Raw genomic sequence first — 55683 nt, 5'->3', positions numbered from 1 at the left:
ATGGAGGTCTTGGGCAGCAGGGACCGCGCGGTGCTGGCATGGCCCATCAAGGGCAATACCGTCAATCCTGCGGCCAAAAGATGGCGTCTTTGCATGGCTTGTCTCCTGAAGTCGTTGTTGTTGTCGCCCTGTCTGCGTGAGGAATGCCGGCAGGACAAAGGCAGGCTGAACGGTGGCTAGTGTAGGAAGCGCATGCAGCAACAACAACGTGAAATTCCTCTGGCTGAGGGCGAGTTTTTCTCATGCAAAAGCGGCCGAGATTTTCTCGGGCCAGGGCCCAGTTTTTCTCGGTTGAGCCCGCGCAGGGGCCTGCCTAAACTTGCCCGCAACGGCGATATGTGACCGGTTTTATGAAGGCTTTCGACACCATGGACGACTCGATTCTTTTGGCGCGCGACGATCAGCACATCGTCACCCTCACGCTCAACAGCCCCGACAAGATGAACGCCATGAACCTGGGCATGTGGCAACGCCTGGGCGACTTGATGCAGCAGCTGGACGCCGACGACACGGTGCGCTGCATCGTGGTGACCGGCGCGGGCGAGCGCGCTTTTTCCGCCGGCGCCGACATTGAAGAATTTCCCCAGACCCGCCTGAACAAGACCCAGGCGCTGGCCTACGGCAAAGTCACGCACCGCGCGATGCAGGCCATGGCGCAAAGCCGCCACCCCACGCTGGCCGTCATCCACGGCGCCTGCGTAGGCGGCGGGCTGGAACTGGCCTCGGTCTGCGACATGCGCATCTGCGGCGAATCCAGCCGCTTTGGCGCGCCCATCAACCGCCTGGGGCTGGTGATGTCCTATGGCGAACTGTCCGGCCTGGTCAACCTGGCCGGGCGCGCCGTGGCCCTGGAAATCGTGCTCGAAGGACGGGTATTCGGCGCGGCCGAAGCACTGCAAAAAGGCTTGATCAACCGCGTGGTGGCGGACGCTGCCGTGCGCGATGAAGGCCAGGCCGCGGCGCGCCGCATTGCGCTCGGCGCCCCCTTGGTGGCGCGCTGGCACAAGCGCTTTGTGCAGCGCCTGGAGCAACCCCAGCCGCTGACCGAAGCCGAGCAGGAGCAGGCCTACGACTGCTTCGAGACCGAAGACTTCCGCATCGGCTACCAGGCCTTTCTGGCCAAGCAGCGCCCCCAGTTCGTCGGCCGCTGATGCGCTCGCTCCACCCACCTCACTCCCCATTGCCATGACACTTCCTCTTTCGCGTATCCGGGTTCTCGACGTCAGCCAGATCATGGCCGGCCCCTATTGCTGCATGTTGCTGGGCGACATGGGCGCCGACGTCATCAAGGTGGAAACGCCGGGCGTGGGCGACCAGACCCGCCGCGCCATGGGCTTCAAGCTCAAGGGCGACGACAGCGGCGGCTTTCTGGCCCTCAACCGCAACAAGCGCAGCGTGGAAATCGACCTGAAGAACGCCCAGGGCCTGGAAGCCTTCTACGAGCTGGTGCGCAACGCCGACGTATTGGTGGAGAACAACCGGCCCGGCGTGGCCGCGCGGCTGAAGATCGACTACGAGACCTTGCAGGCCATCAATCCGCGCCTGGTCTACGCCAGCATTTCCGGCTTCGGCCAGACTGGGCCCTGGTCGCGTCGCCCCGGCTTGGACTTGATCGCCCAGGCCAGCAGCGGCGCCATGAGCGTCATGGGCGAGCCCGATGGCGCGCCCATGAAGTCCAGCGTGCCGTTTGCCGACCTGGGTGCGGCCCTGTTTGCCTCCTATGCCATCCTGAGCGCCGTCATCGGACGCGAGCAGACGGGCGCGGGCCAGTACATCGATGCATCCTTGTTCGAAACAGCGCTGGGCCTGTCCATCTGGGAGACGGCCGAGTTCTGGGGCACGGGCCGGGTGCCTACGCCGCTGGGCAGCGCCAACCGCATGAGCGCCCCCTACCAAGCGATGCGCGCGGCCGACCGCTACTTCGTGGTGGGCGCGGCCAACCCCAAGCTCTGGACTGCCTTGTGCGAAGTCGTGGAGCGCACCGATCTGCTGGCTGACCCGCGCTTTGCCGGCAACGTCGAACGGCTGCAGAACCGGGCACCGCTGATCGCGCTGCTGGAAGCCGAGTTTGCGCGCCGTCCCGCCGACGAATGGGTGGAGCTGCTGCTGGCCGCGGGCGTGCCGGCAGCGCCCATCCAGAACTTCGAGGAAGCCCTGGCCTGCGAGCAGTCCGTGGCGCGCGAGATGGTGATGGAAGTCGAGCACCCGGTCGAAGGCAGGGTGAAGATGCTGGGCTTTCCCGTCAAAATGCGGGGCACGCCCCAGCAGATCCGCCGGGCCGCACCGCTGCTCGGCGCGCACACCCAGGAAGTTTTTGCCGAGCTGGGCCTGTCGGCTCAGCGCATTGCGCAGCTGCAGAACGCCGGTGCGTTTGGCGCGGCCAGGAAGACGCTGGAGCCCGCGTGATCGACGCTTTTATTGACTGAATGCCGCTTTCCATGGACCACGCCCCCCCCGTGCCGCCGCCCTTCATCGACGCGCACCACCACTTCTGGGACCTCGACCACAACCCGCATCCCTGGCTGCAGGACGAGCCCGTTGCCCACTTCCGCTACGGCAGCTACGCAGCGCTCAAGCGCAACTACCTGCCGGAGGATTTTGCGCGGGACACGGGCGCCTGCGCGCCCGCGGCCAGCGTGCATATCGAAGCGGAATGGAGCCGGGCCGCGCCCGTGGACGAGACCCGCTGGCTCACGACGCTGGCCCAGCGCTACCAGCGGCCTTCGGTGGTGGTGGCGCACGCGGATCTGGCGGATGCCGAGGTGTCGCATGTGCTGGCCGCGCAGGCCGCTTTTGCCATGGTGCGCGGCATTCGCCACAAGCCCGTGGTGTCCCTGACGGCGCAGGACGCGCGCCGTGGAGAGGCCGGCTCCATGGACGATGGGCGCTGGCGCGACGGCTATGCCTGGCTGGAAAAGTTCGGCCTGTCTTTCGACCTGCAGGCGCCCTGGTGGCACCTGGAGCAGGCGCTGGATCTGGCGCGCGACTTCCCGGCCACGCCGCTGGTGCTCAACCATACGGGCCTGCCGTCGGACCGCAGCGCCCAAGGCCTGGCCCGTTGGCGGCAGGCCCTTGCGCGTCTGGCCGACGCCCCCAACACAGCCTTGAAAATATCGGGCCTGGGCCAGCGGGATGTGCCGTGGACGGCCAGTGACAACGTGCCGGTGATCCAGGACGCGATCGCCATTTTCGGCGCCGACCGCTGCATGTTCGCCAGCAACTTCCCGGTGGACAGTCTGGTCACCAGCTACGGCGCCATCGTGTCGGCGTTTGCACAAGCCATCGCCCCCCTGGCCCCGGCCCAGCAGCGCGCGCTGTGGGGCGGCAATGCGGCGCGCATCTACCGCATCGCCAACTGGGCCTAGGCCCGCTCACACGCTGGCCGCGAGCTCCTTGCGCATCCACTGCACAAAGGATTGGATGCGCGCATCGGTGCTGCGCTCCTGGGGGTAGACCAGGTAATAGGCGTGCTCCACCGGCAGGCTCAGTTCGGGAAACAGGCGCACCAGCCGGCCCGCCGCCAGGTCCTGCTGGACCCAATTCTTCTTGACCAGCGCCACGCCTTGGCCGTCGATCGCCGCATCGATGACCAGGTGGCTGGGCCAGAAGGCAGGCCCGCGGCTGGTGTCGATGTCATGCATGCCCATGTGCGCCAGCCACGCCGCCCAGTTGGGATTGCTCACATCGTCATACGTGCTGTCGTCGTGCAGCAGCACATGCTGGCTCAGGTCGCTCAGTTCGTTGATAGGGTGCGCGCCCTGTTGCAGCGCCGGGCTGCACACGGCAATCACATCGACCGACAGGCACAGCTCGGCCTGCAGGCCGGCATACACGCCACGCCCGTAGCGCACTTCCATGTCGACGTCGTCGCGGGTGAAATCCACCATGTGCTTGGAGGTGGAGATCTTCAGGTCCAGCCCGGGCAGCGCCTGGGCCAAGCCGCGCATGCGCGGTATCAGCCATTTGACGGCAAACGTGGGCGGCAGATTGATCTTCAGCGCCGGCGAGCTTTGCTCGCGGTGCAACTGGTAGGTGGCCACGGCCAGCTGGCGAAACGCTTCCTGCACGCCTGGCAGATAGGCCTTGCCCGCGGGCGTCAGCGTGAGCGTCTTGGAATCCCGGATGAACAGCGCGATGCCCAGATTGGCTTCGAGGGACTTCACCTGGTGGCTCACGGCAGACGGCGTGACGAACAGCTCTTCGGCCGCTTTCGTGAAGCTCATGAGCCGTGCCGAAACTTCAAAGGCCCGCAAAGGGTTCAAGGGGGGGATTTTCCGGGGCATGGTCTAAAGCTCGGCTGGGGAATGTCGGACCCCAGAGGATAGCGAACGCGCGGTCGGCCACGCTGCGCAGCGCGTCTGCACGCTCGGGGGCTATTTCGGTCAGCGTGCGACGCAACAGCAGGTTCAAGTTCGGCGTGGTCTGCTCGGAAATATTGACATCCAGCGCACAGGAAAAAGTCGAGGCGGCCTGTGGGAATGGGAGGTTGGCGTCCTTGACGGCCAATGCCCCGCGCAGCCCGTCGCGCAGAGCCGTCAGCGTGCGAAAGGCCTCGTCGTCAGCCGCCTGCACCGGAGGAGCGGGCAGCACGGGCCATGCCAGCCCATGCGGGTGCCGCGTGGTGGACTAGGCCTCGTAGGCGACGGCACTGGCCGCCACGCGCTTCCTGGGGGCCTTGACGGGCTGGGCCTGGGCCGTCTGGAAAGCAGCCTCGCCGCCGACGCGCGTTGTCTGCTCGTTCTCGGACAACTTGAAGACCGCCACGGCCTCCACCAGCGACTGCGCCTGGGTGTTCAGGCTGCTGGCGGCGGCCGCCATTTCCTCCACCAGCGCGGCATTCTGTTGCGTCGTCTGGTCCATCTGTGTGACGGCTTCGCTCACCTGGGCCATGCCGGTGTTCTGCTCATGGCTGGCGGCGCTGATCTCTCCCATGATGTCGGTCACGCGGCGAATCGACGTGACCACTTCGGTCATGGTTTTGCCGGCCTGGTCCACAAGACGCGAGCCCTGCTCCACGCGTTCCACGCTGTGGTTGATGAGCTGCTTGATTTCCTTGGCCGCCTCGGCACTGCGCTGGGCCAATGCGCGCACTTCGCCCGCCACCACGGCAAAGCCGCGGCCTTGTTCGCCCGCGCGCGCTGCTTCCACCGCCGCATTCAAGGCCAGGATATTGGTCTGGAACGCAATGCCGTCGATGACGCTGATGATGTCGGAAATCTTGTGGCTGCTTTCATCAATGCTTTTCATGGTCTCCACCACCTTGGCGACCACTTCGCCCCCCTGGGCCGCCACGGAGGAGGCACTCACGGCCATTTGATTGGCTTGGCGGGCGTTGTCCGCGTTATGGCTGACCGCCGAGCCCAGCTGCTCCATGGCTGCCGCGGTCTGCTCCAACGCGCTGGCCTGCTCCTCGGTGCGGCCTGACAAATCGCTGTTGCCTTCGGCAATCTGGGTACTGCCGGCGGCCACGCCCTGGGCATTGCCACGCACGGCGGTCACGGTCTGCACCAGGCTTTGCTGCATGCGTTGCAGCGCGCTCAGCAGATGGCCCATCTCGTCCTGAGACTTGACCAGGATTTTCCCGCTCAAGTCACCACTCGCCACCCGGTCGGCGACCTCCACGGCCTGTGCCAGCGGACGCGTGATGGAGCGGGTGATGGTGACGGCCATGAAAATCGCCAGGACCAGGGCAACCGCGCCGGTGACCAGCACCTGCCGTCCCAGACTATCGGCCGCGGCTTCAGCCTGCTGACTGGCGGCGTCCGAACCCCGTGTCTGGTGATCCAGCAGCTCACGGATGGACCGCTGGTATTCCAGCTGAACGGGGCGCAGCTGGATTTCCAGCATGGTCTGGGCCTCTTCTCTTTGGCCTTGCGCCAGCAGTGCCAAAAACTCATCGCCGGATTTACTGAAGGCAGTGCCGCGCTTGCCAATCTCCGCCAGCATGGTTTTTCCCTGGTCAGAGCGAACGAGCTGAGCGAGCGCCTTCATTTCTGCATCGATATCGGCACGGTTCTTCTGGATCGAGGCACGTGCTGATGCCTGGATCTTCTCTGTCGTGAAGAGCGCCAGATTGCGGAACTGAATCGCTTGCTCATTGCCACCATCCGTGACATTGTTCAAATTCCGAATGATGGGGATGGCCCTTTGGGTGATCTCTTCCAGTTCAGCGCGTTGCGTGGACGATCCCAGGAGTGCCACCCCTCCGAGTATCAGCATCAGTACCGTCATGATGATGAATGCGGCAGTCAGGCGCGTGGAGATTTTCAAGCGGTCCATTCATGATTCCTTCAATGGGTGAATCGATGTCTCTTAATTGAAATAATATGTAACTTAGAATGAAAAGTGTATCTTGTTTGTCTTTGGTCAAGGTGCAACTTTTCTTCTGTTGCTAGAGAACACCTCCCGGACTGCGCAAAAGCAAAAGCCTGCTATGCAAAACATAGCAGGCTTTTTTTACTCGCCTGACAGGGCGTGACCGCGTTGAGCGGCAGCCCGATCAACGTGCCGCCGACGGCTGCAACAGCTTCACTTCTTCAATCTGCGCACGGCCGCCTTGGTCTGCTCCACATGTTCGAGCGGATCGGCGCCGACATGGGCAAACTTGATCTTGCCGTCCTGCCCGATCACATAGGAGATGCGGTCGGCCCGGTTGGGATCGGCGGCCGCCGAAGCATCGTAGGCCTGGATGGTCCTGGCCTTGGGATCCGACGCCACGGCAAACTGGTCGCGACAGGCTTCGGTGGAAAAGCGCTGCAAGGTGGCGATATCGTCATGCGACATGCCCACCACCTGCGCGCCCAGGGCCTTGAACTGCGGCGTGGCCTCGGCAAAGGCGTGGGCCTCCTGGGTACAGCCCTGAGTGAAGGCCTTGGGGAAGAAATACAGCACCACCGGCCCCTTCTTGAGAGCCGCCTGCATATCGAACTCGAAAGGCTTGCCCGCCACCGCCGCCTGGGTGGTGAAGGCCGGCGCCGCATCACCGACCTTGAGCACCGCATGCGCGGCCGGGGAGAACAGGGCCGCGAGCGCAACGGCTGCGGAAAATGCAAAGGGAATACCAAAGCCGGTAGTGCGCATGGGAGCTTTCTGCCAATGGTGGATGAGTGGCATTGTCCAGGCTTTCGGTTTTTCCCTGGCCGGCATGCCCTGTGCGTCGGCATGCTGAAGGGGTGCTTGGTGCAGCGCGTTCGCCAGAGGGTGGGCACTCATAAATTCTAGACGCATTGAAAAACGGCGACAGCCCACGCGGCCACCGGCCGCAATGCACCCACAATGGGGTTCGACATCACGCAGAAAGATTTGAAATGACAGACAAGAAAGTGGCGGTCATCACGGGTGCAGGATCGGGCGTAGGCAAGGCCGTGGCCCAGGCTTTGCTGGAAGCAGGCTTCCACGTGGTGCTCGCGGGTCGGCGCGCCGAGTTGCTCGAACAGGTCAAGAAAGAAGCCCAGACGCTGCATGGCCGGGGCGATCGCGTGCACTGCGTGCCCACCGATGTGAGCGACCCAGATGCCGTCGCCGCGCTGTTCGAAAGCGCGGTCGCCACATTCGGCCGCGTCGATCTGCTGTTCAACAACGCCGGCCGCGGCAACCCGCCAGGCTCTTTCATCGACTGGACGCCGGATCAGTGGCGCGAGGTGGTCGATGTGAATCTGAACGGCATGTTCTATTGCCTGCAGCAGGCCTTCAAGGTGATGCGCGACCAGAGCCCGCAAGGCGGGCGCATCATCAATAACGGCTCCATCTCCGCGCATGCGCCGCGCCCCAATTCGATCGCCTACACCGCGACCAAGCACGCGGTGATGGGGCTGACCAAGACCGCCGCGCTCGACGGCCGCCAGTACAACATCGCCGTGGGCCAGATCGACATCGGCAATGCGATGACCGACCTGGCGTCGCGCATGGCCAAGGGCGTTCCCCAAGCCAACGGCGAGATCGCTGTCGAGCCCATGATCGATGTGGCCGTGGTCGGCCAGTCGGTGCTCTACATGGCCAGCCTGCCGCTGGAAGCCAACGTGCTGTTCCACACCGTCATGGCGACCAAGATGCCTTTCGTCGGCCGGGGCTGAAGCGCGGTCGCCCGGACCGGTGTTGCGCCTGGGATCTGGGGTTTCATTCGCCAGATTCGCGGGCTCCCAACCACCGCACACACTGGTACCTTTGAGGTGCATGTCCCGTCGAGGCCACCAGCGCGAACCGATCCGCTATGAACTGGATATGCGGAATGCGATCTGGCAGCCTTGGCTGGCCCACCTTCCTGGCCAAAGTCAGATGCGGGCGATAGGCCTCTTCCTGCGTCTTCAAACCCATGGCCTTCAGTCTCTGCTCCAAGCGGGCATGCAACTCGCTCAACTCCTCTGGAACCACCGAGGCAGCCAGCACGAGCAAGCCTCGCGGCCACAGCCAGAGTTGATCGAGCGTGACAGTCACCGGGGACATGGTGACATCCAGCGATTCCAGATCAGGCATGCGATCTGCCCCCACGCTGCCCAGAAAATGCAGCGTCACATGCCAGTCCTGCGGGGCATACACCGCTGCGCCTGCCGGCAAGTCCATTTGCTGGACCAGATCAGCGATGGCATGGCTGCAAGGCGCATCGGGCCAAAGGGCCAGAAACAGGCGTTGGGTCTTTGCGGTCGGGCCGTCCATGATCAGGATTGTGATCAGTCAGGCCTTCTCTTTCCAGCCATTTTTGCTGCAAAGAATGTGCGGATGAGCCCCCCAGGCCACATGTCCGCGTTGACACCTGGCTGCCGCCAGAAAGAAAAACGGCCTGCCGAATTACCGGCAAGCCATTGATTTCATTGAATAAACACTGGTAGGGCGTGACAGACTTGAACTGTCGACCAAAGGATTATGAGTCCTCTGCTCTAACCAACTGAGCTAACGCCCCCCTGCTGCCGCGCCACTGAAGGCGTCTTGGCAAAACCCGACCATTGTAGTGCCTAGCGGCGGTAGCTCAAGGCATTGGTGACGAGTTTGGACGTGATGTCGACGATCTGGATCATCTTGTCGTAGTTCATGCGCGTCGGGCCGATCACTCCCAGGGTGCCGACGATCTTGCCGTCGACTTCGTAGGGCGCGCTCACCACCGACAGTTCCTCGAAGGGCACGACCTGGCTTTCGCCGCCGATGTAGATGCGCACGCCTTCGGCCTGGCTGGAGATGTCGAGCAGGCGCAGGATCTGGGTTTTCTGCTCGAACAGTTCGAAGGCGCGGCGCAAGTGGTCCATGTCGCTGGAAAAATCGCTCACGGCCAGCAGGTTGCGCTCGCCCGAGATCACCACATCGGCCTCGTCGCTTTGCATGGCTTCGGTGCCGACGTTGACGGCGGCCTGCATCAGCGCCGCGACTTCGCCGCGCAGCTGGTCCACTTCGCCCTTGAGCCGCTCCCTGACCTGCTCCATGGCCAGGCCCTCATAGTTGGCGTTGAGGAAGTTGGCGGCCTCGACCAGTTGCGAGGAGGTGTAGTCGACTTCGGTGAAGATCACGCGGTTTTGCACATCGCCTTCGGGCGAGACGATGATCACCAGAAAGCGCTTTTCGGACAGGCGCACGAATTCGATCTGGCGGAACACCGAGGTGCGCTTGGGCACCATCACCACGCCGACGAAGTGCGACAGGCTCGACAGCAGATGGGCCGCGTTGGCAATGACTTTCTGCGGCTGTTCGGCCGGCAGCACGGGCGCGTGGAAGTCGTCGCGCTGCACCGTGAGCATGGTGTCGACGAACAAACGGTAGCCTTTGGCGGTGGGAATGCGGCCCGCGGAAGTGTGTGGGCTGACAATCAAGCCCATGCCTTCCAGGTCGGACATCACATTGCGTATCGTCGCAGGCGACAATTCCAGGCCCGAGGCGCGCGAAAGGGTGCGCGAGCCTATGGGCTGGCCGTCGGCAATGTAGCGCTCGACCAGCGCTTTGAGTAACAACTTGGCACGGTCATCGAGCATGTAGTGATTTTAATGATGTAATTTGAAAATGACGTCTAAGTTCCGCCGAGTCGCACTGATCGGGAAATACCAGTCGCCCGCCTCCAGCAGCGCCAGCCCCGACAGTGCACGCCAAGCCCTGCAAGATATTGCCAGCTTTGTCAGCAGCCAAGGATGCGAAGTCATTTTCGAATCCGAAACTGCTGCCCATGCGGGCATACACCAGTATCGGTCCATGGATGTCGACGGCCTCGGGGCCACTTGCGACCTGGGTCTGGTCGTCGGGGGAGACGGCACCATGCTGGGCATAGGCCGCCATCTGGCGCGCTATGGCACGCCGTTGATCGGCATCAACCAGGGGCGCCTGGGATTTGTCACGGATATTCCCTTGGAAGGGTACCAGACCGTTCTCACGCCCATGCTGCAAGGGGAATACGAGGAAGACCTCAGGCCCATGATCCGTGCGCGCGTGATGCGCGGCGAGCAGCAGGTCTTCGAAGCCCTGGCCATGAACGACGTGGTGGTGAACCGCGGCGCGACGTCGGGCATGCTCGAAGTGCGTGTCGAAGTGGGCGGCAATTTCGTCGCCTACCAGCGCGCCGACGGCTTGATCGTCGCCACCCCCACGGGCTCGACGGCCTACGCGCTGTCGGTCGGCGGGCCGATGATGCACCCTTCGATTCCCGGCTGGGTGATGGCGCCGATTGCGCCGCACACCTTGTCCAACCGCCCCATCGTGCTGTCGGATGCGACCGAAGTGGTCATCGAAGTGGTCGGTGGGCGCGATGTGAGCGCCAATTTCGACATGCAATCGCTGGCTTCACTGCTGCACGGCGACCGCATTCTGGTGACGCGGGCCGAGCACTGCGTACGTTTTCTGCACCCCAAGGGCTGGAACTACTTTGCCACGCTGCGCAAGAAGCTAGGCTGGAACGAGGGTGGGAACTGAAATGGCACTTAAACGTATTGCCTTGCGTGACTTTGTCATCGTCCAGGCCCTGGACCTGGACCTGCACAGCGGCTTCACCGCCCTCACCGGCGAGACCGGCGCGGGTAAATCCATTCTGATCGACGCCGTACAGCTGGCCCTGGGCGCGCGCGCCGACGCTGGCGTGGTGCGTGAAGGCGCGGCGCAGGCCGACATCTGTACCGAATTCGACTGCCCCGCACGGCTCAAGCCCTGGCTGGAGCACGGCGGTTTTGCGCTGGAAGACAGCCTGCTGCTGCGCCGCGTGATCGATGCCCAGGGCCGCAGCCGCGCCTGGATCAACGGCGCGCCGGCCACCGCCACCCAGTTGCGTGCCGTGGGCGAGCAGTTGCTCGACATCCACGGCCAGCATGCCTGGCAAAGCCTGACCCGCCCGGACGCGGCACGCGAACTGCTCGACGCCTACGCCGGCCTGTCCACGCAGCCGCTGCGCAAGCTCTGGGACAGCTGGCGCGGCGCCCGCCAGACGCTGGAACACGCGGTGCAGGCGCAGGACAGCCTGCAGCGCGAGCGCGAACGGCTGCAGTGGCAGATCGCCGAACTCGACAAGCTCGCTCCGGGCGACGACGAGTGGGAAGACCTCAACGCCCAGCACACCCGCCTGTCCCATGCCCAGGCCCTGCTCGACACGGCGCAAAGTGCCTTGTTCGCCATCGAAGACGACGAGACCGGCGGCCTCGCGGCGCTGAACCGCGCGCATGGCGACCTGCAGGACCAGGAGCACCTGGACCCGGAATTCAAGGAAATCGCCGAAGTGCTGGCCTCGGGCCTGGCGCAGATCAGCGATGCACGCCATTCGCTGCAGTCCTACCTGCACCGCACCGAGCTCGATCCGGAGCGCCTGGCCGAACTCGACACGCGCCTGTCGCTGTGGATGCAGCTGGCGCGCCGCTACAAGCGCCCGCCGGCCGAGTTGCCGCAGCTGTTCGCCGGCTGGAAGGAAGAGCTGCGCCAGCTCGACGCCGTGGTCGACATCGAGGCCTTGCGCCAGCAGGCCGATGCCGCCTATGCCCAGTACGAGCAGGCGGCGCGCGCGCTGTCGCAGCAACGCGCCAAGGCCGCACCCAAGCTGTCGCGCGCCATCACGCTGGCCATGCAGGGGCTGGGCATGCAGGGCGGACGCTTCGAAGTCTCCCAGACCGAGGCCGACGAACCCGGCCCGCAAGGCCTGGATGCGCTGGCCTTTCTGGTGGCCGGCCACCCGGGCGCCACACCCAAGCCCATTGGCAAAGTCGCTTCGGGCGGCGAGCTGTCGCGCATTTCGCTGGCGATTGCGGTCACCACCAGCGAACTGGGTGAAGCCTCGACTCTGATTTTTGACGAAGTGGATTCGGGCGTGGGCGGTGCCGTCGCCGAAACCGTCGGCCGGCTGATGCACAAGCTCGGCCAGGACCGACAGGTGCTGGCCGTGACCCATCTGCCCCAGGTCGCGGCCTGCGCCGACCACCATCTGGTCGTGGCCAAGCGCCGCGACAAGCAGGCCACCACCAGCACCGTGACCGCGCTCACCCCAGATAGCCGCGTTGCCGAAGTGGGGCGTATGCTTGGCGGTGAACGCCTGTCGGAAACCACCATGGCACACGCCCGCGAAATGCTGCAGCAGGCCTGTGTGCCGGCAAGCAAAGGTTGAGCCATGCTGCTTGAAGTCGTATTGATCACCGGCATGTCCGGCTCCGGCAAGTCCGTGGCCCTGCATGCACTGGAAGATGCGGGCTATTACTGCGTCGACAACCTGCCGCCCGAGCTGCTGTCCTCATTCGTGGCCCTGGAACATGCGCACCACGGCAAGCGTGTGGCGATTGCCATCGACGCGCGCAGCGCCACCGGCCTGCCCCAACTGCCCGCGCAGCTCTCCTTGTTGCGCAGCCAGGGCGTGATGGTGCATTCGCTGTTTCTCGACGCCACCACCAGCACGCTGGTGCGCCGCTTCTCGGAAACCCGCAGGCGCCACCCCCTGTCGGGCGACGAAGCGCAGCAAGGCCGCAAGGCGCTGGCGCAAACCATCGAATGGGAGAGGGAGCTGCTGGCCGATCTGCGCGACCATTCCCAGGTCATAGACACCAGCACCATCCGCTCCTCGCAGTTGCAAAGCTATGTCAAAAGCCTGCTGACCGTGCCCGAAGGGCAGATGACGCTGCTGTTCCAGTCCTTCGGTTTCAAGCACGGCATGCCGGTGGACTGCGACTACCTGTTCGATGTGCGCATGCTGCCCAACCCCTATTACGACATCGACTTGCGCCCCCTGTCGGGCAAGGACGAGCCGGTGCAGACCTTCCTGCGCCAGCAACCCGACGTGCTGCAGATGCAGCAGCACATCACGCAGTTCTTCGAACATTGGCTGCCGCTGCTGGCGCAAAACCACCGCAGCTATGTCACGGTGGCCATAGGCTGCACTGGCGGTCAGCACCGCTCGGTCTATCTGGTCGAGCAGCTGGCGGCCCACTTCGGCCAGAACTGGCCCACGCTGATTCGCCACCGCGAGCTCGACGGCCGCGCGGCGACGGCGGAAAGCTGATCAGCCTTCGCGTTCGAGCAGCTTGCGCACCGGCGCCGGCAGCCCCATGTCGGTCCACTGCGCGCGCGTGTACCAATCGTCGGCCGCGGGTTCGGCTGCATGCACGGCATCGACCCGTACCAGCACCGGGTGCAGGTGCAGATCGCGGTGCGTGAGCACATGCAGAAAGGCCGGCTGGTGCTCCAGCTCCACGCCGCCTTGCGGCCAGCGCGCCTGGACGGCGGCTTCCAGCGCCGCCGCATCCTCGAACACCGGCGGGCTGTAGAGCCCGGCCCAGATGCCCGTGGACGGACGCTTGCCCAGGCTGATCCGGCCCTGGCTGTCCTGGGCCAGCAGCAGCCACCAGGCCTGCGCACTGCGCTTGAGCTTGCGCGTGCGCACCGGGTAATCCTCGGGATTGCCGGCGCGCGCCGCCTTGCACTGGCTTTGCAGCGGGCACAACAGGCAGGCAGGCTTGCGCGGCAGGCACAGGCTCGCGCCCAGGTCCATCATGCCCTGGGTGTAGCGCGGCATGGCTTCGTACAGATCCAGTTCGCGCGGATCGGGGCACAGGTCCGTGGCCAGATCCCACAGTGCACGCTCGTTCTTCGCCACGGCCAGGTCTTCGCCAAAGGCCAGCACGCGCGTGAGCACGCGCCGTACGTTGGCGTCCAGAATCGGCACGCGCTGCGAAAAGCAGAACGAGGCGATCGCCCCCGCGGTGGAGCGGCCGATGCCGGGCAGCGTGGCCAGGGCCTCGGCCGTTTCCGGGAAGCGCCCGCCGTGCAAGGCCATCACGGCCTGGGCGCACTTGTGCAGATTGCGCGCCCGGCTGTAATAGCCCAGGCCGCTCCACAGACCCAGCACCGCGTCCTCGGACGCGGCCGCCAGGCTGGCGACATCGGGGAACTGCTGCAGAAACCGCGGGAAGTAGCCCAGCACCGTGGCGACCTGGGTTTGCTGCAGCATGATTTCCGACAGCCAGACCCGGTAGGGGTCGCGCGTTTGCTGCCAGGGGAGATGGTTGCGGCCGTGCGAGGCCTGCCACTGCACGACGGCGGTGGCGATGGAGGAAGACGTCAAAATCAGATTACCGGTATGGGGTCGCGGGTTTCGCCGGGCGCGGACGCAGGCAGGGCCAGCAATTGTTGGCACTGCTGCGCCAGTCGCAGCTCCAGCGCCGCGATGCCTGCGTCAGCCGCCTCGATCTCGGCGATGCGCTCGACCAGGCTGCTGGCGGCCTGCTGGATGCGATCCACGGCCTCGATGCGGCGCGTGAAACTGCGCTTGCGTTCCTGCCATTGTGCATCGAGTTGGGCCATGGCCGATTGGCTCCACAGCGCCATGGCGTCGGCCGCAGTGCCAAATACCGTGGTCAGGCGCAGGGCCAGGGCCTGGACCAGACGCTGCGAGTAATCGGCCCGGGCCAGCCGGATGGCATGGCCCAGTCCCAGGTAGTGCAGATAGCCGCGCTCGACCTGATCCAGCGCCTGGGTCAGGTCCTGCAATTGCAATGTCGTCGTGGCCTGCAGCGAAAAACCGAATTCGGCGTTCAACTCGCGAAATGTCGCGGCCAGCATCTGTTGCAGCTCCCCGGCCTCGACCAGCGCCTGATCGACCACGCCGTGCAGTTGCGCAAAAGCGCCGGCATAAAGGCGGCGCGCGCCCAGCTTCAGGCCGCCGTGCTGCAAGGCCTGGCGCAGCCCCGCCAGCTGAACTTCGACCGCGCCCGCGCCCAGGGAGTACAGCAAGGTCTGCAACGCACGCCCATGCACGGCGCGCAGCGCCTGGATTCGCGCCGCGCTGGCACTGAACTCGCCCTGCTCCTGCTCGATGCGCCGGCGCATGGCGTCGATCACGGAAACGTTCTTGCCGCGCAGGCTGCGCAGCTCGGCCATCTGGTCATCGAGATCGCGGCGCCGGATGTTGAGCCGACGCACCACTTCGATCTGCAACTGCTCCACCCCGGACGCCACGGCCGCGCGCAACACGCTTTGCCGGCGTCCCATGATGCCTTCGGACAGCGCCTGCTCGAAGGCCGGCAGGCCGCTGGCCTGCAGCAGGGCAGCGTTGTCGCCAATCCTGGCGACCAGGCCTTTTTGCGCCGACACCGGCAGCACCCGCGCCACGTCTATGCCCAGGGTTTCGGCCGAAGCGCTGCGCTGGCGCTGCAGCTGCGCGTGTATTTCACGGCCCGTGCTGAGGCTGTCCCACAGCGTATCGATCTTGTTGAGCACCACCAGCCGCGAAGCGTCGTCCTGGCCCGTGGGCCGCAAATGCGCGCGCCAGATGGCCAGGTCCGACTGCGTCACGCCCGTGTCGGCGCCCAGCAGAAACACCACCGCATGGGCTTGGGCGATCAGATTGACGGTCAGCTCGGGCTCGGCCCCCACGGCGTTGAGGCCAGGCGTGTCGATGATCACCAGCCCCTGACGCAGCAGCGGATGGGGCAGATTGATCAATGCATGGCGCCACATAGGCACTTCGACCAGGCCTTGGATATCGACCGGAGGAGGCTCCGCCCCGGCCTCGTCCTGCCACAGCCCCCAGGCCTGGGCCTGAGCCATGGGCACGCGACGCACTTCGGCCACCTTGGCCAGCATGGCGGCCATCTGCGCGCCATCGTTCACATCCAGGGGCCACTGCTGCCAGGCATCGGGCCGCTGGCGCCACTCGGCCAGGCCCCGCGCCTCGCCGCGCGTTTCGATCGGCAGCAGCCTCAGACTGGGCGCCAAGCCCTCCTCCCAGCCCAGCTCCGCCGGGCACATGGTGGTGCGCCCCGCGCTCGCCGGCATCAGGCGCCGGCCGTAGGAGGAGAAAAACACCGCATTGATCAGCTCGGACTTGCCGCGCGAAAACTCGGCAACAAAGGCCACCGTGACCTGATCGCCACGCACCTGCGCTTCCAGACGCTGCAGGCGCTCCTGCACGGCCGAGTCCAGCAGTTCATGGCCCGACAGCCAGCCGCGCAACTGGTGCAGCTGCTGGGCGAAATCACGGCGCCAGACGCCGTGCTGGTCAAACTGCTGATTGAATGATGGTCCCAAATCGCTCCCCTGCGGATGTGCTGCGGGCATGCGCCCGCTTACACAAAATATATAGCAAGAGCCAAGGTTCTTAACCATCCCGAGCGCTTGCACCATTCACAGCCTATGAAACTGGCGTGCCCCAGCAAGGGGCAGCGAGGAAGGGCCGCCCCGCACCGAGGCTGCCGCCCCCCTCCACCGGAGGATGAGAGGGGGGAGCCGCGTCAGCGGCTCGGGGGGTGCTCAAAGCTTTTGGCAGTAGCTGCAATAGAAAGTGCTGCGCTGGCCCTGGAGCACCCTGCGCAGCGGCGCGGCGCAGCGCGTGCATGGCAGGCCTTCGCGGTCATAGACCTGGGCCTGCAGCTGGAAATGCCCAGGCATGCCGTAGGCGTTGGAAAAATCCTTGAGCGTGGTGCCGCCCTGCTCCACGGCCGCGGCCAGCACGCTGCGAATGGCTTCGTAGAGCCGGCGCGCGCGCCGCGGCCCTATGCTGTTGGCCGGAGCCAGCGGAGAGATGCCTGCCGTGAACAGCACTTCGGACGCATAGATATTGCCCACCCCCACCACCAGCTTGCCGCCCAGCAGCAGCAGCTTGATCGGCGTGCGGCTGGCCTGCAGGCCCTGGTAGAACGCCGCCGGGGCAAAGCTTTCTTCCAGCGGCTCCATGCCCAGCTTGCCCAGCAGCTTGCGCGCCACCGGGTCTTCTTCGCCCTGCGGGGCATAGACCACGGCGCCGAACCGGCGCGGGTCATGCAGCCGCAACACGCCTTGCGTGGTGACCAGATCGAAATGGTCGTGGGGGCCGGCCGCGGGCAGACCCTCGGCCGGCGCGAACCGCAGACTGCCCGACATGCCAAGGTGCAGCAGCAGCAAGCCTTCGCTCAAATCCACCAGCAGGTACTTGCCACGGCGGCGCACGGCCAGAACCCGGCGCCCCACCAGCGCTTGCGGCGCCAGGCCCAGCGGCCAGCGCAAGGGCTTGCCCAGATGGGCGGACAGGATGCGGGCACCGGCGATGGACGGCGCGAACGAACGGCGCGTGACTTCGACTTCTGGGAGTTCGGGCATGGGAGTCCTGCAAAAATAAAGGCTGCCAGGCGGCAGACAGCCACTGCCGCCGCGTCGCAAAACACTGTGCCGTGTTCGCCACAAGGAAACGACCTTCGATTATTATGATTCGATGGTTCATCCTCTACGCCCTCGGGCCCTGGCGCTGGCCGCCGCACTGGTCATCGCTCCCGCAATCGCCTGGAGTCAAACGGCGGAGACGCCCACCGACACCGAGCTGCCGGACGTGGCTGCGCAAACCGACGACGAAGATGCCGCGGCGCTGAACGCCGAGCTCTTCTATGAAATCCTGGTCGGCGAAATGGCGGCCAGCGTGGGCGACCCCATTGGCGGTCAAGCCCTGATGCTCAATGCGGCACGCCAGAGCAACAGCGCCCAACTGTACCGCCGGGCCACCGACATGGCTTTGCGGGCGCGCGCCGGCGACCAGGCCCTGGCCGCGGCGCAAGCCTGGCTCCAGGCCTTTCCCGACTCGCGCAACGCCAACCGCTATGTGCTGCAAATCCTGGTGGCCATGAACCGCATACGCGATTCCCTGCCGCATCTGCGCCAGGAAATCGACAGCACGCCGACGCCCAGCAAGCCCGCGACCTTTCTGGCCATCACCCAGCTCTACAGCCGTGCCAGCAACAAGGCCCTGGCGGCCGAAATCGTGGAAACCGCGCTGAAAAGCCAATTGAAGAACAAGGCCGCCGGCCCTTCCGCCTGGGCCACGATTGGCCACATGCACCTGGTGGCCGACAACCAGACGGCCGCCGTCGACGCCTTGCACAAGGCCGAAGCCCTGTCGCCTGGCAACGGCGCCGCCGCCCTGCTGGCCCTGGAACTGCTGGAAAGCGGTGACACTTCGGCTGAGCCCGTCGTCATCCGCTACCTCACCAAACACCGCAATGCCGACATGCGCATGGCCTATGCCCGCATTCTGCTGTCCAAGGAGCGCCTCGCGCCCGCCGAGGTCCAGCTGACGGCCATCACGCACGAGCATCCGGATTACGCCGACGCATGGATCACCCTGGCCAAGCTGCAGACGCAAACCCAGCGCTGGCCGGCCGCGGAAAAATCGCTGCAGCGCTTCGACGCGCTGATCCCGCAGCTGCCCGCAGGCAATCAGAACGCGGCGCGCTCCGAGGCCTACCTGCTGCACGCCCTGATCGCGGAAAAACAGCGTCGCTTTGCAGAGGCCATGGCCTGGCTCGATCGCATAGACAACGGCGACAAGCTGTTGAACGTGCAGGTGCGCCGCGCCTCGCTGCTGGCCCAGCAGGGCCAGCTCGATCAGGCCCGCCAGGTGATCCAGGCCGTGCCCGCGGATACGCCGGCGCAGCAGCGCCTCAAGCAACAGGCCGAAGTGCAGATCGTGCGCGACGCCGGCCAGCCGGCGCTGGCCTATACCCTGCAGGACACGCTGCGCAAACAGTTCCCCGAGGACAACGAACTCGCCTACGACACCGCGCTCCTGGCCGAAAAGATCGGTAATTTCACGGAAATGGAAAGCCTGCTGCGCGCCATCATGGCCCGCGATCCGGGCTTTCACCATGCCTACAACGCGCTGGGCTACTCGTTCGCCGAGCGCGGCATCCGACTGGACGAAGCCCGTACGCTGGTGGCCAAGGCGCTGGACGCCGCGCCCAACGATCCGTTCATCATCGACAGCCTGGCCTGGATTGAGTTCCGCCTGGGCAACTCGCGGCAGGCCCAGACCCTGCTGGAGAAAGCCTTTGCCCTGCGCCAGGATGCCGAGATTGCCGCCCACCTGGGCGAAGTGCTGTGGGCCAGTGGACAGCGCAGCCAAGCCCTGGCCGTCTGGAAAAAGGGCCTGGCCTTGAATGCGGACAACGACACGCTGCGTGAAACCTTGCGGCGCCTGGGCGTGACGCCGTGATGCACCTGGCCCCGGCCCTGCCACGCCGTGCCCTGCTGCTCGCCGCCCTGCCCGCGGCACTGTGGCTTGCCGGCTGCGCCCAGCCGCCGCGCAGACCCGTGGACCTGACCCAGCCCACCCACTGGAGCGGCCGCATGGCCGTGCAGCTGCAGGACGACAATGCCCAGGACCAGTCCTTCAGCGCGTCCTTTGAACTGCAGGGCTCGGAGCACCAGGGCCAGCTCACGCTGCTGAGTCCTTTCGGCGCGGTGCTGGCCGAACTGCAATGGAGCCCCCAAGGCGCGCAGCTGCGCCAAGGCGGCCAGTTGCGCGAATCCGCGTCGCTGGACGCACTGGTGCAGGACACCGTGGGCACGCCGCTGCCCCTGGGCGCCTTGTTTTCCTGGCTTGCCGGCGAACAGGCCTCGGCCCCGGGCTGGCAGGCCGATCTGTCGCAGATGGACCAAGGTCGTTTGCGGGCGCAGCGCAGCCAGCCGCTGCCGCGCGCCAGTTTGCGTGTAGTGCTCGACCGCTAGGCCACACCGTTGACCCGCCCGCGCATTGCGCAGCGGAAGTTTTTCAGTCTTAACTTTTTCTACCCATGCGCACGCTCTACGATGTGCCGGCCCCGGCCAAGCTCAACTTGTTTCTGCACATCACCGGCCGCCGCCCGGACGGCTACCACCTGATTGAATCCGTCTTCATGCTGATCGACTGGCAGGACCGCCTGCATTTCGATCTGCGCGGCGATGGGCAGATCACGCGCCAGGACCTCAGCGGCATGCGCCTGCCCGACAACGACTTGATCGTGCGCGCCGCGCGCGCCCTGCAGACCGCCACCGGCTGCAGCGCAGGCGCACACATTGGCGTTGACAAGAGCATTCCCGCCCAGGCCGGCATGGGCGGGGGCTCATCCGACGCCGCCACCACCTTGCTGGCGCTCAACCGTCTGTGGGATCTGAACCTGCCCCGCCCGGCGCTAGAAGCCATTGGCCTCACACTGGGCGCCGATGTGCCGTTCTTTTTGCGCGGCCAGAACGCCTGGGTGGCTGGAATTGGAGATATAATCACGCCACTCGAGAAAACGCAGCAGCTTTTGCCGCAGCGTTTTGTTGTAGTCAAGCCTGATACAGGACTGGAAACAAAATTAATTTTTTCCTCTCCGAGCCTCAAACGCGATTCAGAGCATGCTACAATCTCGGACTTCGCTGCAAAGCACTTTGACTTCGGTCATAACGACTTGCAGCCGGTTGCGCAAACCCTGTGCCCCGATGTGAAAAAAGCGGTTGATCTGCTGGCAGCACACGGATTGCAAGGTAGAATGACCGGCTCAGGAAGTGCAGTGTTTGCACCGATGAAGCAAGCAGTTGAGATGACGGACGCACCTAGCGAATGGATTGTCAAAGCCTGCGAAAATCTGAACGTTCATCCACTTCATGGATGGGCCAAGGATTAAAAGTTACCGGTTGATTGCATCAGCAATTGACCCGTGTAGGGGAGTCGCCAAGTTGGTTAAGGCACTGGATTTTGATTCCAGCATGCGAAGGTTCGAGTCCTTCTTCCCCTGCCAAATGTCTTTTGCGTACAAGCAAACCCATAAACACTGGGACGCTCATGCAGACCAATCATCCTGATTTCATGATTTTTACCGGCAATGCCAACCGTGGCATGGCCGAAGAGATTGTCAGCCATCTCGGCACGACACTGGGTTCCGCTGAAGTGGGCCGCTTCTCGGATGGTGAAGTCACCGTCGAGATCCTGCAAAACGTTCGCACCCGCGACGTTTTTGTCGTTCAGCCGACCTGCGCCCCCACCAACGAGAACCTGATGGAACTCCTGGTGATGGTCGATGCGCTCAAGCGCGCATCCGCCGAGCGCATCTGTGCCGTGATCCCCTACTTCGGTTACGCCCGCCAGGATCGTCGCCCGCGCTCGTCGCGCGTGCCGATCACGGCCAAGGTCGTCGCCAACATGCTCCAGGCCGTAGGCGTGGAACGCGTGTTGACCATGGACTTGCACGCTGACCAGATCCAGGGCTTCTTCGACATCCCCGTGGACAACATCTACGCTTCGCCAGTGCTGCTGGGCGATCTGCGCCAGAAGAACTACGAAGACCTGATCGTTGTGTCGCCTGACGTCGGTGGCGTGGTGCGTGCACGTGCCATGGCCAAGCAACTGAACTGCGATCTGGCCATCATCGACAAGCGTCGCCCCAAGGCGAACGTCTCCGAAGTGATGCACGTGATCGGCGACATCGACGGCCGCAACTGCGTGATCATGGATGACATGATCGACACCGCCGGTACGCTGGTCAAGGCTGCCGAAGTGCTCAAGCAGCGCGGCGCCAAGAAGGTCTACGCCTACTGCACCCACCCGATCTTCTCGGGCCCGGCCATCGAACGCATCACCAATGGCGAAGCGCTCGACGAAGTCGTGGTGACCAATACCATTCCCCTGAGCGCTGAAGCTCGGGCATGTACCAAGATTCGCCAACTCTCCGTGGCACCGTTGATCGCTGAAACGATCAAGCGGATTTCCTCGGGTGATTCGGTACTCAGCTTGTTCTCGGAATAAGAACTCGTTTCAGAGATCTTCGGTCGCTTGCGGCCGGCACAGCAACCTCCTTCGGGAGGTTTTGTGTGTTCCAGAGCATTTCAAGGCCAATGAGGCATGTGTCGCTTGGCCTTTTTTAAATCGAGTCTGACTGGTCGCGGTCGACTCACACAGGAGCTAAATATGAACTTCGTCGCAACAGAGCGCGCTAAGCAAGGTACGGGTGCGAGCCGCCGTCTGCGTAATTCGGGCAACACGCCCGGTATCGTTTACGGTGGTGGCGTTGAGTCCCTGGCCATCGAAACCAACCACAATGATCTGTGGCACGCCCTGAAGAAGGAATCGTTCCACTCCAGCATTCTGGACATGGAAATCAACGGCCAGACCACCAAGGTCGTGCTGCGTGATGTGCAATTCCACCCCTTCAAGCAATTGGTCCTGCACGTTGACTTCCAACGCGTGGACGCAACGACCAAGCTGCACCTGAACGTGCCCCTGCACTTCGAAGGCGCCGACAAGTCGCCCGCAGTGACCCAGGACAAGTGCGTTGTGACCCCTCTGGTCACCACCCTGCCCGTGGTCTGCGTTCCTTCGGACCTGCCTGAGTTCATCACCGTGGACCTGAGCAACCTGCAAAAGGGTTCCTCGTTCACGCTGAAGCAAGTTCAGCTGCCCAAGAATGTGGTTGCCCACATCCGCGGCACGCAACTGAACCCCACGCTGGTTTCCATCGTGCCTCCAGCCGATGAGATGGTTGCTCCTGTCGAAGCAGCACCAGCCGCTCCCGCCAAGAAGGGCAAGAAGTAATCACTTCTTGAGCACAGCCCCGGTCCCCAGGACTGGGGCTGCCCAAAGCCAACGGCCCACCTTGCGTGGGCCGTTGGCTTTGGGTCATCGAACAATGCAATACCCATGGAGATAATGCACACATGATCAAACTGTTTGTCGGCCTGGGCAACCCCGGCCCCGAGTACGAGGACACGCGCCACAACGCCGGTTTCTGGTGGATTGACGGGCTGGCGCAGGAACTCAAGGTGACGCTGCAGCCCGACCGCAGCTATTCCGGTCTGGTCGCGCGCACCACCGTCGACGGCCACAATGTGTGGCTGCTCAAGCCGCAGACGTACATGAACCTCTCGGGCAAGTCCGTAGGGGCATTGGCACGCTTCTTCAAGATCCTGCCGGAAGAAATCCTGGTCGTGCATGACGAGCTCGACATGCTTCCCGGCCAGGCCAAGCTCAAGCGCGGCGGCAGCCATGCGGGCCACAACGGCCTGCGCGACATCCACGCCCAGCTCGGCAACGACTACTGGCGCCTGCGCATAGGCATAGGCCACCCGGGTGACAGAAACGAAGTCGCCAACTGGGTGCTGAAGAAACCCGCCCCCGACCAGCGCACGCTGATCGAAGACAGCATCGCCCATTCGCTCAAGTCCTGGCGCCTGCTGCAGGCCGGCGACATGGAAAAGGCCACGCTGCAAATCCACACCACCAAGCCGCCACGGCCCAAGCCGGTGAGACAGGTGGTCGAAGACTAATCAACCCTGGCGCTCGCATCGCTCACAGCCCCGGCAACTGGCGTGTCCCAACATGGAGACACCGAGCAAGGGCCGCCCCGCAGCGATGGTGTCGTCCCCCTCCACCGCAGGATGAGAGGGGGAAGTGGCGTAAGCCGCTCAGGGGGTGCTAGATTTCAGCCGCATGAACTTCTGCAGCAGGGTTTCGCGGCTTTCCACATGCTCGGGGTGCACGGGAATGCAGGCCACGGGGCAGATCTGCACGCATTGCGGCTCGTCGAAATGGCCTACGCACTCGGTGCACTTGGACGGCGTGATCTCATAGATGAACTCGCCCATGTAGATGGCGTCGTTCGGACACTCGGGCTCGCACACATCGCAGTTGATGCACTCGTCGGTGATCATCAAGGCCATGTCGGCACCTCGCGCGCGCCAGCCGGCGCCTGGCAACACAATGGAGAAGACGGCACAGGTTTCATAAGGCCCCAATTATCCGGCCGCAGCCATAGTCCCGCAGCAACAGCGGGCATGGCACCATTTGCCGCTATGCTCTGCCCTGCCTGCTGAACCGCCTCCCCATGAGTGTTTTCCTCCTCAAACGCCTTCTGACCCTGATCGCCACCCTGGTCGCCACTTCGGCCGTGGTGTTCCTGGTGTTGGAAATCCTGCCCGGCAATGCCGCGCAGATGCTGATGGGACCCGACGCCGCCCCCGAAGCCGTGCAGGCCCTGGCCGTGCAGCTGGGCCTGGAGCAGCCGGCCTGGCAGCGCTACCTGCAATGGATACACGGCCTGCTGGTGCTCGACCTGGGCAACAGCTATGCCTACAGCAGCCCGGTGCTGGACCTGGTGCGCGAACGCCTGGCGCTGACCGTGCCCCTGGCCTTGATGGCCATGCTCATCACCACCGTGCTGGCCCTGCTGGCAGGCGTCTACGCCGCTTCGCGGCACAACCGCTGGGGCGACATGGGCGTGATGGGGCTGGCCCAGCTGGGCATTGCGATTCCCAACTTCTGGTTCGCCATCCTGCTGATCCTGCTGTTTTCCGTGAAGTTGCAATGGTTTTCCGCGGGCGGCTTCCCGGGCTGGAGCGAGGACGAAGGCGGAGGCCTGTGGGCGGCGCTCAAGGCGCTGCTGCTGCCGGCGATCTCGCTGGCCGTGGTGCAGGCCGCCATCCTGGCGCGCATCACCCGCTCGGCCGTGCTCGACGTGCTGCGCGAAGATTTCGTGCGCACCGCCCGGGCCAAGGGGCTGACACAACGCGCAGTGCTCTGGGGCCATGTGCTGCGCAATGCCATGATTCCCGTGGTCACCGTGATGGGCCTGCAGTTCGCCAACCTGCTCGCCGGCACCATCGTGGTGGAAAACGTGTTCTACCTGCCCGGCCTGGGCCGGCTCATTTTTCAGTCCATCGCCAACCGCGACCTGATCGTGGTGCGCAATTGCGTGATGCTGCTGGCCACCATGGTGGTAGTGGTCAATTTTGTCGTGGACCTGTTGTACGCGGTCATCGATCCGCGCGTGAAAGCCAGCGACATATGAGCGCCCTGCCCCTTGCTCCTGCCCAGAGCCATTCCGGCTTCTGGCGGCGCGCCCTGCGCCAGCGCAACTTTGTGCTGGGCGCCCTGCTGTCGCTGCTGCTGCTGTGCGCAGCCGGCCTGTCCTACCTGTGGACGCCCTGGTCGCCCTATGAAATGGACCTGCCCGCCAAGCTGCAGGCGCCAGGCGCCGCCCACTGGCTGGGCACGGACGCTTTCGGGCGCGACGTGGCTTCGCTGCTGCTGGTGGGAGCGCGCAACTCCATTCTGGTGGGCGTGATCGCCGTGGGCATAGGTCTGGCCATAGGCACGGCCCTGGGCCTGCTCGCCGCCGCGCGCCGCGGCTGGGTCGAGGAAGCCATCATGCGGCTGGCGGACTTCACGTTCGCCTTCCCCGCCATCCTGTCGGCCATCATGCTCACGGCCGTGTTCGGCGCGGGCATCGTCAACTCCATCATCGCCATCGGCATCTTCAACATCCCGACCTTTGCGCGCGTGACCAGGGCGTCGGCGAATGCCGTCTGGTCGCGTGAATACATTCTGGCGGCCCGCGCCTGCGGCAAGAATGCCTGGGCCATCACGCGCGAACATGTGCTGCCCAATATCCTCTCGGTGCTGATCGTCCAGGCGACCATACAGTTCGCCGTGGCCATTCTGGCCGAGGCCGCCCTGTCCTACCTGGGCTTGGGCACGCAGCCGCCCCAGCCGTCCTGGGGACGCATGCTCAGCGAAGCCCAGACACTCATGTTCCAGGCGCCGCTGCTGGCCATCTGGCCCGGCCTGGCGATTGCGCTGGCCGTGCTGGGCCTGAACCTGCTGGGCGACGGCCTGCGCGATCTGCTCGACCCCCGGCTGGCACGCCAGCGCTGAGCCCCACTCTTTCCACACCACCATGGCATTGCTTGAAGTCTCCGGCCTACAGCTCACGCTGGCCACGCAGCGCGGCCCGGCCCTGGCCGTGCGCGACATGGACTTTGCGCTGGAGCGCGGCGGCACGCTGGGCATCATCGGCGAATCGGGCAGCGGCAAGTCGCTCACGGCGATGGCGTTGATGGGCCTGCTGCCCGAGCGCGCCCAGCTCACGGGCAGCATTCGCTTCGACGGCCGCGAGCTGGTCGGACTGCCAGAGCGCGAACTCTGCGCCCTGCGCGGCAACCGCATCGCCATGGTCTTCCAGGAGCCCATGACGGCGCTGAACCCGGTGCACAGCATAGGCCGGCAGGTGGCGGAGCCGCTGCGCCGCCACCGCGGCCTCGACGCCGCCACGGCCCAGCGCCAGGCCGTGGCCCTGCTCGACCGCGTGGGCATTGCAGACGCCGCCCGCCGTGCCAACGCCTACCCGCACGAATTCTCCGGCGGCCAGCGCCAGCGCATCACCATTGCCATGGCCCTGGCCTGCGGGCCCGATCTGCTGATCGCCGACGAGCCGACCACGGCGCTGGACGTGACCGTGCAGCAGCAGATTCTCGATCTGATCAGCGACCTGGTGGACGAACGCCAGATGGCGCTGATCCTGATCTCCCACGACCTGGGCGTGGTCTCGCAGAATGTCGACCAGATGCTGGTGATGTATGGCGGCAGCGTGGTCGAGAGCGGCCCCACCGAAGCCATCTTCAGCCACCTGGGCCACCCCTATACCCGCGGCCTGCTCGCGGCGCGGCCGCAGATTGCCGCCCACCACACCGGCCCGCGCGCGCCGCTGCCGACCATTCCTGGCACGGTCCCCGAGCTTTCCGACCTGCCCGCGGGCTGCCCCTTCGCGGGCCGCTGCGCCCACACCATTGACCTGTGCCACCAGCAGCGACCTGCCGCCACCGTGGTGGACTCGGGCCAGCCCAACCACCAGGCCCGCTGCCTGCGGCCCGAAGTGGTGCATGCACCGTTCACTGCCGCGGCGCCCACTTCGCCCGACCTGCCATGACGCCCACCCCTGCCCCTGCGCTGCTCGAAGTCACCGACCTGGCGCGCAGCTACCGGCTGCCGCGCCGCCAGCTGTTCAGCGCGCCGCCCACCATCGCCGCCCTGCGCGGCGTGAGCCTGCGCATGGAGATGGGGCGCAGCCTGGGCGTGGTCGGCGAATCGGGCTCGGGCAAGTCGACGCTGGCGCGGCTGGTGATGGCGCTGGATCAGCCCGACGCGGGCCAGGTGCGGATCCTGGGCCAGGATGTGCACCGGCTCGCGCCGCAGGCGCTGCGCGCGGCGCGCCGCGACTTCCAGATGGTGTTCCAGGACCCCTATGGTTCGCTGGACCCGCGCCAGAACGTGGAGCGCATCGTTGCCGAGCCGCTGCAGGCTCTGCGCCTGGGCAGCCGGGCCGATCAGCGCGAACAGGCCGCGGCGGCACTGTCGCAGGTCGGCCTGCGCAGCAGCGATCTGGACAAGTACCCGCACGAATTCTCCGGCGGCCAACGCCAGCGCATCGCCATTGCGCGCGCGCTGATCACGCGCCCACGGTTGATCGTCGCCGACGAGCCGGTGAGCGCGCTCGATGTCTCGGTGCAGGCCCAGGTGCTCAATCTGATGCAGGACCTGCAGCAGCAGCACGGCCTGGGTTATCTGCTCATCAGCCACGACCTGGCCGTGGTGCAGCAACTGTGCGATGAAGTGGTCGTGCTGTACCAGGGCCAGATCGTCGAGCGCGGCGCGCCTGCCCAGCTGTTCAGCGCCCCCCAGCACCCCTATACCCGCGCCCTGGTGGACGCCGTGCCACGGATTGCCCCTGGCCGTTCGCGGGCCCGGCGCCGCGAACGTTCCACGCCAGGCTCTGCGATAGTGTAAAAAGGCGGAAAGCCCCGCCGACACACGCCGGCCGGGCACCGCCCACCAGACTGTTCCGCTCGGAGACTTCCCACATGTTGAATCGCCGCTCCGTACTGGCCGCCAGCTCCCTGGCCAGCACGACTCTTCTCGCGCCCTGGAGCGCCTTGGCACAGGACAGGAAAAAAGACAGCGTCGTGCTGGCCATCACGCTGGAACCGCCAGGCCTGGATCCCACGGCAGGCGCGGCTTCGTCGATTGCCGAGATCGTCCACTACAACATCTTCGAGACCCTGACCAAGATCAACGCCGACGGCAGCGTCTCGCCGCTGCTGGCCGAAAGCTGGGACGTCGCTCCCGACCTCAAGACCTATACGTTCCGGCTGCGCAAGGGCGTCACCTTCCACAACGGCGTGCCGTTCACCGCCGATGCCGTGAAGTTCTCGTTCGAGCGCGCGGCCGGTGAGAAAAGCACCAACAAGGACAAGCGTAGCTTTGCCAGCATGCGCACCAAGATCCTCGATCCCCACACCGTGGTGATCACCAACGACGACATCGATCCCGACTTCCTGTTCGTTCTGGGCCAGTCCACGTCCATCATCGTCGAGCCCCAAAGCGCAGCCACCAACGTCACCCAGCCCGTGGGCACCGGCCCTTACCAACTGAGCCGCTGGAACAAGGGCTCGGCCATCACCCTCCAGGCCTGGAAGGGTTTCCGCGCCCCGGCCAATATCCACATCCAGCGCGCCACCTTCCGCTTCATCACCGACCCGGCAGCCCAGGTCGCGTCCCTGCTGGCCGGCGACGTCGACTGCTTCCCGCGTATTTCGCCGCGCAGCGTGGCGCAGTTCAAGGCCAACCCGCGCTTCCAGGTGCTGGTCTGCGGCTCGCGCGCCAAGACCATTCTGGCCATCAACAACGCGCGCAAGCCATTGAACGACGTGCGCGTGCGCCGTGCCATTGCCGCGGCCATAGACCGCAAGGCCGTGATCGACGGCGCGGCCGACGGCTTTGGCGTGCCCATAGGCAGCTATTACGTGCCCACGGCATTCGGCTATGTGGACACCACGGGCATCAACCCCTACGACCTGGACAAGGCCAAGGCCTTGATGGCCGAAGCCGGCGTGAAGACGCCGCTGGAGCTGAGCATGACGCTGCCGCCCGCGCCCTACGCGCGCCAGGGCGGCGAAGTGATCGCGGCCCAGTTGGCCAAGATAGGCATACGGGTCAAGCTGGAAAATGTGGAATGGGCGCAGTGGCTCAGCGGCACCTACGGCAACAAGAACTACGACCTGTCCATCATTTCCCACGTCGAGCCCTTCGACCTGGGCAACTTCGCCAAGCCCGATTACTACTGGGGCTACCAGTCGCCGCAGTTCAACGCCTTGTACGAGCAGATCAAGCGCGCGTCCCGCCCCGCGGACCGCGCCCGCCTGCTCGGCGAAGCCCAGCGCCTGCTGGCCCAGGAATCGGTGCTCGGCTTCCTCTACCAGCCGCAATGGGTGACCGTGGCCAACAAGAACCTGCGCGGCCTGTGGAAAGACATGCCGGTGTTCGTCAACGACCTGTCTACGCTGTCCTGGAGCTGATGCACAGCCCCCCTGAGCCGCTTCGCGTCTTGGGCCGCCCCGTCTTCCCCCTCTCATCCTTCGGTGGAGGGGGGCGCCCGGCTAGGGACGGCAGCCTCGGTTCGGGGGGTCATGCACAGCGCAATGGACAAGCTCAGCGCTGCACAAGCGCCAATCGCGCGGCGAGTCCGAAGAACACCAGGCTGGTGAAGCGATTGAGCCAGCGCTGGGCGCGTACCGAACGCTGCAGCAAGGCGCCAAAAACGCTGGAAAAGCAGGCAATGGAGCCGAACACCAGGAAGGTGGCCAGCATGAACACGCAGCCCAGCACCATGGTCTGCAGCGCCAGGCTGCCACGCTGCGGGTCGGCGAACTGCGGCAAGAAGGCCAGGAAGAAAATCAGCAGCTTGGGGTTGGTGAGGCTCATGAGCATGCCGCGCCCCGTCATGCGCCACAGCGCACGGCCTTGCAAGGGCTGCTGCTGCGCGGGGGCATGGCCCAGGGTCACCGGCGCGCGCCAGGCCTGCCAGGCCAGATAAGCCAGGTAGGCCGCGCCACACCACTTGAGCACGGCAAAGGCCGTGGGCGAGGAGGCGAACACCGCCGCCAGCCCCAGAGCCACGGCCGCCGTATGCACCACCAGACCGGCGCACAGCCCCGCGACCACCGCCATGCCGGCGCGCCAGCCGCGCTGGGCCGACTGCAGCAGCACGAAGACATTGTCCGGCCCGGGGCTCAGGCCCAGCAACACGGCCACGCCAAAGAAAGCGATCAGGGTTTCAGCAGTCGGCATGGGAGATCTTTCGCGCGCGAGGCGCTATTCAGGTAGTGCAGCGCGGGTTGCGAAAGGGGCCGCTGGCGCGTTCCCAGCCGGCGCCAGGAGAGGTCTGCCGGCAAATCTGCTGGCCGTCGAGCTTGCTGGCCCACCAGTACCAGGGGGCCGGTCCGGCCTGGGCCAAGGTGCTGACGATCAGCACAATCGCCAAGACCAGGAAGAGCGAGAAACTCCGCCACCGCCGGGCCGCCCCAAGATGGAAAGCATCTGGGGGGCTAAGCCCCCCAGCGCGGCCACACGCAGTGGGCAAGCGTGGGGGCCAGTTTCTAGCCACGCCCCATGATGGATGCAGTGGCCATCAACTCTTCCAGCAAAGCCAGCGACATGCGGCCGGACACCGTATAGGGGTTGAGCTCGATGGTCTCGGAATATTTGAGCACGATGGCATGGTTCAGGCGCGACAGGTTGACCTGGCCCATGGTCCAGCCGCCAAAGCGACGCTCGTCGATTTCCTCGTAGTGCAGCAGCTCCACATCCTGGTGGCGCACATCGCGCTGGATATGGCCGAACAGCGCGCTGACCTGTGAACGCCCGCCTTCTATGGCCTGCAGGAATACACCGCCGCCATAGCACAGCACGCCGGTAATGCCCGAGGCCGGATTGTGCTCGCGCGCCGTGGTCAGGATAGCTTCTATCGTTGCGGCAGACTCATCGGCCGCGCGGCTTGCATAGATCAGGCGCACCAGCATGTATCAGTTCCTTCCGGGGATCAGCGAGAGAAATTCGCGACGCAGGGTCGGGTCCTTGAGGAACACGCCGCGCATCACGGAATTGAGCATTTTCGAGTCCATTTCGCGCACGCCGCGCCAGGACATGCAGAAGTGCGAAGCTTCCATCACGATGGCCAGGCCGTCGGGCTGGGTTTTTTCCATGATCAGGTCGGCCAGCTGCACCACGGCCTCTTCCTGGATCTGGGGGCGACCCATGACCCAATCGACCAGGCGTGCGTATTTCGACAGGCCGATCACATTGGTGTGTTCGTTGGGCAGCACGCCGATCCAGATCTTGCCGATGACCGGGCAGAAATGGTGGCTGCAAGCGCTGCGCACTGTGATCGGGCCGACGATCATCAATTCGTTGAGGTGTTCGGCATTGGGGAACTCGGTGATCGCCGGGGCGTGCGTGTAGCGCCCCTTGAACACTTCGTTCACATACATCTTGGCCACACGCCGGGCCGTGGTGCGCGTGTTGTGGTCCTTGGCGGTGTCGATCACCAGGCTGTCGAGCACGCCTTGCATCTTGTTCTCGACCTCGTCGAGCAACTTTTCCAGTTCCCCGGGTTCGATGAATTCCGCAATATTGTCGTTCGCGTTATAGCGTTTGCGAGCCGCAGCAAGCCGCTCACGGATTTTCACGGAAACGGGCGTCCCTTCGTCGGGGCTGGCTTTAGTCATATCGGCTGCGGGTTCTCTGAGCATGCGGCCATCCTACCAGCGATTGCGCTGTTTGCTGTCGCAAAGGACTTCGCCGGATAGCGCTGCAAAAGCCCGTGATCCCAGCGCATGGTCTTAGAGTTTGAACTCGGCGATCAGCGGCAGATGGTCGGACATGCGCCACCAGATTTTCCCCTTGGGCACATGCAGGCCGCAGGGTGTGAGACCGCGCACATAGACATGGTCGAGCTGGGCCAGCGGCAGGCGCGAGGGATAAGTCATCATGCCGGAGGCATCGTCGAACTCGTGCAGGCCGAAACTGGCCAGCATGCGCTTGATCTGGCCGCCCCAGTCGTTGAAGTCACCGGCCACGACCAGCGGCGCGCCCGGCGGCACTTCGCGCTCGATGAAGCGCTGCAACTGGGCGATCTGGCGCATGCGGCTGCCGCGGATCAGGCCCAGGTGGACGACGATGGCATGCACGCTGCGCCCCTGGATGTCGATTTCCACATGCAGCAGACCGCGCTGCTCGAAGCGGTGGTCGGAAATATCTTCGTGCTGGTGGCCCACCACCGGCCAGCGCGTGAGCAAGGCATTGCCGTGCTCGCCGTCGCGCGTATAGGCGTTGGTGCGGTAGACCGACTCATAGCCTTCGGGTGCCAGGTAGTCGGCCTGGGGCACATCGGGCCAGCGGTCGAAATAAAGGGCTTCACGCCGGTTCATCTTGCGCACTTCCTGCAGGCACACGATATCGGCGTCTAGCTGCTCCACGGCCAGGCCCAGGTTGTGAATTTCGAGCCGGCGCGCAGGCCCCAGGCCCTGGACGCCCTTGTGAATGTTGTAAGTCGCGACACGCAAGATGCCGGAGTCGGAATTTTTGGCAGCAGTCATGTACAGCGGTTGATTCAAAAAGTGGAGGAAGCCAGGCGCGGCAAAAGCAGTATCGCTTCGGCGTTCGATGCCGCCGTACAGCGATCCGCTGCTTCACGCCAGGCATGCCAAGCAAATGCGGTGTGTTCGCCGGGATTCAAGACGACGGGGGTGTAGGACGGCACCTCCAGGCTGAACACGCGCTCGGTGTTGTGCCAGACACCGGGCGCATAGCGGTGCTGCCACTCGGGGTAGATCGTGTAGATGTTTTCCAGCTGCCAGTCGTGCAGCCTGCAACCGGCGCCGAATGCGTCAATGCCGGTTTCCTCGCGCACTTCGCGCGCTGCCACGGCCTCCCAGGGTTCGTCCTCGAAGTCCTTGCTGCCCGTGACCGACTGCCAGAAAGGCGCCTGGCCCGCGCGCTGCATCAGCAGCACCTGCAGTTGTGCCGTGTGGATCACCACCAACACGGATTGCGGAATTTTCGGCATGACTGCCATTGTGCGCGCATGCAGTTGTGGGCAGATGTAATTCTCACCCGGCAGTTGGGCCATAAAAAACGGCACTGGCCTGGGGTCAGGCGAGTACCGTTTTATTCAGGGCGCAACGCCAAAAACTGGCGTGCCCCAGCAAGGAGACAGCGAGCAAGGGCCGCCCCGCAGCGAGGCTGTCGTCCCCCTCCACCGAAGGTTGAGAGGGGGAAGCGGCGTAAGCCGCTCAGGGGGTGGTGGCAATGTTCCGCAGACGGATGTGCAGTTCACGCAGCTGCTTTTCGTCGACCGGGCTCGGGGCCTGGGTCAACAGGCACTGGGCGCGCTGGGTCTTGGGGAAGGCGATCACGTCGCGGATCGACTCGGCGCCGGTCATCAGCGTGACGATGCGGTCCAGGCCGAAGGCCAGGCCGCCGTGCGGAGGCGCGCCGTACTGCAGAGCGTCGAGCAGGAAGCCGAACTTCTGCTGTGCGTCTTCGGGCGTGATCTTGAGGGCGTCGAACACCTTCTTCTGGACTTCGGCGCGGTGGATACGCACCGAGCCGCCGCCCATTTCCCAGCCGTTCAAGACCATGTCGTAGGCCTTTGCAATGCACTTGCCGGGATCGGTGACCATCAGGTCTTCATGGCCATCCTTGGGCGCAGTGAAGGGGTGGTGGACTGCGACCCAGCGGTCGTTGTCTTCGTCGTGCTCGAACATCGGGAAGTCGACCACCCACAGCGGTGCCCAACGGTCTTCGAACAGACCGTGGCTCTTGCCGAACTCGCTGTGGCCGACCTTGATGCGCAGCGCGCCAATGGCGTCGTTGACGATCTTTTCCTTGTCGGCACCGAAGAAGATCAGATCGCCGTCCTGGGCGCCCGTGCGCTTGATGATCTCGGCCAGGGCTGCATCGTGCAGGTTCTTGACGACGGGCGACTGCAGGCCTTCGCGGCCCTTGGCGGCTTCATTGACCTTGATCCAGGCCAGGCCCTTGGCACCGTAGATCTTGACGAACTCGGTGTAGCCGTCGATCTCGCCGCGGCTGATGGCCGCGCCACCAGGAACGCGCAGCGCCACGACGCGGCCGCCGGGCGTGGTCGCGGGCGTCGAGAACACCTTGAAGTCGACATCGGCCATGACATCGGTCAGCTCGGTGAATTCGAGCTTGACGCGCAGGTCGGGCTTGTCCGAACCGAAGCGTTGGGCCGCTTCCTGGTAGCTCATGACCGGGAAATCGCCCAGATCCACGCCCAGCGAGTTCTGGAACACGGTCTTGATCATGCCCTGGAACATGTCGCGGATTTCCTGCTCATCCATGAACGATGTTTCGATATCGATCTGGGTGAATTCGGGCTGGCGGTCAGCGCGCAGGTCTTCGTCGCGGAAGCACTTGGTGATCTGGTAGTAACGGTCAAAGCCCGCCACCATCAGCAGTTGCTTGAACAGCTGGGGCGACTGGGGCAGAGCGAAGAACTGGCCGTCGTGCACGCGGCTGGGCACGAGGTAATCGCGCGCGCCTTCGGGCGTGCTCTTGGTCAGCATGGGCGTTTCGATGTCGACGAAGCCGTTGGCGTCCAGGAACTTGCGAACTTCCATGCTGACCTTGTAGCGCAGCATGAGGTTCTTTTGCATGTAGGGACGGCGCAGATCCATCACACGATGGGTCAGGCGCACGGTTTCCGACAGGTTCTCGTCGTCGATCTGGAACGGAGGCGTGACCGAGGCGTTGAGCACCGTCAGGTCGTGGCACAGCACTTCGATCTGGCCGCTCTTGAGCTTGTCGTTGGTCGTGCCCGTGGGACGCGCACGCACCAGGCCCTTGACCTGCACGCAGAACTCGTTGCGCACGCCTTCGGCGGTCTGGAACATCTCGGCGCGGTCAGGATCGCAGACCACTTGCACATAGCCTTCGCGGTCGCGCAGGTCGATAAAAATCACGCCGCCGTGGTCGCGGCGACGGTTCACCCAACCCGACAGGGTGACGGTTTGGCCCAACAGGGCTTCGGTCACAAGACCGCAATAATGGGAGCGCATGGCCATGGCAAGTCTTCCTGCGCCCTCTTGGGACGCGTCAAGGTTTGTTATTTGGGATTCGCGAGCGTGGTGTCGGGTGGCGTCACCACGCCCATCGAAACGATGTATTTGAGCGCGGCATCCACACTCATGTCGAGTTCAATGCAGTCGCTCTTGCGCACGATCACAAAATAGCCCCCGGTGGGGTTCGGCGTCGTTGGCACGAACACACTGAGGTATTCGTCGCGCAGATAGGCGGCAATTTCGCCGCTGGGCGTGCCCGTGACAAAGGCCACGGTCCACACGCCTTCACGCGGCCACTGCACCAGCACGGCCGTGCGAAAGGCGTTGCCGCCTTCGGAAAAAAGCGTGTCCGAGACCTGTTTGACGCTGGAATAGATCGAGCGCACCACGGGAATGCGGCTGACCACGGCATCGCCCCAGGACACCAGCGTGCGACCCGCGAAGTTGCTGGCCGCGGCGCCCACCACCAGCAAGATGGCCAGCGTCAGCAGCACGCCAAAGCCGGGAATATGCAGTCCCAGCAGGCGATCAGGCTGCCAGGCTTCGGGCAGGATGGTCAGCGTCTGGTCGAGCGTACCCACGATCCAGTTCAGCACCCAGACGGTGATGACGCCGGGAACAATCACCAGCAGACCGGTGAACAGCCATTTGCGCAGGGCGGACATGCGGGGTCTTTATTAAGCCGTGCCAGTGCTGGCCGCGGCGGGGGTGGGTGCGGAAGCTGCTGCGGGGGCAGCAGCAGCGGCAGCAGGCGCTGCGTCGGCCGCGGCAGGCGCGGGCGTGGCAGCAGCGGGCTTGCTGCCGCCGTTCTTGAAATCAGTGGCATACCAGCCCGTGCCCTTGAGCTGAAAGCCCGGGGCAGTGAGCTGCTTGGAAAAAGCCTGGGCACCGCAGGCGGGACACACCGTCAGCGGTGCATCGGCCATTTTCTGCAGCACATCCTTGCTGTGCTCACAGGAGCCACACTTGTACGCGTAAATCGGCATAGCGCTTTAATTCGAGGGAAAGTGCAAAACCCTCGATTATAGGCGCCGCCTCTGAACACATGCCAAGCAGGGCTGTGACATGCGCACGCCCAGATTTCAGGCCTGGGCAAAGTGGTGCCCGGCCTCGCGCTGGTTGCCCAGCCACTGCGGCAGCAGCGAGCCGGCGCCCATGCCGACCACGGCGCACAGCAGGCCCGCGAGCTGTTGCGGAAACGCCTCGGCCCAGCCCGGCATGCAAATGAAGGCCAGCCAGCCGCCCAGGCCCATCACCACCGCCGCCAGCGCGCCCTGGGTGGTCGCGCCCTTCCAGTACAGGCCCGCGGCCAAAGGCACCAGCGCGCCCACCAGAGGCACCTGGTAGGCGCCCGAAACCATTTCATAGATGGAGCTGCCCTGCATGGTGATCGCGTAGACCAGCACGCACAGCGTAAAGCCCAGCACCGACAGGCGCATGGCCTTGAGCGTGGCCGCATCCGACATATCCGGGCGGATGTTGCGCAGAATGTTTTCCACGAAGGCCGTCGACGGCGCCAGCAGCGTGGCCGAGGCCGTGGACATGATGGCCGACAGCAGCGCGCCGAAGAACGCGATCTGCAGTGCCAGCGGCATGCGCTCCATCACCAGCGTGGGCAGCAGCTTTTGCGGATCGTCCTGCAGCAGCGCGTGCGCGGTGTCCGGCATGATCAGCACGGCCGCCGTGACCACGAACATGGGCACCAGCGCGAACAGGATGTAGAGAATGCCGCCGATAACGGGGCCGCGGCGCGCCACGGACGCGTTCTTGGACGACATCACGCGCTGGAATACGTCCTGCTGCGGGATGGAGCCCAGCATCATGGTGATGGCTGCGGCAATGAAGAAGGTCCATTCCTTGGCGTCGGCGTTTTCCGGGAAGAAACGAAACTTGCCTTCCGTGGCCGCGTAGTTGATCACGCGCCCGGCGCCGCCGGCCAGGTCGGCCGCGTACCAGGCAATCAGCAGCAGGCCCACGGCAATCACGATCATCTGCACGAAGTCCGTCAAGGCCACCGACCACATGCCGCCATACAGCGTATAGACCAGCACGACCAGCGTGCCGACCACCATGCCCGCGGTGATGGACATCGCCCCCTGCGTGAGCAGATTGAAGACCAGGCCCAGGGCCGTGATCTGCGCGCCCACCCAGCCCAGGTAGCTGAAGATGATGATGGCCGAGCACAGCAGCTCCACCGAGCGGCCAAAGCGCAGGCGGTAGTAGTCGCCAATGGTGATCAGGTTCTTCTGGTAGAGCTTGTAGGCAAAGAACAGGCCGACCAGCACCAGGCACATGCCCGCGCCGAACGGATCCTCGACCACGCCGCTCAGACCCGACTTGACGAATTGCGCCGACACGCCCAGCACCGTTTCCGAGCCGAACCAGGTGGCGAACGTCGTCGCGATCACCACCGCCAGCGGCAGGCTGCGCCCCGCCAGCGCGTAGTCCGCAGTGTTCTTGACACGCGTGGCCGCATACAAGCCTATCCCTATGGATACGAGCAAATACACGACGATGAATGTGATCAACATGGCACCTCTCCCCCCAACCCCGGGTATTGTCAAAACCGCTGCGGATTATCGAGGCAACAGCTGCCTTTCCTACCAACACATGCCATCTGTGGCGCAAATGATGCGCCACCGTCAGTAAAAGCGGATACGCACCACGACCTGCATCACCAGCAGACCCAGCACAAAGCCCACGCCGCCATAGATCAGGCCTTGCAGCAGGCTGTTGGTGCGCTGCTGGGCCTTGATCAACTCCTGCAGCGCCTTGCTCTGATCGTCATTGTTATGCTGAAGAAAGCGATAGAACAACCGTGGCAGCTCGGGCAGCAGCTTGGCGTAGGTCGGCGCTTCGTTGCGCAATTCGCGCCACAGGCGCTGCGGCCCCATTTGCTCGAGCATCCACTTCTCCAGGAAGGGCTTGGCCGTGCTCCACAGGTCGAGGTTGGGGTCGAGCTGGCGGCCCAGGCCTTCGATGTTGAGCAGGGTTTTCTGCAGCAGCACCAGTTGCGGCTGGATTTCGACCTGGAAGCGCCGCGAGGTCTGGAACAGGCGCATCAGCACCATGCCCAGTGAGATTTCCTTGAGCGGCCGGTCGAAGTAAGGCTCGCAGACCGAGCGGATCGCCGATTCCAGCTCCTCGACGCGCGTCGTCGCCGGCACCCAGCCGCTTTCGATGTGCAACTGCGCCACGCGCTTGTAGTCACGGCGGAAAAATGCCGTGAAGTTCTGCGCCAGGTATTCCTTGTCGAACTCGGTCAATGTGCCGACGATGCCGAAGTCCAGGGAGATGTAGCGCCCGAAGGACTTGGCATCCAGGCTGACCTGGATGTTGCCCGGGTGCATGTCGCCATGGAAGAAGCCATCGCGAAACACCTGGGTGAAAAACAGCGTCACGCCGTCGCGCGCCAGTTGGGGAATGTCCACGCCGGCTTCGCGCAGCCGGTCGACCTGGCTGATGGGAATGCCTTTCATGCGCTCCATGACCATGACCTGCGGATGGCAGAAATCCCAATGGATCTCGGGAATCAGCACCAGATTCAGACCATCCATGTTGCGGCGCAGCTGCGCCGCATTGGCGGCTTCGCGTATCAGGTCCAGCTCGTCGTGCAGATAGGTGTCGAATTCGGCGATCACCTGGCGTGGCTTGAGGCGCTTGGCTTCGGCCGACAGGCTTTCCACCCAGCGCGCCATCATGTGCATCAGCTGCAAGTCCTTGTCGATCACCGCCAGCATGCCTGGGCGCAGCACTTTCACCGCCACGTCATGCTCCAGGCCGTTGCGGTCGCGCAGCACCGCGAAGTGCACCTGGGCGATCGAGGCGCTGGCCACGGGCGTCTGCTCGAAGCTGACGAAAATATCGGCCAAGGGCCGCTGGAACGAGCGCTCTATCGTCGCCACAGCCACGCTGGATGCGAACGGCGGCACACGGTCTTGCAGCTTGGCCAACTCCACCGCCACATCGGGCGGCAGCAGGTCGCTGCGCGTGGACAGCACCTGGCCGAATTTGACAAAGATCGGACCCAGGCGCTCCAGCGCTTCGCGCAGGCGCACGCCGCGCGGCGAATCCAGGCGCCGACCAATCGTCAGCACGCGACTGAGCAGGCGCAGCGACGGGTGTTTGAAGCCGGACAGAACCAGCTCATCGAGCCCGTACCGAAATACCACCCAGAGGATGGTCACTCCACGCAGCAGGCGACTCATGGCTGGTTCCGGCTGTCAACGTCTCCAGGAAACGTTTCACCTGTTCTTTCATTGCCGGACTTGGCGCCCGCCATGCGTGCGCCGACAAACTGACGCAGCGTCTGCGCGGCCTTGCGGGCCACCTGGGCCACGGTGTGCGCGGGCGCATCGCCGATCACGCGGGCCAGGTCTTCCTCGACATCCCACTGAACGTTGTCCACCAGCCAGTTGATTTCGGCGGCCAGTTGCACATCGCCTTCGATGCGGATGGCCGGCTTGTCGCCGCGCAGCATCGCCTGGGCCAGGGCCAGTGGGGAGGAATCGGTGACTTCGAGCTGCAGGTCAGGCATGGCGCTGGCGTCGGCCAGGTCGAGCAGGCCCGCGGGCGTGATCTCCAGGGCCATGCTGTACGAGCGCCATTGCACCCGCGCCACGCGGCCTTTTTGCCGCACCAGGCGATCCATCGCCTCTTTTTCCTGCATCAGCACATGGTTGAGGAACAGCACCATGCGCTGCTGCACTTCGTGCACCAACCAGGAGGGAAGTTGCGGACCTGTCACGACGCGTTCCAGGAGACCGTTCAGAAAAGAAAAAGGGGACTGTGTTGCCATAGTCCCCGATTATTCCCTAGTGTGAGGGAAATTACTGCAAAGCCTGCACTCCGGCCACCAGCCAGCCGCTGTTACCGCTCTTGGGCTTGGTCATATTCCACACTTCGCGGAAGGGGCTAGGGCTGGCCGAAGCATCTTCGCGGATCATGCCGGAGAACTCGACGCTGGCCATGTAGCCGTCGCCCAGGTCTTCGATGCCCAGCAACTGGGCTTCAATCATCAGCACATCGGTCTGGTTGACGGCACCGGGGCGCTCGGCCTCGCGCTCGGCCAACTGGCCGCGGATTTCCGCCAGCATGCCGTCGGTCATCATGACGCGCAGGCTGCTGATGTCGGAACGGTCCCAGGCCGCTTGCAGCGTCACGAAATTGCGCTTGGCAGCCGTGAGGAAGCCGTCCACGTCAAAACCTTCGGGCACGCTCCAGGTCGATGCCAGGCCGGAGCCGATCATCGATCCGGTAGCCGCGCCCGCGGGAGCGGCGGACTCGAAGCCCGTTGCATGGTTTTCCCAAGGACGGGCCGAAGCGTCGTTGCCGACCTTGTCCGGGCTGTACTGGCGGGCCAGGGGCGCGTTCGACGCATCACCACCAGCGCCAGCGAAAGCAAACGGGCTGCGCGCGGCAGAGGTATTTTCCGATTTGGCCCGGCGAGCGCGCATCACCATGCCCACCACCGCCATCAAGGCCATGGCCAGCAGGCCGAACATCAACATATTGCCGAACGCTTCACCCAGGCCCAGGGAATGGGCCAGCCAGGCCAGGCCCAGACCAGCGGCCAGGCCGCCGAGCATCGCGCCCCAAGGCTTCTTGGGCGCCGCGGCAGCAGGCGCTGCGGCAGGCTTGGCAGCCGCCGCATTGCTCGCGTTCTGCGTTGGAGCACCCGGAGCGTTCGCCGGCGCGCTGCGCTGGGTCACGTTGCCCGATTGCTGCCCCATGGATCTGCCACCGCCCATGCGTTTGGCGTCTGCATCCAAATGCACCACCGACAGCATTGCCACCAGCACCACCGACCACAGCTTCATCATGTCATGTCCCTTCAGTTATTGGTTTGATCGCTCATCTGCACTCGCGATCACAGCCTACATGCTACTCAGCACTTGATACCCACATGCAGGGCCACGATGCCACCTGTCATGTTGTGATAGTCCACATGCCCGAATCCGCATTGCTTCATCAGGGTCTTGAGTTCTTCCTGGCCCGGGTGCATGCGAATCGACTCGGCCAGGTAGCGGTAGCTCGCGTCATCGCCAGCCACCAGCTTGCCCAGCTTGGGCAGCACCTTGAACGAATACCAGTCATAGGCCTTGGTCAGCGGCTTGGCGACGCGGGAGAACTCCAGCACCAGCAGGCGACCGCCCGGCTTGAGCACGCGGCACATCTCGCGCAGCGCGACGTCCTTGTGCGTCATGTTGCGCAGGCCGAAGGCCACGCTCACCACATCGAAATGCGCATCCGGGAAAGGCAGTTGCTCGGCATCGCAGACCAGGGTCGGCAGCAGCACGCCCTTGTCGATCAGCCGACTGCGGCCCACGCTCAGCATGGCTTCATTGATGTCGGTGTGCACGACTTCGCCGCTGGCACCGACCTTCTTGGAAAACGCCAGCGCCAGATCGCCGGTACCGCCGGCGATGTCCAGCACCTTGCTGCCTTCGCGCAGGTTGGCCACCATCACGGTGTAGGCCTTCCAGGCGCGGTGCAAGCCGCCCGACATCAAGTCGTTCATCACGTCGTACTTGGTCGCGACCGAATCGAAGACACCGCGCACATGGCGCGCCTTGTCCTGTTCATCAACCGACTCGAAACCGAAATGTGTGGAGCTCATATGCAAAGAATGCTAAGCAAGCCGGCGGCATGCGTACAGCGACAACCCTGTGGAGTCGCAGGGCTTGCCACGCCTGCTTCAAAAATAAAATACGTCTGGCAAACAGACTGCTCATGCGCCTGAAGCTACTATTAATATAGCATCCCGGCCCTCGCGGACCCGGGATTGTCCGTAGAGAACGGCTTGAATGCCCATCCGCCATCCATGGCCTGCGTGTCTACGCAACTGGCGTGCACCAGCAAGGGGCAGCGCGGAAGGGCCGCACCTGGGCGGCCCCCCGCACCGAGGCTGCCGTCCCCCTCCAGGGGGAAGCCGCGGAGCGGCTCAGGGGGTACTTCAGTGACTGCTGCAGCCGTGCCCCGAGGACTTGGGGGCCATGGGCGTGTCGCGGTCCACGCCGGCGTCCGCCAGACGCTGCAGGTATTGCGCCCACAGCGCCTCCTGCTGGCTGCCCATCTCGTACAGATAGACCCAGGTGTACAGACCGCTTTCGTGGCCGTCGCTGAAGATCGGCTTGATCGCGTAGTTGCCCACGGGCTCGACGGCAACGATGTCGACATTGCGCTTGCCGTGCTGCAGCACTTCCTGGCCCGGGCCGTGGCCCTGGACTTCGGCCGAAGGCGAATACACGCGCAGCAGCTCGAAGGGGATGCGGAACTGCGCTCCATCGGAGTAACCCACTTCGAGCACGCGCGACGCACCGTGCACCGTGAGGGACGCGGGGGTAGGGATTCCGGGCTTCAAACCTGCCATGACAAACCTGCTTTCTTCGAAAATTTCAAGACCAGGGCTGCAGTGCAGCAACGAGGCGGGCCTCGACTTCCGGCAGGCGCGCCGCCAGCGCGGCTTCGCGCTCGGGCAAGCGCGCACGCTGGGCCGGGGCCCAGATCGCGGCGGGGAAATGGCTGTCCCAGTCAAAGCGCGCGATCACATGCCAATGCAGGTGCGGCACCATGTTGCCCAGCGCCGCCAGATTGATCTTGGCGGGCTGCAGCTGCTCGCGCAGCACGCGCTCCACGGCCGTCACCACCTGCATGCACAGCACGCTTTCGGGCGCCGACAGATCGGAGAACTCCGCCACATGATCGGTCCAGACCACACGGTAGAACGCCGGGAAACCCGGCTCCTCGGCGCGGATGACGCGCAGGCGCGCGCCCTGCCACACCAGCACGCCGCCCGCGGCGGTGCACAGCGGGCAGGCGGGATCGTGAAGCGCTTGCGCGTTCACACCAGCACCCGCTCGATACCGCCTTCGTTGGCGCGCTGCACGTACTCGGGCATCCAGTTCTCGCCCAGGATCTTGTTCGCCATTTCGACCACGATGTAGTCGGCTTCGAGCAGGCCGTTCTGCAGGTCGTCGCCGTAGCGGCTCAGGCCTTGCAGGCAGCTCGGGCAGCTGGTCAGGATCTTGAGGTTGTCCTGCGCGCCCAAGGCGCCGTCGGCCCGCAGCTGGGTTTCGCCCTTGCGCAGCTCTTCTTCCTTGCGGAAGCGGATCTGCGTGGAAATGTCGGGACGGCTCACACCCAGCGTGCCGGACTCGCCGCAGCAGCGCTCGCTCTTGAGCACCTGATCGCCCATCAAGCCCTTGACGGTCTTCATCGGGTCCTGCAGCTTCATCGGCGTATGGCAGGGGTCGTGGTACAGATAGCCACCGGCCTGGCCCAGGGTGATGCCCTTTTCCAGCAGGAACTCGTGGATGTCGATGATGCGGCTGCCCGGGAAGATCTTGTCGAACTCGTAGCCTTGCAACTGGTCGTAGCAGGTACCGCAGCTCACCACCACGGTCTTGATGTCCAGGTAGTTGAGCGTATTGGCCACGCGGTGGAACAGCACGCGGTTGTCGGTGATCATCTTGTCGGCCACGTCGAACTGGCCGCTGCCGCGCTGTGGATAGCCGCAGCACAGGTAGCCTGGCGGCAGTACCGTCTGCACGCCTGCATGCCACAGCATGGCCTGCGTGGCCAGACCCACCTGGCTGAACAGGCGCTCCGAGCCGCAACCGGGGAAGTAGAACACTGCCTCGGTGTCGCCCTGGGTGGTCTTGGGGTCGCGGATGATGGGGACGTAGTCCTTGTTCTCGATGTCCAGCAGCGCACGCGCCGTCTTCTTGGGCAGGCCGCCGGGCAGCTTCTTGTTCACGAAGTGAATCACCTGCTCCTTGATCGCGGGCTTGCCCACGCTCGACGGCGGACGGCTGGTCTGCTTGCGGCTCACGCTCTTGAACAGGTCCACGGCGAAGCGCTGGGCCTTGAAGCCCACGCCCACCATGGCTTTGCGCATCAGCTTGATGGTGTCCGGATTGGTCGCATTCAAGAACGTCATCGTAAGCTTGTTGCCCGGATTGAAGCTCTTCTTGCCCATCTTGCGCAACAGGTTGCGCATGTTCATGGTCACATCGCCGAAGTCGATCTTGACCGGGCAGGGGTTGAGACACTTGTGGCAGACCGTGCAGTGGTCGGCCACGTCTTCGAATTCCTGCCAGTGCTTGATCGACACGCCGCGGCGGGTCTGCTCTTCGTACAGGAAGGCCTCGACCAGCAGCGAAGTCGCCAGGATCTTGTTGCGCGGGCTGTACAGCAGGTTGGCGCGCGGCACGTGGGTGGCGCACACCGGCTTGCACTTGCCGCAGCGCAGGCAGTCCTTGACGGAATCGGCGATCGCGCCGATGTCCGACTGCTGCATGATCAGCGACTCGTGGCCCATCAGGCCGAAGCTCGGCGTGTAGGCGTTGGTCAGATCCGAGTACATCAGCGATTCGCGCGCGACATGGCCGTCGTGCACATGGCCGGCCGTGGCCAGGTGGGCATTGCGGATCAGCTTGCCCTTGTTGAAGCGCCCTTCGGGATCGACGCGCTGCTTGTAGGCCGCGAACGGCGCCAGCTCTTCGTCCGTGAGGAATTCCAGCTTGGTGATGCCGATGCCGTGCTCGCCCGAGATCACACCGTCGAGATGGCGCGCGAGCACCATGATGCGGGCCACGGCTTCGTGCGCGGTCTGCAGCATTTCGTAGTCATCGCTGTTGACCGGAATATTGGTGTGCACATTGCCGTCGCCGGCATGCATGTGCAGCGCCACCCAGACGCGGCCCTTGAGCACCTTCTGGTGAATGGCCTGCATGGCATCGAGGATGGGCTTGAAAGCCACGCCCGAGAACACCTGCGCCAGCGGCGCGCGGATCTGGGTTTTCCAGCTCGCGCGCAGGCTGTGGTCCTGCAGCTCGGGGAACAGCGTGGCCACGTCGGCCAGCCAGCCGGCCCATTGCGCACGGACCTTGCCGATCAGCTCCAGCGCCTGCTGGACGCGGTCTTCGAGCAGCTCCGCCGAAGGAATTTCTCCCGCATCGTCCTGCTTGCCCAGGGGCAGATTACCCGCGGCAAAGAAGTCATTCAGCGCGTCGCACAGCTTGAGCTTGTTGCGCAGGCTCAACTCGATGTTGATGCGCTCGATGCCGTCGGTGTACTCGGCCATGCGCGGCAGAGGGATCACCACGTCTTCATTGATCTTGAAAGCGTTGGTGTGGCGCGAAATGGCGGCCGTGCGCTTGCGGTCCAGCCAGAATTTCTTGCGCGCTTCGGCGCTCACGGCGGTGAAGCCTTCGCCGTTGCGCGAATTGGCGATGCGCACCACTTCGGCGGCCACACGCGCCACGTCGTCGGCGTTGTCGCCGGCGATGTCGCCCAGCAGCACCATCTTGGGCAGATGGCCGTTGCCCTTCTTGCTCTTGGTGGCGTAGCCCACGGCCTTCAGGTAGCGGTCGTCCAGATGCTCCAGACCGGCCAGCAGCACGCCCGAGCGCTTTTGCTCGGCGAACATGAAGTCCTTGATCTCGACGATGCTGGGCACGGCGTCCTTGGCATTGCCGAAGAACTCCATGCACACCGTGCGGGTGTGCTCGGGCATGCGATGCACCACCCAGCGCGCGCTGGTGATCAGACCGTCACAGCCTTCCTTCTGGATGCCCGGCAGACCCGACAGGAACTTGTCGGTCACGTCCTTGCCCAGGCCTTCCTTGCGGAAGCTCTTGCCGGGAATGGTCAGGATTTCGCTGCGCACCGGCGTCTTGCCGTCGGCTTCGAAATAGCGCAATTCGAACGTCGCCACTTCGGCGTCGTGGATCTTGCCCATGTTGTGGTCGGTGCGCGTGACTTCCAGCCATTGTGCATCGGGCGTGACCATGCGCCAGCTGACCAGATTGTCCAGCGCCGTGCCCCACAGCACGGCCTTCTTGCCGCCGGCATTCATGGCGACGTTGCCGCCAATGCAGGAGGCTTCCGCCGAAGTCGGGTCAACCGCGAACACAAAGCCCGCGCGCTCGGCCGCATCGGCCACGCGCTGCGTCACCACGCCGGCTTCGGTCCAGATCGTGCCCACTTCCTGGGGCTGGCCCGGCAGGCGCAGCATCTCCACCTCGGTCATGGCTTCGAGCTTTTCGGTGTTGATCACCGCGCTGCGCCAGGTCAGGGGAATCGCGCCGCCGGTGTAGCCCGTGCCGCCCCCCCGGGGAATGATGGTCAGTCCCAGGTCGATACAGCCCTTGACCAGACCGGCCATCTCGACTTCGGTGTCCGGCGTCAGCACCACGAACGGGTACTCGACGCGCCAATCGGTCGCGTCGGTGACGTGGCTGACGCGCGACAGGCCGTCAAACTTGATGTTGTCCTTGGCCGTCAGGCGCCCCAGCGTGCGCTGCACGCGGCGGCGCAGCTCGGTGGCGGCCTCGAAAGTGGTGTTGAACTCCACGACCGCGCCACGCGCGGCTTCGACCAGCTGGCCCACCAGTGCATCGCGCTCGGGGTCCACGTTGGGTTCACGGCGCTTGTTGACTTCGGCCAGGCGGTGCTGGAGCGCATCGACCAGCGACTTGCGGCGCTCGGGATTGTCCAGCAGGTCGTCCTGCAGATAGGGGTTGCGCTGCACCACCCAGATATCGCCGAGCACCTCGTAGAGCATGCGGGCGGAGCGGCCCGTGCGGCGCTCTTCGCGCAGCTGATTCAACACGTCCCACATGGACGTGCCCAGCAACCGGATCACGATCTCTCTGTCGGAGAAAGAAGTGTAGTTGTAGGGGATTTCTCGGAGACGAGCAGGTTCGGCAGCCTTTGCCAGCAAGGCTGCCTGCGCAATCGGAAGATTCATGGGGTAGACCGTGTTGGGCGTTTTGTACACCCTGTGCCATGGGGATCGAGATTTTAAGCCTGCCACTGTTACTTGATGCATCCGCACTGGCGATGGCCCCCGGCGGAGCGGGCGTTTGCAGCAAACAAAAACGCGTCAAAAGGAAAAGAATCGATACGACAACAATCCGTGTTTTCCCCTGAAAAACGCGCAAATCAGCCCTGGGCCGTGACCTAGAATGCAATTTCGCCCGCGTTACGGTTCTTTCACATTTTTGCCACTAATCCTTGACCAGCCAGGCGGGCTGCGGGTTTACGCGTTGATGTGACACGCGGCATATGCGCACAATCAATGACACATATATGTCACACCCACTACCTAGCATGGGTGGATTGTTCTTTCGTTTCGACTCCAGGAGTTTTCATGAATTTCAAACCTTTGGCCATTGCCGCCGCCATCGCCGCCACCTGCGTTTCCGCCCAGGCCCAAACCGAGATCCAGTGGTGGCATTCGATGACGGCCGTGAACAACGAGTGGGTCAATGACCTGGCCAAGCAGTTCAATGAAAGCCAAAAGGAATACAAGGTCGTCCCCACCTTCAAGGGTGTCTACGACGAAAGCATGACGGCCGCCATCGCTGCCTTCCGTTCGGGCAATGCGCCCCACATCCTGCAAGTGTTCGAAGTCGGCACGGCCACCATGATGGCTTCCAAGGGCGCGACCGTGCCCGTGGGCAAGGTCATGTCGGACGCCGGCCAGGCTTTCGACCCCAAGGCCTACATCCCCGCCGTGGCCGGTTACTACACCGCCCCCAACGGCCAGATGCTGAGCTTCCCGTTCAACAGCTCGACCACCATCGCCTACTACAACAAGGACGCCTTCAAGAAGGCCGGCCTGAACCCCGACGTCGCGCCCAAGACCTGGCCTGAATGGTTCGAAGCCGCCAAGAAGCTCAAGGCCAGCGGCCACAGCTGCCCCATGACCCTGGCCTGGCAAGGCTGGACCCAGCTGGAGAGCTTCTCCACCTGGCACAACGTGGAATTCGCCACCAAGGCCAACGGCCTGGCCGGCATGGACGCGCGCCTGAAGATCAACTCGCCGCTGCACGTCAAGCACATCGACAACCTGGCCAAGGCTGCAGCCGCTGGCGAGTTCGTCTACAAGGGCCGTGCCTCCTCGGCACAGGCTTCGTTCACTTCGGGTGAATGCGCCATGATCCAGACCTCGTCGGGCTTCTACGGCGACGTGGCCAAGAACGCCAAGTTCTCCTACGGCCTGGCAGCCCTGCCTTACTACCCTGACGTGAAGGGCGCGCCCCAGAACACCGTCATCGGTGGCGCATCGCTGTGGGTGATGTCCGGCAAGAAGGCTGCCGAGTACAAGGGCGTGGCCGAATTCTTCAGCTTCCTGTCGCAGACCAAGGTCCAGGCCGCCAGCCACCAGCGCACGGGCTACCTGCCCATCACCATGGCCGCCTACGACCTGACCAACAAGTCGGGCTTCTACCAGAAGAACCCCGGCACCGATCTGGCCGTGCAGCAGATGATCCGCAAGGTCACCGACAACTCGCGCGGTATCCGCCTGGGCAACTACGTGCAGATCCGCACCATCGAGGACGAAGAACTCGAACAGGTCTGGAGCGGCAAGAAGTCTGGCAAGGAAGCCCTGGACTCCATCGTCAAGCGTGGCGACGAATTGCTGGTCCGCTTTGAGCGCGCCAACAAGAAGTAAGCTTTTCACGCAAGTCAAAAGCCCTTTATTTGGCTATGCAGAGGTTTTACCTCTGGCATAGCCGCTGCCAGCTAGGCACAATACGCGCATATTCGCTGGATTAAGCGTTTCGACTCGATTCGTTTCGATTCGCTTTTCACACCAGGCGTGGCCAGCGCCCTCCAATCCTCCGAGCTCCCCGATGGGGCTCGGCGGTTTTTTTTGTTTGTGAACCCCATGGAAAAACGCGTACTTTTCCGCTCTACATGGCTGCCCTGGGTGCTGATCATGCCCCAGCTGCTGATCATTGGCATCTTCTTCTTCTGGCCCGCCGCCCAGGCCGTGCTCCAGTCGTTCCAGATCGAAGATGCCTTTGGCATGAGCACCGAATGGGTGGGTCTGGAGAACTTCCGCAACCTGCTCGGTGACCCCACGTACCTCAATTCCTTCCTGCGCACCGCCTTCTTCTCGGTGCTGGTGGCAGGCGTTGGCATCGTGACTTCTCTGGGACTGGCCATTTTTGCCGACCGCATCGTGCGCGCGGCCATGCTGTACAAGACACTGCTGATCGTGCCTTACGCCGTGGCGCCCGTGATTGCCGGCGTGCTGTGGGTGTTCATGTTCTCGCCGTCTATCGGCGTCGTGGCCCACTACCTTGGCGAGCTCGGCTACAACTGGAACCACATCATGAACGAAGGCCAGGCCATGGCCCTGGTCGTTCTGGCTTCGGTGTGGAAACAGATCTCGTACAACTTCCTGTTCTTCCTGGCCGGCCTGCAATCGATTCCGAAGTCGCTGATCGAAGCCGCTTCCATCGACGGTGCCGGACCCTGGCGCCGGTTCTGGAACATCCAGCTGCCCCTGCTGTCGCCAACCACCTTCTTCCTGCTGGTGATCAACATCGTCTACGCCTTCTTTGATACCTTCGGCATCATTGACGCGGCAACGGCCGGCGGCCCGGGCCAATCGACGTCCATCCTGGTCTACAAGGTCTACCAGGACGGCTTCAAGTCGCTGGACCTCGGCAGCTCCGCTGCCCAGTCGGTGATCCTGATGCTGATCGTGGTGGTGTTGACGGTGGTCCAGTTCCGCTACGTCGAAAAGAAGGTGCAGTACTGATGACTTACGCCTTCAACGCACCTGTTTTTGTGAATCTGGAGCCTTCCCATGGTTGACCGCCGTCCCTGGATCACTGTCCTGTCCCACCTCGTGATGATCGTGGGCGTGCTGATCGTGGCCTTCCCCCTGTACCTGGCCTTCGTCGCGTCCACGCACACCGCGGATGCGATTGTCCAGTCCCCCATGCCGCTGCTGCCCGGCTCCCACATGTGGGAGAACTACAAGGCCGCGCTGCTCGGCTCGGGCAAGCTGGGCTCGAACACCAGCGTCGTGCACATGATGTGGGTCAGCTTCGTCACGGCCATGGTCATCACCGTGGGCAAGATCGCCATCTCCCTGCTGTCGGCCTTTGCCATCGTCTACTTCCGCTTCCCCTTCAAGATGCTGTGCTTCTGGGCCATCTTCTTGACGCTGATGCTGCCGGTGGAAGTGCGCATCTTGCCAACCTACAAGGTCGTCGCTGAACTGGGCATGCTCAACAGCTACGCCGGTTTGACGCTGCCGCTGATCGCTTCGGCCACGGCCACTTTCCTGTTCCGCCAGTTTTTCCTGTCGGTGCCGGATGAGCTGGTCGAAGCCGCGCGCATCGACGGCGCCGGCCCCATGCGTTTCTTCAAGGACATTCTGGTGCCGCTGTCCAAGACTTCGGTGGCCGCCTTGTTCGTGATCCAGTTCATCTATGGCTGGAATCAATACCTGTGGCCGCTGCTGATGACCACCAGCGAAGACATGTACCCCGTGGTGATCGGCATCAAGCGCATGCTCGCCGGCGGCGAAGCCGCCGTGGACTGGAACATCGTGATGGCCACCGCCATCATCGCCATGCTGCCCCCGGCCGCTGTGGTCATGCTGATGCAAAAGTGGTTCGTGAAGGGCTTGGTGGACACCGAGAAATAAGCCCCAGGCATCCGCTCCTTTTGAATATCTGAACGATCTGAACGAATACTCCCATGGCATCCATTACTCTCAAGAACGTCGTCAAGCGCTACGGCAGCGGCAAAACCGCAGTTCCCGTGATCCACGGCGTCAACGCTGACATCAAGGACGGTGAATTCATCGTCATCGTCGGGCCTTCGGGCTGCGGCAAATCGACGCTGCTGCGCATGATCGCCGGCCTGGAAGAAATTTCCGGCGGCGACATCTCCATCGGCGACCGCGTGGTCAATAACCTGGAACCGGCCCAGCGCGACATCGCCATGGTGTTCCAGAACTATGCGCTGTACCCGCATATGACGAACTTCGAAAACATGGCCTACGGCCTGAAGATCGCCAAGGTGCCCGCGGAAGAAATCAAGCAGCGCGTGGACAAGGCTGCCAAGATCCTCGAACTGGGCCACCTGCTTGACCGCAAGCCGCGCCAGCTCTCGGGCGGCCAGCGCCAGCGCGTGGCCATGGGTCGGGCCATCGTGCGCCAGCCCAAGGTCTTCCTGTTTGACGAACCGCTGTCCAACCTGGACGCCAAGCTGCGCGCCCAGACCCGCATCGAAATCCAGAAGCTGCACCACGAACTGGGCATCACCAGCCTGTTCGTGACCCACGACCAGGTCGAAGCCATGACCCTGGCCCAGCGCATGATCGTCATGAACGGCGGCGTGATGGACCAGTTCGGCACGCCCGAAGAGGTCTACAACACCCCGGCCACCACGTTCGTCGCCAGCTTCATCGGCTCGCCGCCCATGAACCTGCTGAAGAACGCGCCCGGCGGCAAGCCCGGCCAGATCCTGGGCATCCGCCCCGAGCACATCGATATCGTGACCAGCGGCGGCTGGGAAATGGAAATCATCACTGTCGAACTGCTGGGCGCCGAGCGTCTGGTCTACGGCACCGTGGGTGGTGAAATCGTCACCGTGCGCATCGAGGAAGCCCAGGCCTTCCCCAAGGCCGGCGACACCATCCGCATCCAGCCGCGCGAAGAGCGCCGCCTGCACTGGTTCAACGCCGAAACCGGCAAGCGAATCTAAGCGCCACCCCAAGAGAGCCCGAGTGGCTCTCTTTTCACATCCCCCATCGTTTTAAATGGATTTGCGATGACCGCCCCCTCCACCTCCTGGCCCTATCCCCGCTGGATCGCCCACCGCGGCGCAGGCAAGCTTGCACCCGAGAACACCATGAGCGCGTTCCGCCTGGGCGCCGCCCATGGCTGGCGCATGTTTGAATGCGACGCCAAGCTCAGCCAGGACGGCGTGCTGTTCCTGCTGCACGACGCCACGCTGGAGCGCACGACCAACGGCCGCGGCAAGGGCAGCGACCTGTCCATGGGCGAGATCGCCCAGCTCGACGCCGGCAGCTGGCATTCGCGCGCCTACGCGGGCGAAGCCCTGCCCACGCTCGAAGCCCTGGCCCGCTGGTGCCTGGCCAACCACTACTGCCTGAACGTGGAAATCAAGCCCACGCCCGGCCAGGAAGCCGAGACCGGCCGTGCCGTCGCCGAGCTGATGAACCGCATCTGGCCCCTGGATGCCGTTCAGCCCTTCTTCACCTCCTTCAAGCCCGCCGCCCTGCAGGCTGCCAAGGAAGCCGCGCCGCACATTCCCCGCGGCCTGCTGGTCGACAAGCTCGCGGCGGACGATGCCGATTTCCGCATTGCCCAGGACCTGGGCTGCGTGGCCATGGTCTTCAACCACGCCCTGTGGACCCCCGAACGCGTGGCACAGGTCCACGGCCTGGGCATGCGCTGCATCAGCTACACCGTCAACGACGAGTGGGCCGTGCAACGCCTGCTGGACCTGGGCACGGACGGCATCATCAGCGACCGCGTGGATCTGTTCAGCGCGGCTGCTTGAATAGGGCCCCCACGCTTGCTCGCTTCGCGTAGCCGCTGCCCCCCGAGGGGGCCGTCCGCCGCCTTGGGGCGGCCCGGCGGCGGCGGATAACGCCCTTCCCAGGTGCTCGGCGACATCGACCAGCGCCCTGATATAAAAAACCCGGCCAGGCCGGGTTTTTCCTTGGTTACCTGAAAGTCAGGCCGCGACGCCCAAAGGCAACTGCGCGCGCACATAGTCGGCCACGCCCTGCATCACCTTCTCCAGGTGGGCCTGCAGGGGCGCGAAGCCGGCATTGGGCTCGCGCGTGTCTTCGTCCATGTAGACCGGGCGGCGGATCTCGATCTGCAGGCTGTGGCGGTTGAGCTGGGGCTGGCCTATGCGGCCGATCAGTTCCACGCCCTTGTAGGGCTCGTTGTAGGCCACGCTGTAGCCACCGGCCTGCAGCAACTCGCCCACCAGGCGAATGAACTCGGGCGCGCAGGTCGTGCCGTCGCGGTCGCCGAGAACGAAATCGGCCAGATGGGCGTCCGTGCGACCCAGTCGCAGGTAGACGTCGTTGGGCATGGAGTGCAGATTCAGGTGCCATACGCCCCCAAAACGCGCCACGCTGTCATCGATCGCCTGCTGCAAGGCCGCATGGTAGGGCTGCCAGTAGCGCTGCAGGCGCGACTGCACTTCGGCCACGCTGAGCCGGCGGTCGTACAAGGGCGTGGGCACGCCGTCGCGGATGATGCGCTGCCATATCAGTCCCAGGCCTTGGCGGGTCTTGACGCTGGGCGTGAGCGGCAGCGGCCAGACATCGGCCAGCTGCGCCGGATCGATGTCGTCCGCGGAGCGGTTGACATCGATATAGGTGCGCGGGAAGGTCGCTGCCAGCAGCGTCGCGCCGTGGGCGGGCCAACGCTCCCAGAGCCGGTGTACATCCGTGTCTTCGCCCCGGCGCAGCAGCGACAGCGGAACGCTGTGGCCGAAGTCGGCCGGGTAGGCCGTGCCGCTGTGCGGCGAGTCGCAGACCAGCGGCAAGGCCGGCGCGGTGGGCGGGGACAGCACGACCGGGGTGTCCGGCCGGGCTTGCAGAAAATCAGGCAACTGCATCAATCAATACGGATGTTGGCGCGCTTGGCCACGGCCGTGTAACGGTCGATGGCGGCAGTGATCTGCTTGCTGAATTCGGCGGGCGTATTGGCCATGGATTCGCCGGAAATGCCTTTTTGCTTTTCCAGGTAGTCGGGCATGGCCATGACCTTGTGGGCCGCGGCGTTGAGCTTGGCAATGATGGCCGGCGGCGTGCCCGCGGGCGCGACCAGACCGAACCAGCCGCCGTCGCCCATGCCGGGGTAGCCCATCTCGGTATAGGTGGGCACATCGGGCAGCACGTCGCTGCGTTTCAAGGCCAGCACGGCCAGGGGACGCAGCTTGCCGGACTTGATGTGCGGCAGGGTCGAAGGCAGGTTGTCGGTCATGGCCGAGACCTGACCGGCGAGCGCGTCGTTGATCGCCTGGCCTGCGCCCTTGTAAGGGATGTGCAGCAGGTCGATGCCCGCGAGGTTCATGAAGTTTTCGATGTTGGCGTGGCCCAGCGAACCGGTGCCGGGCGAAGCAAAGGTGTACTTGCCGGGATGGGCCTTGGCCAGGGCAATGAACTCCTTCATGGTCTTGGCCGGCACGCTGTTGTGGACCACGAACACGCTGGGCACGGACATCACGTTGGTGATGGGCGCGAAATCCTTGATCGCGTCATAGGGCAACTTGGCGACGATGGCCGGGTTGGCGCCGTGCGTGGACACCGTGGCCATGCCAATGGTGTAGCCGTCGGGCGCGGCCTTGGCGATGGCATCGGCACCGATGGCGCCGCCCGCGCCGCCGCGGTTCTCGACCACCACGGCCTTGCCCAGCACCTGGCCCATCTTGTCGGCCAGCAGACGCGCGACCATGTCGGTCGATCCGCCCGCGCCGAAGGGCACGATCAGCCGCAGGGGACGGGTGGGGTAATCGCCCTGGGCATGGGCCAGGGGCGCCAGCAAGGCGGTCGCAGCGCAGGCTGCAAGGCTGGACAACAGGGTTCTACGCAAGGCCATGGGTGCTCTCTTATGGATGTTGTTCTGAAGCAAGCATTCTGGGCAGGCAAGGTCCAGGCGAAAAGAGACAAAATGTCACACAGCTATTACCAACCGTCATAATTGGCCGCGCCATGCGCATGCACTCCCCCTCTCTCTCCGAATTGCACGCTTTTGCTGCCGCGGCCCGCCTGGGCAGCTTCTCGCTGGCGGCCGAAGACCTGCATGTGACCCAGGGAGCGATCAGCCGCGCCATCGCCCGGCTCGAAGAGCACCTGGGACTGGCGCTGTTCGAGCGCCAGGGCCGGCGCAGCGTGCTCACGCCCGCCGGGCGCGCCTACCTTGATGCCGTGGGGCCGGCCATACTGACCATAGAGGCAGCCTCGGCCCATGTGCGCCGCCGTCATACCGGCCCGCGACTGCGCCTGTCGGTCACGCCCACGCTGTTCAGCCACTGGCTGATTCCACGCCTGCCCGACTTCAGCGCGCGCTTTCCCAATGTCCTGCTGTCGTTTGCTCCCTACCGCCGCGACGATGCCATCAGCGCGCCGGAAATCGATGGCTGGCTGCGCATAGGCCAGGACCCCTGGCCCGCCCACGTGGCGGCCGACTACATCGTCGGGCGCGAACTGGTGCCTATCTGCCGCCCCCAGGACCTGCAGGGCCCCCAGGCCATCCGCACCCCTGCCGACCTGCTGCGCCGCCCGCTGCTGGCCCATACCAACTACCAGGGCAACTGGGGACGCTGGTGCGAGCATGTGCGCTTTGCCGGCGTCGTGCCCGCGCCCGCCGCCGACTTCGAACTGGTGTCCCTGCTGGTGCAGGCAGTGATCGCCGGCATGGGCGTGGCCGTGGTACAGCGCTGCCTGATAGAAGACGACCTGGCCGCGGGGCGCATCGTCATCGCCATCCCCCAGGCGGTGCAAATAGAGCGCGGCTACTTTCTGTGCCGGCCCGCGGCGCGCGAGCCCACGTCAGCCCTGCTGGATTTTCGCCACTGGCTGCTGGAGCAGGCCGCCGCCCAGACAACCATGGAATCAACGGCGCCAGCCGCGCGAGAGAACCCACTGGCAACAGGCACATAACACCACCAGCGCGGCATAGGTGGCAAGCTTGCCATCACGCCCAAACCACCACAACCCGCCCAGCAAAACGCCGCCACCAACAGCAAAATTGATAGCTACCTGCGACCACCAAGCAGGCGTTTGAGGGGTGGAAGACAGGACAAAACGGGCACCCACCGCCAGCCCCAGAGCAACGGCCAGGGCCGGCGCGAAAAAGTTCAGCAAATGGTAGAGCGCGGGGAGAAAGCCCATGTCGAATGATCCAGATCAAGGCTTATGCAAGCGGGGGATGTCAAAGTGTTGCATAAATTTTATAATGACCGTCTATGGCAGTCTGGGCGTTA

56 protein-coding genes and 2 tRNA genes (2 of these 58 running past the window's edge) are annotated in these 55683 nt (G+C 64.3%); 26 read left to right on the top strand and 32 right to left on the bottom strand.

Going from position 1 to position 55683, the window contains the following annotated elements; genetic code table 11:
- Positions 1 to 95, bottom strand: the start of a protein-coding gene (locus tag N0K08_RS22630) for a Bug family tripartite tricarboxylate transporter substrate binding protein (RefSeq protein WP_261502688.1). 877 nt of this gene lie to the left of the window's left edge; only the first 95 of its 972 coding nucleotides appear in the window; the start codon lies at positions 93 to 95; its stop codon lies off the left edge, out of view.
- Between the two features lie 273 nt (positions 96 to 368).
- On the opposite strand from N0K08_RS22630, the gene N0K08_RS22625 reads away from it, so the two are divergent.
- The 3 genes from N0K08_RS22625 to N0K08_RS22615 are packed head-to-tail and all read left to right on the top strand — an operon-like array spanning position 369 to position 3365.
- On the top strand, positions 369 to 1151 hold the full coding sequence (locus N0K08_RS22625) for an enoyl-CoA hydratase/isomerase family protein (RefSeq protein ID WP_261502687.1): 783 nt from the start codon (positions 369 to 371) through the stop codon (positions 1149 to 1151).
- 34 nt (positions 1152 to 1185) lie between these two features.
- Positions 1186 to 2406 carry a CaiB/BaiF CoA transferase family protein gene (locus N0K08_RS22620; RefSeq protein ID WP_261502686.1) on the top strand — a complete coding sequence of 407 codons (1221 nt, stop codon included), beginning with the start codon at positions 1186 to 1188 and terminating at the stop codon, positions 2404 to 2406.
- Between the two features lie 32 nt (positions 2407 to 2438).
- Positions 2439 to 3365 carry an amidohydrolase family protein gene (locus N0K08_RS22615; RefSeq protein ID WP_261502685.1) on the top strand — a complete coding sequence of 309 codons (927 nt, stop codon included), beginning with the start codon at positions 2439 to 2441 and terminating at the stop codon, positions 3363 to 3365.
- A 6-nt stretch (positions 3366 to 3371) separates the two neighbouring features.
- On the opposite strand, the gene gcvA is transcribed toward N0K08_RS22615, so the two are convergent.
- The 4 genes from gcvA to N0K08_RS22595 all read right to left on the bottom strand — a co-directional run bounded on the left by gcvA (position 3372) and on the right by N0K08_RS22595 (position 7080).
- A complete protein-coding gene (gene gcvA, locus N0K08_RS22610; protein WP_261502684.1) occupies positions 3372 to 4223 on the bottom strand; it encodes a transcriptional regulator GcvA in 852 nt (283 codons plus the stop codon).
- Positions 4224 to 4239: 16 nt separating this feature from the next.
- The gene (locus tag N0K08_RS22605) at positions 4240 to 4590 is read right to left on the bottom strand and encodes a phosphatase PAP2 family protein (RefSeq protein WP_261502683.1); all 351 of its coding nucleotides are present in this window, start codon (positions 4588 to 4590) and stop codon (positions 4240 to 4242) included.
- A 36-nt stretch (positions 4591 to 4626) separates the two neighbouring features.
- Positions 4627 to 6279 (bottom strand): methyl-accepting chemotaxis protein, encoded by a 1653-nt coding sequence (locus N0K08_RS22600; protein WP_261502682.1) that lies wholly within the window; start codon positions 6277 to 6279, stop codon positions 4627 to 4629.
- Between the two features lie 249 nt (positions 6280 to 6528).
- Positions 6529 to 7080: a peroxiredoxin gene (locus N0K08_RS22595; RefSeq protein WP_261502680.1), complete on the bottom strand. Its 552-nt coding sequence runs from the start codon at positions 7078 to 7080 to the stop codon at positions 6529 to 6531.
- Between the two features lie 227 nt (positions 7081 to 7307).
- On the opposite strand from N0K08_RS22595, the gene N0K08_RS22590 reads away from it, so the two are divergent.
- Positions 7308 to 8072, top strand: coding sequence for an SDR family oxidoreductase (locus tag N0K08_RS22590; RefSeq protein ID WP_261502678.1), 765 nt, complete (start codon positions 7308 to 7310; stop codon positions 8070 to 8072).
- Positions 8073 to 8115: 43 nt separating this feature from the next.
- Here the strand turns inward: N0K08_RS22590 and thpR are convergent, their stop codons facing one another.
- The 3 genes from thpR to hrcA form a co-directional block, all read right to left on the bottom strand.
- On the bottom strand, positions 8116 to 8652 hold the full coding sequence (gene thpR, locus N0K08_RS22585) for an RNA 2',3'-cyclic phosphodiesterase (protein ID WP_261502677.1): 537 nt from the start codon (positions 8650 to 8652) through the stop codon (positions 8116 to 8118).
- 167 nt (positions 8653 to 8819) lie between these two features.
- Positions 8820 to 8896, bottom strand: a tRNA-Ile gene (locus N0K08_RS22580).
- Between the two features lie 52 nt (positions 8897 to 8948).
- On the bottom strand, positions 8949 to 9953 hold the full coding sequence (gene hrcA / locus N0K08_RS22575; protein ID WP_261502676.1) for a heat-inducible transcriptional repressor HrcA: 1005 nt from the start codon (positions 9951 to 9953) through the stop codon (positions 8949 to 8951).
- Positions 9954 to 9981: 28 nt separating this feature from the next.
- Here hrcA and N0K08_RS22570 point away from each other — a divergent pair, with 28 nt between their 5' ends.
- The 3 genes from N0K08_RS22570 to rapZ are packed head-to-tail and all read left to right on the top strand — an operon-like array spanning position 9982 to position 13435.
- Entirely contained in the window at positions 9982 to 10881 is a 900-nt protein-coding gene (locus tag N0K08_RS22570) for an NAD kinase (protein ID WP_261502675.1), read from the top strand.
- A gap of 1 nt (position 10882) precedes the next feature.
- Entirely contained in the window at positions 10883 to 12550 is a 1668-nt protein-coding gene (gene recN / locus N0K08_RS22565; protein ID WP_261502674.1) for a DNA repair protein RecN, read from the top strand.
- A gap of 3 nt (positions 12551 to 12553) precedes the next feature.
- On the top strand, positions 12554 to 13435 hold the full coding sequence (gene rapZ, locus N0K08_RS22560; RefSeq protein ID WP_261502673.1) for an RNase adapter RapZ: 882 nt from the start codon (positions 12554 to 12556) through the stop codon (positions 13433 to 13435).
- Here rapZ and mutY read toward each other — a convergent pair whose 3' ends face one another.
- The 3 genes from mutY to mutM all read right to left on the bottom strand — a co-directional run bounded on the left by mutY (position 13436) and on the right by mutM (position 17508).
- Positions 13436 to 14497: an A/G-specific adenine glycosylase gene (gene mutY, locus N0K08_RS22555; RefSeq protein ID WP_261502672.1), complete on the bottom strand. Its 1062-nt coding sequence runs from the start codon at positions 14495 to 14497 to the stop codon at positions 13436 to 13438. It abuts the gene before it with no gap.
- A gap of 2 nt (positions 14498 to 14499) precedes the next feature.
- A complete protein-coding gene (locus N0K08_RS22550) occupies positions 14500 to 16461 on the bottom strand; it encodes a dynamin family protein (protein ID WP_261502671.1) in 1962 nt (653 codons plus the stop codon).
- A gap of 222 nt (positions 16462 to 16683) precedes the next feature.
- Positions 16684 to 17508, bottom strand: a complete 825-nt coding sequence (mutM, locus tag N0K08_RS22545; RefSeq protein ID WP_261502670.1) for a bifunctional DNA-formamidopyrimidine glycosylase/DNA-(apurinic or apyrimidinic site) lyase — start codon at positions 17506 to 17508, stop codon at positions 16684 to 16686.
- A 112-nt stretch (positions 17509 to 17620) separates the two neighbouring features.
- Here mutM and N0K08_RS22540 point away from each other — a divergent pair, with 112 nt between their 5' ends.
- The 7 genes from N0K08_RS22540 to pth all read left to right on the top strand — a co-directional run bounded on the left by N0K08_RS22540 (position 17621) and on the right by pth (position 23460).
- Complete coding sequence (locus N0K08_RS22540) at positions 17621 to 19390, top strand: tetratricopeptide repeat protein (RefSeq protein WP_261502669.1); 1770 nt, start codon at positions 17621 to 17623, stop codon at positions 19388 to 19390.
- The gene (locus N0K08_RS22535; protein ID WP_261502722.1) at positions 19390 to 19905 is read left to right on the top strand and encodes a lipoprotein insertase outer membrane protein LolB; all 516 of its coding nucleotides are present in this window, start codon (positions 19390 to 19392) and stop codon (positions 19903 to 19905) included. Before N0K08_RS22540 ends, N0K08_RS22535 begins: the two co-directional genes overlap by 1 nt.
- A 65-nt stretch (positions 19906 to 19970) precedes the next feature.
- Positions 19971 to 20825 carry a 4-(cytidine 5'-diphospho)-2-C-methyl-D-erythritol kinase gene (gene ispE, locus N0K08_RS22530; RefSeq protein ID WP_261502668.1) on the top strand — a complete coding sequence of 285 codons (855 nt, stop codon included), beginning with the start codon at positions 19971 to 19973 and terminating at the stop codon, positions 20823 to 20825.
- Positions 20826 to 20862: 37 nt separating this feature from the next.
- Positions 20863 to 20939 (top strand) — tRNA-Gln (locus N0K08_RS22525).
- Positions 20940 to 20983: 44 nt separating this feature from the next.
- Positions 20984 to 21943 carry a ribose-phosphate pyrophosphokinase gene (locus N0K08_RS22520; RefSeq protein ID WP_261502667.1) on the top strand — a complete coding sequence of 320 codons (960 nt, stop codon included), beginning with the start codon at positions 20984 to 20986 and terminating at the stop codon, positions 21941 to 21943.
- Positions 21944 to 22105: 162 nt separating this feature from the next.
- On the top strand, positions 22106 to 22729 hold the full coding sequence (locus tag N0K08_RS22515; RefSeq protein ID WP_261502666.1) for a 50S ribosomal protein L25/general stress protein Ctc: 624 nt from the start codon (positions 22106 to 22108) through the stop codon (positions 22727 to 22729).
- A gap of 122 nt (positions 22730 to 22851) precedes the next feature.
- Positions 22852 to 23460 (top strand): aminoacyl-tRNA hydrolase, encoded by a 609-nt coding sequence (pth, locus tag N0K08_RS22510; protein WP_261502665.1) that lies wholly within the window; start codon positions 22852 to 22854, stop codon positions 23458 to 23460.
- Between the two features lie 138 nt (positions 23461 to 23598).
- Here pth and N0K08_RS22505 read toward each other — a convergent pair whose 3' ends face one another.
- Positions 23599 to 23853: a YfhL family 4Fe-4S dicluster ferredoxin gene (locus N0K08_RS22505; RefSeq protein ID WP_261502664.1), complete on the bottom strand. Its 255-nt coding sequence runs from the start codon at positions 23851 to 23853 to the stop codon at positions 23599 to 23601.
- 164 nt (positions 23854 to 24017) lie between these two features.
- Between N0K08_RS22505 and N0K08_RS22500 the strand changes: the two genes are divergently transcribed.
- The 5 genes from N0K08_RS22500 (at position 24018) to N0K08_RS22480 (ending at position 29322) form a co-directional block, all read left to right on the top strand.
- Positions 24018 to 24980 (top strand): ABC transporter permease, encoded by a 963-nt coding sequence (locus N0K08_RS22500; protein ID WP_261502663.1) that lies wholly within the window; start codon positions 24018 to 24020, stop codon positions 24978 to 24980.
- On the top strand, positions 24977 to 25846 hold the full coding sequence (locus tag N0K08_RS22495) for an ABC transporter permease (RefSeq protein WP_261502662.1): 870 nt from the start codon (positions 24977 to 24979) through the stop codon (positions 25844 to 25846). Before N0K08_RS22500 ends, N0K08_RS22495 begins: the two co-directional genes overlap by 4 nt.
- Positions 25847 to 25868: 22 nt before the next feature.
- A complete protein-coding gene (locus tag N0K08_RS22490) occupies positions 25869 to 26897 on the top strand; it encodes an ABC transporter ATP-binding protein (RefSeq protein ID WP_261502661.1) in 1029 nt (342 codons plus the stop codon).
- Positions 26894 to 27754, top strand: a complete 861-nt coding sequence (locus tag N0K08_RS22485) for an ATP-binding cassette domain-containing protein (RefSeq protein ID WP_261502660.1) — start codon at positions 26894 to 26896, stop codon at positions 27752 to 27754. Before N0K08_RS22490 ends, N0K08_RS22485 begins: the two co-directional genes overlap by 4 nt.
- A gap of 74 nt (positions 27755 to 27828) precedes the next feature.
- Positions 27829 to 29322, top strand: a complete 1494-nt coding sequence (locus N0K08_RS22480) for an ABC transporter substrate-binding protein (RefSeq protein WP_261502658.1) — start codon at positions 27829 to 27831, stop codon at positions 29320 to 29322.
- A gap of 133 nt (positions 29323 to 29455) precedes the next feature.
- On the opposite strand, the gene N0K08_RS22475 is transcribed toward N0K08_RS22480, so the two are convergent.
- From N0K08_RS22475 to N0K08_RS22395, 17 genes are all read right to left on the bottom strand, one after another.
- Complete coding sequence (locus N0K08_RS22475; RefSeq protein ID WP_261502657.1) at positions 29456 to 30094, bottom strand: LysE family translocator; 639 nt, start codon at positions 30092 to 30094, stop codon at positions 29456 to 29458.
- A 28-nt stretch (positions 30095 to 30122) separates the two neighbouring features.
- Complete coding sequence (locus N0K08_RS22470; protein ID WP_261502723.1) at positions 30123 to 30287, bottom strand: hypothetical protein; 165 nt, start codon at positions 30285 to 30287, stop codon at positions 30123 to 30125.
- A 115-nt stretch (positions 30288 to 30402) separates the two neighbouring features.
- Positions 30403 to 30825 (bottom strand): BLUF domain-containing protein, encoded by a 423-nt coding sequence (locus tag N0K08_RS22465; RefSeq protein WP_261502656.1) that lies wholly within the window; start codon positions 30823 to 30825, stop codon positions 30403 to 30405.
- Positions 30826 to 30828: 3 nt separating this feature from the next.
- Positions 30829 to 31554 carry a GTP cyclohydrolase I gene (folE, locus tag N0K08_RS22460; protein WP_261502655.1) on the bottom strand — a complete coding sequence of 242 codons (726 nt, stop codon included), beginning with the start codon at positions 31552 to 31554 and terminating at the stop codon, positions 30829 to 30831.
- Between the two features lie 90 nt (positions 31555 to 31644).
- Positions 31645 to 32400, bottom strand: a complete 756-nt coding sequence (locus tag N0K08_RS22455) for an endonuclease/exonuclease/phosphatase family protein (protein WP_261502654.1) — start codon at positions 32398 to 32400, stop codon at positions 31645 to 31647.
- A gap of 14 nt (positions 32401 to 32414) precedes the next feature.
- Positions 32415 to 32879 carry a dihydroneopterin triphosphate diphosphatase gene (gene nudB / locus N0K08_RS22450; RefSeq protein WP_261502653.1) on the bottom strand — a complete coding sequence of 155 codons (465 nt, stop codon included), beginning with the start codon at positions 32877 to 32879 and terminating at the stop codon, positions 32415 to 32417.
- A 217-nt stretch (positions 32880 to 33096) separates the two neighbouring features.
- Positions 33097 to 34893: an aspartate--tRNA ligase gene (aspS, locus tag N0K08_RS22445; RefSeq protein ID WP_261502652.1), complete on the bottom strand. Its 1797-nt coding sequence runs from the start codon at positions 34891 to 34893 to the stop codon at positions 33097 to 33099.
- Between the two features lie 41 nt (positions 34894 to 34934).
- Positions 34935 to 35555, bottom strand: a complete 621-nt coding sequence (locus N0K08_RS22440; RefSeq protein WP_261502651.1) for a DUF502 domain-containing protein — start codon at positions 35553 to 35555, stop codon at positions 34935 to 34937.
- A 12-nt stretch (positions 35556 to 35567) separates the two neighbouring features.
- On the bottom strand, positions 35568 to 35876 hold the full coding sequence (locus N0K08_RS22435) for an FmdB family zinc ribbon protein (protein ID WP_261502650.1): 309 nt from the start codon (positions 35874 to 35876) through the stop codon (positions 35568 to 35570).
- 96 nt (positions 35877 to 35972) lie between these two features.
- Complete coding sequence (locus N0K08_RS22430; protein ID WP_261502648.1) at positions 35973 to 37421, bottom strand: sodium:solute symporter family protein; 1449 nt, start codon at positions 37419 to 37421, stop codon at positions 35973 to 35975.
- A 111-nt stretch (positions 37422 to 37532) separates the two neighbouring features.
- Positions 37533 to 39098 carry a ubiquinone biosynthesis regulatory protein kinase UbiB gene (gene ubiB, locus N0K08_RS22425; protein WP_261502647.1) on the bottom strand — a complete coding sequence of 522 codons (1566 nt, stop codon included), beginning with the start codon at positions 39096 to 39098 and terminating at the stop codon, positions 37533 to 37535.
- Positions 39095 to 39688 (bottom strand): ubiquinone biosynthesis accessory factor UbiJ, encoded by a 594-nt coding sequence (locus tag N0K08_RS22420; RefSeq protein WP_261502646.1) that lies wholly within the window; start codon positions 39686 to 39688, stop codon positions 39095 to 39097. Before N0K08_RS22420 ends, ubiB begins: the two co-directional genes overlap by 4 nt.
- 31 nt (positions 39689 to 39719) lie before the next feature.
- Entirely contained in the window at positions 39720 to 40712 is a 993-nt protein-coding gene (locus tag N0K08_RS22415) for a Tim44 domain-containing protein (RefSeq protein ID WP_261502645.1), read from the bottom strand.
- A gap of 65 nt (positions 40713 to 40777) precedes the next feature.
- Entirely contained in the window at positions 40778 to 41509 is a 732-nt protein-coding gene (gene ubiE / locus N0K08_RS22410) for a bifunctional demethylmenaquinone methyltransferase/2-methoxy-6-polyprenyl-1,4-benzoquinol methylase UbiE (RefSeq protein WP_261502644.1), read from the bottom strand.
- Between the two features lie 336 nt (positions 41510 to 41845).
- The gene (locus N0K08_RS22405; RefSeq protein WP_261502643.1) at positions 41846 to 42262 is read right to left on the bottom strand and encodes a DUF971 domain-containing protein; all 417 of its coding nucleotides are present in this window, start codon (positions 42260 to 42262) and stop codon (positions 41846 to 41848) included.
- Positions 42263 to 42287: 25 nt separating this feature from the next.
- Positions 42288 to 42737 (bottom strand): HIT family protein, encoded by a 450-nt coding sequence (locus N0K08_RS22400; protein ID WP_261502642.1) that lies wholly within the window; start codon positions 42735 to 42737, stop codon positions 42288 to 42290.
- Positions 42734 to 46645 carry an FAD/FMN-binding oxidoreductase gene (locus N0K08_RS22395; RefSeq protein ID WP_261502641.1) on the bottom strand — a complete coding sequence of 1304 codons (3912 nt, stop codon included), beginning with the start codon at positions 46643 to 46645 and terminating at the stop codon, positions 42734 to 42736. The genes N0K08_RS22400 and N0K08_RS22395 overlap by 4 nt, the downstream gene beginning before the upstream one ends.
- 402 nt (positions 46646 to 47047) lie before the next feature.
- Here N0K08_RS22395 and ugpB point away from each other — a divergent pair, with 402 nt between their 5' ends.
- From ugpB to ugpQ, 5 genes are all read left to right on the top strand, one after another.
- A complete protein-coding gene (gene ugpB / locus N0K08_RS22390) occupies positions 47048 to 48355 on the top strand; it encodes a sn-glycerol-3-phosphate ABC transporter substrate-binding protein UgpB (protein ID WP_261502640.1) in 1308 nt (435 codons plus the stop codon).
- A gap of 216 nt (positions 48356 to 48571) precedes the next feature.
- Positions 48572 to 49453, top strand: coding sequence for a sn-glycerol-3-phosphate ABC transporter permease UgpA (gene ugpA, locus N0K08_RS22385; protein WP_261502638.1), 882 nt, complete (start codon positions 48572 to 48574; stop codon positions 49451 to 49453).
- 48 nt (positions 49454 to 49501) lie between these two features.
- Entirely contained in the window at positions 49502 to 50350 is an 849-nt protein-coding gene (gene ugpE, locus N0K08_RS22380) for a sn-glycerol-3-phosphate ABC transporter permease UgpE (RefSeq protein WP_261502637.1), read from the top strand.
- A gap of 53 nt (positions 50351 to 50403) precedes the next feature.
- Positions 50404 to 51414, top strand: coding sequence for a sn-glycerol-3-phosphate import ATP-binding protein UgpC (locus N0K08_RS22375; protein ID WP_261502636.1), 1011 nt, complete (start codon positions 50404 to 50406; stop codon positions 51412 to 51414).
- Positions 51415 to 51480: 66 nt separating this feature from the next.
- Positions 51481 to 52236, top strand: a complete 756-nt coding sequence (gene ugpQ, locus N0K08_RS22370; RefSeq protein WP_261502635.1) for a glycerophosphodiester phosphodiesterase — start codon at positions 51481 to 51483, stop codon at positions 52234 to 52236.
- A 177-nt stretch (positions 52237 to 52413) separates the two neighbouring features.
- On the opposite strand, the gene N0K08_RS22365 is transcribed toward ugpQ, so the two are convergent.
- Positions 52414 to 53313 (bottom strand): N-formylglutamate amidohydrolase, encoded by a 900-nt coding sequence (locus N0K08_RS22365; RefSeq protein WP_261502634.1) that lies wholly within the window; start codon positions 53311 to 53313, stop codon positions 52414 to 52416.
- The gene (locus N0K08_RS22360) at positions 53313 to 54296 is read right to left on the bottom strand and encodes a tripartite tricarboxylate transporter substrate binding protein BugE (protein WP_261502633.1); all 984 of its coding nucleotides are present in this window, start codon (positions 54294 to 54296) and stop codon (positions 53313 to 53315) included. Before N0K08_RS22360 ends, N0K08_RS22365 begins: the two co-directional genes overlap by 1 nt.
- Before the next feature lie 113 nt (positions 54297 to 54409).
- Here N0K08_RS22360 and N0K08_RS22355 point away from each other — a divergent pair, with 113 nt between their 5' ends.
- Positions 54410 to 55360 (top strand): LysR substrate-binding domain-containing protein, encoded by a 951-nt coding sequence (locus tag N0K08_RS22355; protein ID WP_261502632.1) that lies wholly within the window; start codon positions 54410 to 54412, stop codon positions 55358 to 55360.
- Here the strand turns inward: N0K08_RS22355 and N0K08_RS22350 are convergent.
- A complete protein-coding gene (locus N0K08_RS22350) occupies positions 55313 to 55591 on the bottom strand; it encodes a hypothetical protein (RefSeq protein ID WP_261502631.1) in 279 nt (92 codons plus the stop codon). The two genes, N0K08_RS22355 and N0K08_RS22350, sit on opposite strands and share 48 nt — an antisense overlap.
- A 74-nt stretch (positions 55592 to 55665) precedes the next feature.
- On the opposite strand from N0K08_RS22350, the gene hemA reads away from it, so the two are divergent.
- Positions 55666 to 55683, top strand: the beginning of a protein-coding gene (hemA, locus tag N0K08_RS22345; RefSeq protein WP_261502630.1) for a glutamyl-tRNA reductase. It continues 1284 nt past the right edge of the window; the window shows 18 of its 1302 coding nt (coding positions 1-18); its start codon is at positions 55666 to 55668; its stop codon lies beyond the right edge, outside the window.

This window comes from Acidovorax bellezanensis (assembly GCF_025421555.1).
Lineage (GTDB): Bacteria > Pseudomonadota > Gammaproteobacteria > Burkholderiales > Burkholderiaceae_C > Comamonas > Comamonas bellezanensis.
This window is presented reverse-complemented; position numbering and strand designations above follow the sequence as displayed.

Coding starts and splice junctions, on each gene's coding strand:
- N0K08_RS22625 (WP_261502687.1), top strand. CDS start 369: ATGGACGACTCGATTCTTTTGGCGCGCGACGATCAGCACATCGTCACC.
- N0K08_RS22620 (WP_261502686.1), top strand. CDS start 1,186: ATGACACTTCCTCTTTCGCGTATCCGGGTTCTCGACGTCAGCCAGATC.
- N0K08_RS22615 (WP_261502685.1), top strand. CDS start 2,439: ATGGACCACGCCCCCCCCGTGCCGCCGCCCTTCATCGACGCGCACCAC.
- gcvA (WP_261502684.1), bottom strand. CDS start 4,223: ATGAGCTTCACGAAAGCGGCCGAAGAGCTGTTCGTCACGCCGTCTGCC.
- N0K08_RS22600 (WP_261502682.1), bottom strand. CDS start 6,279: ATGGACCGCTTGAAAATCTCCACGCGCCTGACTGCCGCATTCATCATC.
- N0K08_RS22595 (WP_261502680.1), bottom strand. CDS start 7,080: ATGCGCACTACCGGCTTTGGTATTCCCTTTGCATTTTCCGCAGCCGTT.
- N0K08_RS22590 (WP_261502678.1), top strand. CDS start 7,308: ATGACAGACAAGAAAGTGGCGGTCATCACGGGTGCAGGATCGGGCGTA.
- thpR (WP_261502677.1), bottom strand. CDS start 8,652: ATGGACGGCCCGACCGCAAAGACCCAACGCCTGTTTCTGGCCCTTTGG.
- hrcA (WP_261502676.1), bottom strand. CDS start 9,953: ATGCTCGATGACCGTGCCAAGTTGTTACTCAAAGCGCTGGTCGAGCGC.
- N0K08_RS22570 (WP_261502675.1), top strand. CDS start 9,982: ATGACGTCTAAGTTCCGCCGAGTCGCACTGATCGGGAAATACCAGTCG.
- recN (WP_261502674.1), top strand. CDS start 10,883: ATGGCACTTAAACGTATTGCCTTGCGTGACTTTGTCATCGTCCAGGCC.
- rapZ (WP_261502673.1), top strand. CDS start 12,554: ATGCTGCTTGAAGTCGTATTGATCACCGGCATGTCCGGCTCCGGCAAG.
- mutM (WP_261502670.1), bottom strand. CDS start 17,508: ATGCCCGAACTCCCAGAAGTCGAAGTCACGCGCCGTTCGTTCGCGCCG.
- N0K08_RS22540 (WP_261502669.1), top strand. CDS start 17,621: ATGGTTCATCCTCTACGCCCTCGGGCCCTGGCGCTGGCCGCCGCACTG.
- N0K08_RS22535 (WP_261502722.1), top strand. CDS start 19,390: ATGCACCTGGCCCCGGCCCTGCCACGCCGTGCCCTGCTGCTCGCCGCC.
- ispE (WP_261502668.1), top strand. CDS start 19,971: ATGCGCACGCTCTACGATGTGCCGGCCCCGGCCAAGCTCAACTTGTTT.
- N0K08_RS22520 (WP_261502667.1), top strand. CDS start 20,984: ATGCAGACCAATCATCCTGATTTCATGATTTTTACCGGCAATGCCAAC.
- N0K08_RS22515 (WP_261502666.1), top strand. CDS start 22,106: ATGAACTTCGTCGCAACAGAGCGCGCTAAGCAAGGTACGGGTGCGAGC.
- pth (WP_261502665.1), top strand. CDS start 22,852: ATGATCAAACTGTTTGTCGGCCTGGGCAACCCCGGCCCCGAGTACGAG.
- N0K08_RS22505 (WP_261502664.1), bottom strand. CDS start 23,853: ATGGCCTTGATGATCACCGACGAGTGCATCAACTGCGATGTGTGCGAG.
- N0K08_RS22500 (WP_261502663.1), top strand. CDS start 24,018: ATGAGTGTTTTCCTCCTCAAACGCCTTCTGACCCTGATCGCCACCCTG.
- N0K08_RS22495 (WP_261502662.1), top strand. CDS start 24,977: ATGAGCGCCCTGCCCCTTGCTCCTGCCCAGAGCCATTCCGGCTTCTGG.
- N0K08_RS22490 (WP_261502661.1), top strand. CDS start 25,869: ATGGCATTGCTTGAAGTCTCCGGCCTACAGCTCACGCTGGCCACGCAG.
- N0K08_RS22485 (WP_261502660.1), top strand. CDS start 26,894: ATGACGCCCACCCCTGCCCCTGCGCTGCTCGAAGTCACCGACCTGGCG.
- N0K08_RS22480 (WP_261502658.1), top strand. CDS start 27,829: ATGTTGAATCGCCGCTCCGTACTGGCCGCCAGCTCCCTGGCCAGCACG.
- N0K08_RS22475 (WP_261502657.1), bottom strand. CDS start 30,094: ATGCCGACTGCTGAAACCCTGATCGCTTTCTTTGGCGTGGCCGTGTTG.
- N0K08_RS22465 (WP_261502656.1), bottom strand. CDS start 30,825: ATGCTGGTGCGCCTGATCTATGCAAGCCGCGCGGCCGATGAGTCTGCC.
- folE (WP_261502655.1), bottom strand. CDS start 31,554: ATGCTCAGAGAACCCGCAGCCGATATGACTAAAGCCAGCCCCGACGAA.
- N0K08_RS22455 (WP_261502654.1), bottom strand. CDS start 32,400: ATGACTGCTGCCAAAAATTCCGACTCCGGCATCTTGCGTGTCGCGACT.
- nudB (WP_261502653.1), bottom strand. CDS start 32,879: ATGGCAGTCATGCCGAAAATTCCGCAATCCGTGTTGGTGGTGATCCAC.
- aspS (WP_261502652.1), bottom strand. CDS start 34,893: ATGGCCATGCGCTCCCATTATTGCGGTCTTGTGACCGAAGCCCTGTTG.
- N0K08_RS22440 (WP_261502651.1), bottom strand. CDS start 35,555: ATGTCCGCCCTGCGCAAATGGCTGTTCACCGGTCTGCTGGTGATTGTT.
- N0K08_RS22435 (WP_261502650.1), bottom strand. CDS start 35,876: ATGCCGATTTACGCGTACAAGTGTGGCTCCTGTGAGCACAGCAAGGAT.
- N0K08_RS22430 (WP_261502648.1), bottom strand. CDS start 37,421: ATGTTGATCACATTCATCGTCGTGTATTTGCTCGTATCCATAGGGATA.
- ubiB (WP_261502647.1), bottom strand. CDS start 39,098: ATGAGTCGCCTGCTGCGTGGAGTGACCATCCTCTGGGTGGTATTTCGG.
- N0K08_RS22420 (WP_261502646.1), bottom strand. CDS start 39,688: ATGGCAACACAGTCCCCTTTTTCTTTTCTGAACGGTCTCCTGGAACGC.
- N0K08_RS22415 (WP_261502645.1), bottom strand. CDS start 40,712: ATGATGAAGCTGTGGTCGGTGGTGCTGGTGGCAATGCTGTCGGTGGTG.
- ubiE (WP_261502644.1), bottom strand. CDS start 41,509: ATGAGCTCCACACATTTCGGTTTCGAGTCGGTTGATGAACAGGACAAG.
- N0K08_RS22405 (WP_261502643.1), bottom strand. CDS start 42,262: ATGGCAGGTTTGAAGCCCGGAATCCCTACCCCCGCGTCCCTCACGGTG.
- N0K08_RS22395 (WP_261502641.1), bottom strand. CDS start 46,645: ATGAATCTTCCGATTGCGCAGGCAGCCTTGCTGGCAAAGGCTGCCGAA.
- ugpB (WP_261502640.1), top strand. CDS start 47,048: ATGAATTTCAAACCTTTGGCCATTGCCGCCGCCATCGCCGCCACCTGC.
- ugpA (WP_261502638.1), top strand. CDS start 48,572: ATGGAAAAACGCGTACTTTTCCGCTCTACATGGCTGCCCTGGGTGCTG.
- ugpE (WP_261502637.1), top strand. CDS start 49,502: ATGGTTGACCGCCGTCCCTGGATCACTGTCCTGTCCCACCTCGTGATG.
- N0K08_RS22375 (WP_261502636.1), top strand. CDS start 50,404: ATGGCATCCATTACTCTCAAGAACGTCGTCAAGCGCTACGGCAGCGGC.
- ugpQ (WP_261502635.1), top strand. CDS start 51,481: ATGACCGCCCCCTCCACCTCCTGGCCCTATCCCCGCTGGATCGCCCAC.
- N0K08_RS22365 (WP_261502634.1), bottom strand. CDS start 53,313: ATGCAGTTGCCTGATTTTCTGCAAGCCCGGCCGGACACCCCGGTCGTG.
- N0K08_RS22360 (WP_261502633.1), bottom strand. CDS start 54,296: ATGGCCTTGCGTAGAACCCTGTTGTCCAGCCTTGCAGCCTGCGCTGCG.
- N0K08_RS22355 (WP_261502632.1), top strand. CDS start 54,410: ATGCGCATGCACTCCCCCTCTCTCTCCGAATTGCACGCTTTTGCTGCC.
- N0K08_RS22350 (WP_261502631.1), bottom strand. CDS start 55,591: ATGGGCTTTCTCCCCGCGCTCTACCATTTGCTGAACTTTTTCGCGCCG.